Raw genomic sequence first — 57,671 nt, 5'->3', positions numbered from 1 at the left:
ATACCGCACCGCCTCAGTGGCGGATGCTAGCCGATCTTTTACCGTTCCCCGATGACCACCGGATCGGTGACCACCTGCCATGGCTCCGAGCACATGGGGTGCCAATTCTCATCGGCAGCGATTCCGGCCTGCCCAATGCTATTTTTGACGACTTCCCGACCTCCTTGGAGCATTACGTAGAGCGCGGATTCACACGCTCCGAAGTCATCACCCACGTAACCGGGACAGCAGCCGATAATCTCAGAATCAGCGAACAGACCGGCAGGATCCGTGCAGGACTCTATGCTGACCTTATTGTTGCGTCCGGGGACCCGCGCGACGATCTTGACTACCTGCGCCGCCTGCACCTCGTCATGACGCGCGGGCACCGTGTCGTCTGACTCAGGCCATAGTCGCAATCACACACGAGCAACCACAATCGGGCTGGTGCGATCGTGTACAACAGTGAGGGAGCAGGTGTGAGCACTACACCAGGAGCCTCGTCGTGGAAAGACGACTACGCCCACCTGATGATCACCGTGTTCCTCGGTGCCTGTGTCTTGGTGTGTGTCGAGACCGCTGCCCTGGTCGCCGGGCTGATTTCCGGTGCGCCGCGGTGGCTATTCCTTGGGCCTGCGGATGTTGTCGATCTGGTGGGGCGGCTGTTGCGGGTTCCGGCCCCGGCCGGGTCGACCACTGCACATCTGTTCGTGGTGCCGGGCTTGTTCCGGAATTGCCTGATTGGTGCCGCGACGGTGCTCGTGGCCGCGATGATGATCGCGGGCTGGGCCGCCGCACGACGGCGTCGGGGTGGTCGCCGGTCGCGGCGGTCCCGTCCGGGGCTGGTCAGCACCGCGCTGGCGCGGGTGGCGCCGGTCCCGGCTGGGCATGCCACCACTGCTGAGATCGCCGCGGAGCTGTCGGTGAAGGCGTGCCGGGCCTCCGCCGCTCGGACTCGGCCGGGTATGAGTGCCGCCCAGGTCCGTGCGGCGGCGCCGGGGGAGGTGGGGATCCCGCTACCGACGTGTGCGGCGTGCGGTCAGTTGTGGGCGCCGTTTACGAACCCGACCGGGGTGCTGGCACCGACCCAGTCCGGGAAGACCCGCTGCTGGCTGTGCGGGATCTGCATCGACGCCCCGGGCGCGTTGCTGTGCTCGACCACGAAACCGGATCTGTTGGAGCTGTCGGCGTTGTCCCGCGCTCGCCGGCCCGACGCGGGACCCGTTCTCGTGTTCGATCTGACCGGCACCACCGCCTGGCCCGCGGTGCTGCCGTGGTCCCCGCTGCACGGCTGCCGCGACCAACAACAAGCGTGGGCGACCGCGAAACGCCTGGTCGAGGCCGCCGCCACCGGCATCGAAGCCGGTGGTGGGCGCGGCGCCGGGAACGACCGCGTCTTCCGCCAACGAGCGATCGGTGTGGTCGGCGCCTACCTCCTCGCCGCCGCCCACGCCCCCACCAGCAGCAGCGGGGGCAGGAACGTCAGCGGGCTGGGACAGGTCGCGCGCTGGGCCACCGACCGCGCCGCCGCCCGGGAAGCGGTCACGATCCTCACCAGCCACGACGAATTCCAGCACCTCGGGGCCGCCCTGGTCGCTGAACTCGGGATGGTCGCCGAGACCGCTGACGCGGTCTGGATGTCAGTGCGCCGCGCCCTGGAACCGTTCTCCGATCCACGCGTTCAGGCGCTGTGTGACATCGACCCGGCCACCTCCTACGACCTGGAGCAGTTCATCACCGAGGGCGGTGCGCTGTATCTGATCGCCGAGGAAAACGACGCTGCGGCGATCCCGATCCTGACCACCATCGTCGACGAGTGGATCACCACCGCCCGGCGGCTCGCCCTCACCCGCCCCGGTCGGCGGCTGGACCCGCCCGCCACGATCGTCCTCGACGAACTCCCCTCCGCCACACCGGTACCGGACCTGCCGACCATGCAGGCCGACTCCGCCGGCCGCGGTGTCCTCATCCACTGGGCCGCTCAATCGTTGTCCCAGCTCGAAGCCGTCTACGGCACCCGAGCCCGCGACCTGATCGAGAACTCCACGGTCTTCGCCGTGTGGGGCGGCATCAAAGACGACGACACCCTGACCTGGCTCTCAAAGATCATCGGCGATCGCATCTCCCACCGCCACACTCATCCGACCGGCGGGCTACTCCCGGCCACGCACGGCGGAACCCGCACCACCGAGCGTGTCCCGATCTACCCACCCGCGGCGATCCGCACGTTGCCGCGCGGTGAGGTGTTGCTGCTCTACCGGCACCTGCCGGTCATCCGCGCCACCACCATCGACGCCTACCACCGCCCCGACGGCGACCAGCTACGCCGTGATGTCGGCGTCATCGCCTCCGGCACCGTCCCGATCACCCAGGACGGCTATCTCCGACCCGGGGAGTCCACGGTGTCGTGACCAGCGGGCAAGGAAATACACGCGAAATACATTCTGCGCGTTATCGTTGTCGTGTCCCGGCGCCAACACCCCGAACATTCCGGAAGGGGCAGCCGGATCCCCCTCGTCAGCAACAAACAACAACAACGAAGGGCCTGCAGAGTCAACGACGGCTGCTGCCAGCGGAGTGGGATGACCGCGCATGCAGAACGAGCCACGCAGCAACTATGCTTCTACACTCCGGAAAGAGTGCGCCAACCGGGACGCACCGTCGACAAGGTCCAGCATCTCCAACAACAACCGCGCATCATCCGCGTCCCGGGCGAACGATACCACCACACCCGCCGCCCGAGCCGCGACAACCGGATCATGATCCGCGCTGCTACCTGACCAACCATTCGAATACATATAACTCGGATCGCTCCCGCCCGGCATCGAAACCCCGCAACCACTCCTACATAGACATCAACAAAACCCTGAAAATATTCCTCAGAACAATCCAGATTTAGAGGTCGTTTCAGAACGACTTGTCGAGTTTCCATTGACCCCTCGACGACAGATCAAACGGCAGGTCAGATAGCCGCTTGTCGTCTACAACAGACACGTCGACCTCGTTCTGAAATGACCTCTTAGCCACGCCGGACCTCGACGCAGAGTTCAGCGACTTACGCGACTTCGAGGACTTCCGGCGGTGACGCACAAGACCGCGCGCCGTAAGAATTTTCTTCGTCGAAACCCACCGCCCCGACTGATCATTATACGGCTTCGCCGCCTCCGGCAGCTCCCGAGCCAACACCCGATCCGCCCACCCCGCATACGCCACCGGATCCAACTGCCGCAACGACGACGCCGCCTCCACCAAACCCACCCGCACACGCCCCGCCGCGATCACCGTCAAATCAGCCAACAAATCCCGATCCCCACCATCCCCGAGGGCGCTGAGGCCGGCGTCCGAATCAACCGGCGCCGCCGTTACGGGTAGGGCCGCTACAGCCCCAGCCGCAGCAACAGGGCGCCCAGCACTACCGTTCGACATCAACTCAGGAACGACAGCGGATGCAGCGGGCTCAGAAGCAGAAACGGCGGGACCGGCAGGGATGGACGCTTCGACCCGGCCAGCGTCGATGAACGGCCGCAACACTTCCAGGAGCCGTTCATACTCGGTGTCGACGAGATCGATCTCCACCCGCATCTGATCGATCTGCAACTCATGATGCACAACATCATCAGACTCGACACCGGTGATGTCACAGAATCGTACCGTGCGAACACCCACGACCGATCAACCACCACACACAGACGCCCGGCCGTGCGGGCGCATCACTGCTCGTCCGACACAGCGGCTTCGGACACAGCGGCTTCGGCGGCGGCGCGTTGCACCGCCGCCAGCGTGGACCCCGACAACGCCTTCGACGCGACCGAGTCCCCCACCTGCCGCGGCGTCATGAACCCCGACCCCGCCGGCGCCAGATACTGCTCCCCATCAACGCCCACCCGGTATTCCAGATTCGAGGCGACACGGCGGAACCGGGTCCGGCCCCCGACCTGGGCGCCCTCCCACTTCTCCACCTTCACCGCCAACCGGCAACACCCACACCGCAACCTCCGCAGCAACAGCCCGGTCTCATCGACACCGGTGAAATGGATACCCGCCTGCCGGATCGTCGGGAACAAATGCCGCCCCCGCTCCCGACACGCCAGGACCTCATCCGACACCCCATCCACGTAGGCATCGACATCATCATCTGAGGCCCGCGGCCGCACCACACCCGCCCGGTCGGCCTGCTCACCCTGAATCGACCGCACCGCAGACGACCCCTGTGAACCCTGCGCGGCGGGGACCGCGGGGTTGAACTCCGGGAACGCCGCCGTCGGCGTCACCACCCACACCTCTTCACACTCGCCACCCGGACCTCACTCACCAACACCGCCACCGAACCCGTAGTCGTAGTCGTCATCGCCGAACCCGACCCGTCGATCATCGGCATCCACTCCCACCGTCAGATCCCCGACGACGCCCTCGCCGAGGGCCTCAGCGGCGCTCTCTCGGTCGTCTTCGATGACCATCGCTGCCCTTGCTCAGTTGCTCTGGTGGTAGGCGGTGGCCACGTGCGCCGGGATCCTGCCCCGCTCAGAAATCGGATAGTCGTTGTTGCGAGCCCACTCCCGGATCGCCCGATTCTCCGCACGCCCCAGCCCCGACCCGCTGCGCCGCACACTCTTCACGCCGGTCCCCGTGTCCCGCCGCGCCGCCGCCACGAAATCCGCCACCGCTGACCGGAACAGCTCCACGTTCTCCGACTTCAAATCAATCACATACGACTTCCCCTCCACCCCGAACCGCACCGTCTCATCCGCCGGACCCCCCTCCAGGTCATCCACCAACTCCACCCGAGTCACCTGAGCCATAACCCTGACCTCACATCCCGAACCGCACCGTGGAAGCCACCGCAAATCGGAGCAACCCGAACAAGAATAAACACTACAGAAATAAGTCGGCCGGCGCGACCGCGCCGAGCCCCCTGAAACCGTCCGCCTGGGCACGGTGGTCCGGAGAGGTGACCGGCTGAAATGACATCTGCGCAGCACCCCGACGGTGCCCCTGGTCGGAGTCGAACCGACACCGGTGACCCGTTTAAGAGGTCGTTTCAGAAGTCGGCGTGTCGGTCCTGTGTGGATCGGCGCTGGTAGCTGATCATGTCCGGTCGTGGCGCGGCGATCTTGTGTCGAGCGATTGGTGAGCGACGAGCTGTGGGCGCTGGTGGAGCCGCTGCTGCCCAAGCCGCGCAAGCACAAGCGGGGACGGACAGGCCGTCCGCGGGTGCCGGATCGGGCCGCTCTGGCCGGGATCGTGTTCGTGCTCAAGACCGGGATCAGCTGGAACGCGCTGCCCGCCGAGCTCGGCTGTGGGTCCGGAGTGACCTGCTGGCGGCGGCTACGGCAGTGGCAGCAGGCCGGGGTCTGGGCCCAGCTGCACCGGGTGATGCTCGACCGCCTCGCCCAGCAGGGCCTGCTGGACTGGTCGCGGGCGGCGGTGGACAGCGTGAGCGTGCGGGCCAAGCGCCGCGGCGAGGCCACCGGGCCCTCGCCGACCGATCGCGGGAAGGCGGGCAGCAAGTACCACGTGCTCTGCGACCGAGGCGGGCTCCCGCTGCATGCGCTGGTCACCGGGGCGAACACCCACGACAGTCGGATGCTCGCCCCGCTGCTGGACACCAACCCCGGCGTCCGCGAACGGGCGGGACAGCCGGGGCGTCCGCGACGTCGGCCGGACAAGGTGCACGCCGACAAGGGCTACGACTATCCCCGCTGCCGCCGCTACCTGAGTGGGCGTGGGATCGGGGTGCGGATCGCCCGGCGCGGGATCGAGGACTCCACCCGGCTCGGGCGGGTCCGCTGGGTCGTCGAGCGCACCATGTCCTGGCTGCTGGACTTCCGCCGCCTCGCGCTGCGCTACGACCGCGCCGAATCCACGATCACCGCGCTGTTATCGCTGGCCTGCGCCCTGATCTGCCACCGCCGCCTCACCAAGCCGAAGCCGAAGTGATGGTCGACCCAGCCCTCGCTGAGGCACTCGCCTACGAGGTCGGGGCCAGCGGCCGCCAGGCCAGCCACTCCAAGGCCCGGTCGGCCTCGTCAGGGTCGAAGCGGTGCGGGTCGAACGGCCCGCCCGCCCACTCCAGGCGCTCGGCGCGGTCGGGATGGTCAGGGTCGGCGAGCACGGCCTGGAAGTCCTCATACCCCCCGATCCCGCCGACGTCCTCGGGCGGGCACGCCCCCTGCCCGGCGACGCATCGCGGATAGCACACTCCCGGCTCGACGGCCGCGACCGCCTCGACGGTGATCTCGTGGGCCCAGTTGTCACCGAAGTCGTAGACGTAACCGAACCGGTCACCAGCCTTGACCAGCCGAAACAGCTTCTCTTTCGTCTCGTCGGCGACATCCTGTCCGGGCCAGTCCGGGTCTGGGATCCCGTAGCGGCGCCCGACGATCTCGAACTCGTGCAGATGAGAGTTCGTCCAGCCCATCACTGACTGCACCACCTCGTGTAACACCGCCAAGTCGACCTCGCCCGGCACCTGCACCCGACGCCGGACCGCCGGCACCACCTCGGTCAGGACGATCTCCAACTCGAAAATCTTCGTCTTCTCAGACACACGAGGCGCGACCATCAGCCGATGCTGCCAGCCCCGCCGTCACCGGCAGAACCGGGCCCACCACTTCTGAAACGACGTCTAAGAGGTCGTTTCAGAACGACTTGTCGAGTTTCCATTGACCCCTCGACGACAGATCAAACGGCAGGTCAGATAGCCGCTTGTCGTCTACAACAGACACGTCGACCTCGTTCTGAAATGACCTCTAAGGGGTCTGCCTCTGCCATTGGGCTACGGGGGCCACAGCTGTCAGCAGCGACAGCGCGGCCTGTCAAAGCCGATCGGCGGTCCCCGCGATTCTAGTCTGGATCTACTCCAGAAACAGGAGCCGCGCGGGCCGTAGGCCTGCCGATCACGGCGGGCAGCGATGTCGACACTGTCACCTCCGGGAACGTCCCGATCACCCCGATCGGACGCATCAACCCCGACCACCGCAACAGGGGTCGCCGTAGTATCCGGGAATAATCGGGCGGATATGGCTGGGTAGGCTCCTGACCAGGGGGTTTCTGGGGTTCTGGTCGGGAGGTTGTCGGGTGGTCGCTCCGGTGTTCACAGACGTCGAGCTGGAGAGGCTGCGGCGGTTCCCGGAGATCGGCCGGGAGGAGTTGTTCCGGTTCTTCACGCTGGCCCCGGCGGACGTTGCGTTTGTTGATCCCGGTCGGGGCCGGGGCGCGGCGGATCGGCTGGGTCTGGCGGTCGCGGTGTGCTCGTTGTCGTGGTTGGGGTTCGTGCCGGATGAGGTGGCGTCGGCGCCGCAGGCGGCGGTGGTGCGCCTGGCTGAGCAGTTGCGCGTGGATCCGGCCGTGATCGGTTCGTATGGGCGCCGGGCGAAGACCCGCACCGAGCATCTTCGGCTGGCGGCGCAGTATCTGGGGTGGCGGCCGCCGACGACGCTGGAGATCAAGGAGCTCGACGAGTTCCTGCTGGCGCGGGCGATGGAGCATGATTCGCCGACGCTGCTGTTCCGGCTGGCGTGCGAGTTCCTGATCTCGGCGCGGGTGATCCGGCCGGGACCGGTGACGGTGGTCAAGCGGGTCGCCCACGCCCGCGAGGTGGCCCGGCAGGAGACGTTCGACCGGTTGGCGCACGAGTTCACCGACGCCCGCCGCGTCGGGCTGGACGGGCTGCTGGTGGTGGATTCGGAGATCGGGATGACCCGGCTGCGGTGGCTGGGGAAGGGGCCGGTGGAGGCCTCGCCCGCGGCGGTGAAGGCCGAGATCGCGAAGCTGGAGTTCCTGCGCGGAATGGACGCCCACGCGTTGGACCTGTCGGTGCTGCCGGCCGAACGCCGCCGGTTCCTGGCCACGGTCGGTCGCCGCCTCACCGCCCAAGCGCTGGAACGGCGGGAGCCGGAACGCCGGTACCCGATCTTGCTGACGTTGCTGGCCCAGTCGGCGACCGAGGTGCTCGACGAGGTGGTGGCGCTGTTCGACCAGGCGCTCTCGGCGCGGGAGAGCAAGGCCGCGCACAGGATGCGGGACTATCTGGCCGAACGCGCCAAGTCCGGGGAGGACCGCCAGGAGCTTTTGGACGCGATCTTGGCCATCGTGGCCGACCCGGCGGTGCCGGACGGCGATGTCGGCGGTCTGATCCGGGGCGAGCGGGTCGGCTGGGACCGGCTGCGTTCGGCGCAGTCGAGCGCGTTGCCGCCGCTGCCGCGCGATCACGGGCACCTCGCCGCGCTGGACGGCTCGTACGGGTACCTGCGCCAGTTCACCCCGAACGTCCTCGACGCCGTGACCTTCGCCGGCGGCACCGCCGCGGCCGAGCTGCTGGAGGCGGTGGCGATCCTGCGGGAGCTCAACGCCACCGGCGCCCGCAAGGTCCCCGACGACGCGCCGAGCGGGTTCGTCCCGGCCCGCTTCCGCGGCTACCTGGACACCGCCGCGGCGAACCGCAGCGCGACGGCGTATCGGCATTACTGGGAGCTGTGCGTGCTGCTGGCCCTGCGGGACGGGCTGCGCACCGGGGACGTGTTCGTGCCGGGCAGCCGCCGTTACTCCGACCCGGCCGCCTACCTGCTCACCGAGGACAAGTGGGCGGATCAGCGGGCGGAGTTCTGCCGACTGGTCGGCAAACCCTCCGACGCCGCCACCGGCCTGGCCGAGGCCGAAGACGAGCTGCACACCGCGCTGGGCAAGCTGGAAACGACGCTCGCCCACGGCGACGGCCCGGTCCGCCTGGACGACGACGGCGATCTGGTGATCTCCCCGCTGACCGCGGAGGACATCCCGGCCGAGGCGAGAGCGTTGAAGGCGGAGCTGACCGAGATGCTGCCGTTCGCGCCGATCGTGTCGCTGCTGATCGAGATGGACAAGCGCACCGGGTTCCTGGACTGCTTCACCCACGCCGGCGGCAAGCAGGCCCGCACGCGCGAGCTGAAGCGGAACCTGATCGCGGTGTTGCTCGCCCAGTCCACCAACCTCGGGCTCACACGGATGGCGGACGCGTGCGGGATCTCCTACGACATCCTGGCCTGGACCGCCGAGTGGTACGTACGGGAGGAAACGCTGCGGGCGGCGAACCTGGCGCTGATCGGCTACCACCAGCGCCTGCCGCTGACCCCGGTGTTCGGCACCGGCACGCTGTCCTCTTCGGACGGTCAGCGGTTCCCGACGCGAGGTAAGTCGGTCACCGCCAGGGCTCTGAGCAGGTATTTTGCGCACGAGGGCCTGTCGACCTACACGCACGTGACCGATCAGCATACCACCTACGGCACGAAGATCATCGTCGCCACGAAACGCGAGGCGCACTACGTCCTGGACGAGATCCTCGGCAACGCGACCGACATCCCGATCACCGAGCACGCCACCGACACGCACGGCGTCACCCTGGTCAACTTCGGGCTGTTCGACCTGCTCGGGTTGCAGCTCTCACCGCGGATCCGGGACCTGGGCAAGATCACTCTCTACCGGACGGGTGCGAAGGCGGCGGCCGAGACGGCGTTCCCCCTGACGGGGCCGCTGTTGGCTCGCAAGCTCAACACCGACCTGATCGCCGAGCACTGGGACGACCTGCTGCGCCTGGCCGGGTCGCTGAAGTTCGGGCACGCCACCGCATCGCTACTGGTCGGGAAACTCTCGGCGTCCGGGCGGCAGAACGCGCTCGCCGCGGCGCTCAAGGAGTACGGCGCGCTGCGCAGAACCGTCTACACCGCCCGGTACCTGTCCGATCCGGCCTACCGGCGCAAGATCTCCCGGCAGCTGAACAAGGGCGAGTCGCTGCACGCGCTCAAGCGGGACCTGCTCTACGCCCACGAGGGCATGATCCGCGCCCGACACCTGGAGGGACAGACCGAGCAGGCGTGGTGCCTCACCCTCGTCACCAACGCCGTGGTCACCTGGACGACCGAGTACTACGGCCTGGCCGTCGAGCAGATGCGCGCCGCCGGTCGCCGCATCGACGACGAGGTCCTGGCCCACATCTCCCCGGCCCACTCGGAGAACATCAACTTCTTCGGCGCCATCGAGGTCGACATCGACGGCGAACTCGCCCAACTCAGCCCGACCGGCTACCGACCACTACGTGTCCGCGACACCCTGTTCTGATCAGGTTCGCCGTCCTCACGACGCGACGCCCCCGTCATCGGGCAAGTTTCACTCACTGGCCAGCCACCACAGCACCCATCGTCGCTGCTCAGACCCACTGTCGTCTCTGGCAGCGCACTCCGTGGCCACTGCTGTCGAGACGAGTCCATGGTCGCTTCCGCCTCGATAGATTGAGACACGCGATAATCGCGGCTTATCTGACCTATCCCCACGAACCACGAGGTCACAGCCCTGCATCCTCCATATCCGCCCGAAAAATTCCGGATACTACGGCGCCCCCAACAGCAGGGCACGCCCGCGGCCCGGGGAGTCCACGGCGTCGTGACTCTGCCGATCCATCGAGGTGACTTCACTCCGACAATCTGGTCAACAACGCACATATCGCGCACAGTGAGCCGGTGGACACCCGCCGCAACACGGCCCCGCACCATCGCAGCGACCCGCGCCCACCAGCACCACTGCCGCGACACGGCAATACCGGCAGCGACAGCGCAAGCAGCTACCGGCCCGCTCGCATGAGCAGCGGGAGCGATGATGAGGTCGCGACCATCGTGCTCAACCGGGCCGCGCTCGACGACGCCCTGGCCACCCCACCCCGACGCGTCGAACGCGGCACCGGTCGCAGCGCTGACCGGCGCCGCCGCAAGAACGGGACCCGCCGTGACCGCGGCCCCCACGACACCACCGCCGCCACCCACGCACCCACCGCGCCCGGAGCGACGCCCGTACCAGCCAACGCCGGGATCTGGCTCGCCGTCGTCGCCGTCGGGCTCGCTCTCGTGACCGCCATGCTGATCATCACCGTCACCTGGACCTGACCAACACCACCAGAGCCCAGGGCAGCGCTGACCTCCTGGAACTCGACGTCACCGGCCTTCGCCACCGCGGGCCGGGAACGGGAACGATTGCATGAAAATCGGGCACGCTCTGCGCGTCGTCGGAACGAGCGCTGCTGTCGTCGCGCTCATCCAGACCGGGATCGCCGCCGTCGACTCTCTCAGCATCGAGAAAATCGGGAACTACCCGACCATCCACGCCTGCGCCGAGGCCGAACGCACCACGCCCGACATCGGGATCTGCGACGAACAGCCCGACGGCACCTTCACCCTGCACATCGTGCCGAAGTAGAGGCCGCCAGCAGACAGCGTCCCCACTACGCCGCGACCAGTTCATGACCACCACAGAGTGAGGCCTGTGCAACGAACCCGTGCGGTTCAGCAGAGGGCCAGGGCACGCCGAGTCCTGGTCTGGATCTGGGTCGTGGGCACGTCGACCCGGACCGCAGCCCGCCCCCGGGCGGGCCAGGACCGGAAGCGACGCGGCAGCACCGCGGTGTCCACACCTCACCAGCCAGACGGTGCCGCTCCCACCCTGCCGCGGCCGTCCGTCAGGGCCGCCCTGTCGGGGCCTTGTACGGGTGGGTCGGGGCCTGTGTGATGGGTGCTCCGGACCATCGCCGCCGGGAACATCCCGATCACCGAAACCGGGCACCTCGATCACCCAGAGTGAGTGAACAACGGCCGGTGAATAGAATGATCGCCGTGCTCACTTCACCGCCACCCACCCGGCCGCCGGGCCGGGCTCGTGAGGCGCTGGTCATCGCCCGCCAAGATTTCGATCTGCCTGGTAAAGACCTCCACCAGGCTGCGGAGGTGCTCGCCGGGCACTTCACCGGGCTGCTGCGCCGCGGCGTTCTGTCCCGCGCGGTCGCCGAGGTGATCGGAAACCCGGCCCGCTGGGGCCACAAGCGTCTCCTCCTCACCGTGCAGATCGACGTCGTCGCCCGCGACACCGTCGCCGGGCTCGCGACCGCGCTCAACACCATCCGCGACGGTTTCCGCCTGCTCCCGGCCGCGCTGCCCGACCAGTTCACCACCACCGAGATCGAACACCTCGCCAGCAGGATCATCGGCGCCGACGACCTCCAGGTCACCACCCACCACGACAGCCGCGCCAGCGGCGATCGCCGAGCGCACCAGTCCCTCAGTACAGGGCGTCTCCCGGCGCGACCACCGCGGCCAAGGTGAACGGGAACGCCTTTACCGATGCCCCGGAGCCTGTGAGGTCGCAGTGCCGGGGACCATCGGGTTGCCGTTGGCGGTGTCGGCGGGGATGGCTTGGATGACGTCCCAGTGCTCGACGATCTTCCCGTTCTCCACGCGGAAGAAGTCCGCGACCGCGGACCGCTGCCCGTCCTTCTCGATGGACTCGGCATGCACCACCACGATGTCGCCTTCGGCGACCACGCGGCCGATTCTGAATGTCACCCCGTCTTTCACATACGGGCCCATCGTGTCCACGAACGCCGCCCGCCCGTTGGGGACCTGCGGATTGTGCTGGATGTAGCTCTCCGCGACATAGATCTGCGACGCCCCGGCAACGTCGCGGTGGACGAACGCTTGGGTGTAGAAATCGGTGACCAGCTTCGCGTTACTCCCGACCGGCACCGGAGCCGACGTCGAAACCGGTGACGCCGACTCCGCAGGATGGGCATGTCCAGCGTGCTCCTGCTCACCCGAGCTGCACCCCGCAGCAGCCAGCAGCACCGCTGCCCCTGCGACCATCCTCAGCACCGGTCGTGCCCCTGCCTGCCGTGTCATCGTTGTTGTACTCATCACCCGGTATCCGTATCTCATTCCGGACCGGGCTGCTGACCATCTTCACCCGTGCGAGGCACCGTGGCCTGCCTCCGGAACGGGCTCATCCGGTGCTTCTGGCTGCAGGGCCGCGCGCCAGGCCAGGTCTTCGGTGCGGGCGCGATCGAACCACGGCCGCCACTCGACAGTTTCCAGCCGCCGTCCGGGGTCCCGTCCGGGGGCTCGGTGCTCCGGGCGGTCGCAGACACCACCGCGCGCGGTGTCGGGGGCATCGAACGCAGCGTAGGCATGTGCCACCCAGCGGGTGTGCCACTCCGCGGCCTGGAAACCGGAGCCGAGCCGGCCGTAAGCCTGCCGGTAGGCGGTGTGTAGCCAGGACAGGGTTTCGCGGCCCCAGGTGTGAGCGGGCCAGCACGGCGGGATCTGCCGCACCGACGGCGCCACCGACGGGACCAGCACCGCCGCGACCCACGTCCCGAGCTCATCCCACGCTGCCGCCGCGGCGGCAGCGTCGAGCTCGGGCCAGGCCACCGGCTGTAGCCCCTCCGCAGTGCCCGACTCGGCCCCACCGTCACCGTCGCTGGTGAGGGTGGTTTCGAGATGGGTGATCCGGGCATCCAGCGCAGTGACCAGCGCGACGAGCTGTTCCGGCTCCGGGGGCCCGATGCGGGCGGGCATCAGCTGTACCCCACACCGTGACCACGCTCAGGCCCGAGCCGCTGCGCGACGTGCTCCCCGAGACGGTGCCCGAGACGCTGAGCGTCGTACTGGTCGAGGCCGTGCCGCCGAGACGCTTCCTCCGCCCGGACACGTTCCCGAGCCCCCACCCCATCCACCTCCTGCCCATCCACCTTCTGCCCGGCCGCCTGCCCAGCCGCGGCACTGCTGCCGGCACGGAGACGATCAGCGCCGGTCCGCATCGCATACTCACGCGTCGGGCGAGGCCGGTCCTCAGCCGCAACCACAGGCGTCGTGTCCTGAGAGCGGCCGCGGCGGTGCAGCTCATCCGCAGCCAGCCGGGCATCCTCGGCCAGGTCACGGACACCGTCATACCAGCCGGTGCGGCGCTCATGCGCGGCCGACCACGTGGCGACCTGCCCGGCAGCGATATCGACCAGGACGTGCGCAGTCCCCGCGCTGACCCCAGCCAGATCCCGGAGCACCGCATTCCCAGTCGGGTTGTCCCGCGACGCCTCAGCAAGATGCGCACTCACCCGCGCGGCATGCAACCGCTCATGCGCCTTCCACAACTCGTCGGCGGCGTAGACCGGCGCGCCCGCGTGGACCCGCTCCCACACCTGCACTTTTTCTACGAGCACCGCATCCGGCAACCGACGATGCTCGACCAGAGCGGCGTCGGCGCCCAGGGCCTCGACCGCCCGGGACCACCACGCCCGCGCATACACGTCATCCGCAGCCGGCGCCGGACCCAGACTGACCGCAGCCCCGTCGATCCCGGCGTACTCGCGGTACCCGGCCGCGACACCGGCCCGACGCACCCACTCCGCACGATCGTCGGCGCCAGGGGCGGGGACGTCTCCGAGGTGCTCCACCGCCCACCCGACCCGCTGGACCGCGGCCCGCTGCCCGAGCTGGCCGATCCGGTCGACGATCAACGGCGCCAACACATTCCGCTGCCGATCATGAACACCATCATCGAGGACGGTCCAGGTGTCGAACCGCCCCGCCGCACCGACCGGATCCTCCGGCACCCGCGTCCCGACTGCTCCGGCGATGCGCCAGCGCAGCACATCCGACACATTGTCGGCACTGTCGAGCTCCCGAACACCCGCGACCTGCCCCAGCAACCGGCCTGGGTCATGACCACCCAGCTCGGCCTCGGCGAGGACCGTGAGCAGTGACCCGCGACCCCCCTCCGCCTCGACCCGGGCCGCGTTCACCGCACCCAACGCACCGGTCAACAGCCGGTCGGCCCGCTCCCGCTGCCCGATGCGGGCCAGGTCGAACCAGTCCCCAGCCAACGTCACCAACGAGCCGGCCTGCGCGCGGCCCTCAGCGCGGGCGGCGACCGCGGACACCTGCGCCCCGGAATACTCGACCACCGCCGAGAACCGCGACCGCGCCGTCTCCCGCAGGGCTTCCGGCGTGTGCTCATCCGCGGGCCGGGCCGCGACCAGCCACACATGATTCTCGAGGCGCCCCCGGGTGATCGCCGGATACACCGACTCCCGCCCCACACCCTCACCGATCACCGCATGCCCGGTATCGACGGTCAGCGACTGCGCCGCATGCACCGTCCCCGCATAGGCCAACCGGAGATTGTGAGCAACGTAACTCGCAGGGAAGTGGGCGGTTGCTCCACTGCTGTCCTGTCCGAGAAGAAAGTGATCATTGTTTTCATCCCGGACCGCACCGACGATCGTGTAGATCTCCCGGTTGGTGACCGCACCACCCTCCTTCCCGTGGAAACCGGCCGGGAGGTCGACCCTCAGCGATCGGTCGTTGAGCCGGGCCTGCACCCGATCCCCCACCGACACCGGCTGCCCACCCGGCTCGCGGCCATGCACCCACCCGACCGACACGCCATCGACGCGGCCGAGTCCGATCAGCTCCTCCCGCAACCGCTCCGACAGCACCGCGGCCTGCTCATTGCCCGCCACGATCAACAACGACCGCCGGCCGGCGACGGTGTCGGCCAGCCACGCCCGCGACGCCCCCGCCTCCATCTCCTCCACAGTCCCGGCGTGCAACCGACCACGGGACAGATACTCCGCCACCGCAGCCGTGTCACCCGCCCGGACCTGCAACGACGCCGCCGTCTCCCAGTCTTCGACGAACCGGTGCACCGTCTGCAACTCGGTCACCGACGACGCCATACCGACGAGATGGGAGAACAGCCCACCCGCACCGATCGCACCTAACTGCTCCGGGTCCCCGGTGAGCACGACCTTCGCCCCCGCCCCAGCGGCAAGCTCGGTGATCAGGTGCAGATCTGCGGTGGAGGTCATCCCCGCCTCATCCACGATCACCAGATCGCCCCGCTGGAGCCGGTCCCGAACCTGCCCGCCTTCACCCGGGATGAACCGGCCCGCGAACACGGCGGTGTTGACCGCGTCGATGTGGTCATCGGCGAGGTTGTTCGCCGCGATCTGCGACGTCGTCAACCCCAGCACCCGGCCACCGACCTCACGGGTCCACACCTGCGCCAGCGACGACATCGTCCGGGACTTCCCCGCCCCCGCCGGACCCACGATCACATCGCCAGCGACCCGGGAGGTCAGCACCCTCAGGGCGGCCTGGACCTGGTCGTCACTCAGGCCGTGCCCGGACAGCTCCGCCCGCACCCCCGCAGTCTTCTCCGCAGCCAGACCGACATCCAGCGCCGAGGACACCCGCGCGACCACGGCCTCCTCCCGCCCCAGATGCGCCGCGGAGGTGTAACGCTCCCGATACGCACCACGCAGCACATACCCACCGTCCCCGACCACCGCCACCCCATCGGCGCCCACCCGCGCACCCCGGTCACGGCGCAACTCATCCGGGACCGGAGCAGGCTCGGTCATCGACACCTGCACCACATCCGACCGCCCCACCGCCTCCCAAGCCAGCGCTTCCAGCGCCGCCCCACGCTCAGCCGCAGACGCATCCTCTAGCCCAAGATCAGCCCACCGGTCCCCGACACCGGCCTTGACCGCCCACACCAACGTCCCGAACGTCCACACCGCATACCGTGCCGACACCCGCTCCACCGCACCGGCCAGCAACGCATCCCGGGTCAACCGCCCACCCGACCCGGTGTCAACGACGGCGGCCTCAGCGACATCCGACAACGCCCCGGTCAGCTCCCCGACATGCCCCTGAACCCACCGGTTCAACGCGGCCGGACCAGCATCCGACGACTTCGGCGCACGCGTATCCAACACCGCCATCCGAGCGATCCGGTGCAGCGCCGACTGCGACAGCACCTCCCCACCGGCACGCGCCACCAGCGCCGTCTTCAACGCTTCGATCCGCTCATTGACCTGCGCAGTGCGCGTCGACGCCGCGTCCAGCAAGCCCTGATCGATCCCCGCGATCTCCCGCACCAGACCATCCGGACGGTCCCGCCACCCGACCCCGGTCGCTTCAGTGACCAGCTGTTCCAGGGTCTGCTGATACACCGCATCCACAGCCTGCTTGATCCCGGAAAACGACGCCCCATCCAGAGCGCCGACCTTCCCCCCGGAAGTCACAGTCCGATTCAGCAACGCCGCATGTGTGTGCAACTGCGGCTCATCGGCACGACTCGTCGAGTGCCCCCACACCGACCACACCGTCCCCACACCCTGCTCAAAAGTCCCCATCCCCGCCGCCGACCGCGGACCCGAATGACGCCCCGTTCGCGTCACCGCCACCCGTGAATCAGCGAACGCCACCGCGGTCTCGACAGCCCTCGCATGCGCAGCCCGGACCTTCTCCGCGTCCTCCACCGCACCCGCCGCCAACAGCGCCGCGTAATACACACTCACCGACTTCGGCGCCGAGAACGTCCAGTCGTAATAGGCCACCGACCGGCGACCATCCGACTCCGCGCTACGCCGGATCTCCTCCACCCGCTCCGCGCTCGGCGAACCCTTCTCCCGAGCAAGAGCACGCTCAACACGCTCCGCCGCCGACAAATACCGTCGCGGACGCGACCCAATGAACTCCGGGTCCTTCTCTGACGAATCCGGATGACGGAGCTGCCCGAACACCGCCCGAACATCATCAGCATCGACGGTCTCGCCGGAAACGAACGACAACCCCAGCCCCGCCATACCAGTACCAAACCAGTAACCGGCCGGCTCACCCGCAGCCACCGCCTTCGCGTAGTAACCGGGAGCCTCCCCACCCGCCCGAACGGACCGATGCACGGCGCAACCCGACCCGCGGACGAGATACTCCACCGCACCCGCGCCAATCGCCGTCACCCGCAACACCCGCAACACCCTACCCCGCCGGGCCAAAGATCATCAGATGATGCATGGGTCTGGGCGGCTCTTGATCTGGCGGTGGTCGGGGAGAGGCGAGTAGCGGTCGGAGACCGACCAGGCCTGAACGTGCAGGAGCGGCGAGGCCGCGTCGAGTCGAACAGCCACACCGACCGGCGCCGCACAGGAGGCGCACCGAACGAGTCGTCGGCAAGCCGACCCGGACCGCAGCCGCCCCCAGAGGCGGCGAGGACCGGAAGCGGTGCGGCAGCGGCTCTATTCCGCGGGGCGCTCGGAAGGTCCTTCGAATTCCTCGTCGGTGGACCGCTATACCACCCAGCCGGTGGCCACGTGCACGATCCGCACCTCATCGATCTCCGGGTCCTCGACACCCTCGATCGCGGTCGCGATCGAGGCGTCCATCGTCGGGTAGATCATCGTGAACGCCGACGCAGGTAGCCAGTCGCTGGACAACTCCACATCGGCCTCGATCCGATACCCGCAGGCCCGACCCACCTTCTCGAACTCGGACCCCGAACCAGTCATGACGCCAAGCTCGCAAATCGGCAGTAATGCAGCTGGCTGCACACCGTCACCGTCGACGTCGGGCCGCCCCGGTTCTTCGCCAGAATCAAATCGGCCTCGCCCGCACGAGCATCCTCCGGATCATAAGCGTCCGGACGGTGCAACAAGATCACCATATCGGCGTCCTGCTCGATCGCGCCGGACTCCCGCAAATCCGACAACAACGGCCGCTTATCCAGGCGCTGCTCCGGGCCCCGGTTCAGCTGCGACAACGCGATCACCGGCACCTCCAGCTCTTTCGCCAGGACCTTCAACTGCCGGGAGAACTCGCTGATCTCCAGCTGCCGCGACTCCGACCGTCGCCCGGAGCTCATCAACTGCAGATAGTCCACCACGACCAGGCCCAGGCCGTGTTTCTGCTTCAAACGGCGCGACCGGGCCCGGATCTGCGTCATCGTGATCGACGCGCTGTCATCGATCACCAGCGGCCCCGCGCAGGTCGCGGCGATCCGCTCCCAGCGCGCCGTGTCCAGACGCTGCCAGTCGGCCGAGGTCAACCCGTGCGGCGTGGACAGCGTCCGGTAGTTCACCCGAGCTTCGGCGCACACGATCCGCGACCACAACTCGGTACGGCTCATCTCCAACGAGAAGAGCACCACCGGCTGACCTTCCCCGAACGCCGCATGGCGGGCCGCGTCCACCGCGACCGTCGACTTCCCCAGCCCGGGCCGACCCGCCACCACGATCAACTGACCCGGGCGCCAGCCGCCGGTCACCCGCGTCAAATCCGCATACGGTGTCGCCAACCCCGGAGCGACCCGGCCCGCCTGCACCTCAGCCAACACAGCGAGCTGATCATCGAACAGCTCATCCACCCGGGCCTGCCCGGCATCGGTCCCCGACCCGCCGGTCACCGCATCCAACGCGTTCTGCGCCCGATCGACGACGTCATCGATCCCCGCACCGTCACCGCCCCCGTGATAACCGAGCTGGCTGATCCGCGTCCCGGTCTCCACCAGACGACGCGCTACCGCTTTCTCCCGCACCCGCTCAGCGTAGAAACCAGCATTCGACGCCGTCGGGACCGCCGCGATCACCGTGTGCAGATATCCCGCACCACCCACCCGGACAAGATCACCCGACCGCTCCAACGCAGCGGCGATCGTCACCGGATCCACCGGCCTCGACTCCCCAAACTGCTCCACGACCGCACGGAAGATCACCTCATGCGCCGGCCGATAAAAATCCGCCGCGACCAGCACCTCGCAGACCTCTCCGATCGCGGTCTCCGACAGCAGCATCGCCCCGAGCACCGCCTGCTCCGCCGCGAGATCCTCCGGCGGCAACAACTCCGCACCAGCCGCTGCGTCCTCACCCGCTCGCGGTGATCGATGCTCGACCGCCGCCCGGACAGCCCGCGACGACACCGACAGCTCCGGCACCGCCCAGCCGGTCAGCACGACACCGCTCCGGGACGGCACTCACACGCCCGCATCTGACCATCGACATCACACCAGAACCGCAGGCCAGGACCATCACCCTCAGCCGCACCGCACCGCGCACACGACGGCCGCACCACCATCGACGGCACCGCCGGCACGGACGCCTCCTTCGCCGACGACCCGGACCCCGGCACAGAGCCGGCTGAGGACGACACCTGCGCGAGCGGTAGCGGGTCATCGGCGAGAGGCGCGACCTGAATGACCCGCAACCACCGGCTCAGATGCCGCGTGAACGCCTGAGACACATAGGTGACCGGCTGAGTACCCGTGGCCTCGCTCATCGCCGCACACGCGATCTCAGCCGCCTCTACGAGGGTGATTCCGGCGTCTAGACCAGACCGGATCGCCGACTGGACCTGCTCCACGTCGTTCACAGACGGCCGCCACGACGACGAAGCCCGCTTCGAGGTCTGCGCCCACTCCACCCACGGCAACCGCGCGACCAGAGCCGCGACCTCCGCGGCCTGCGCGTCGCCCTGGCCCGGGGCGGGCGGCGCAGCCGACCCGCCCGGCACGGGCTCGATCGACTCCTCTCCTCTCCGACTCCTCGGAGAGGAGTCGATCGATCTAGAGAAGGTGCCCATTTGGGCATCAAGACCCTGACCTGCGGAAACACCGGTCTTCATGCCCATCTGGGCACCTAGACCGGGAGTCTTCATGCCCATTTGGGCATCAAGACCCTGACCTGCGGAAACACCGGTCTTCATGCCCATCTGGGCACCTAGACCGGGAGTCTTCATGCCCATTTGGGCATCAAGACCCTGACCTGCGGAAACACCGGTCTTCATGCCCATCTGGGCACCCGGGGCGGCCGGTCGCGGACGGGGCGACGCGACGAATAAGCGACCCGGTGTCGTCGGGTCGGACAGGGCCAGGTCGAGCTCGGCGTAGGTCCGCGGCCCGACATACCCGACCGGCGGGCGGGTGAAGATCGTGAACGTGTCCACCGAACGGCCGCGCTGCCCGGACACGTAGTGCCGATCGATCCGCAGGAACCCGATCTCCGAGAGATAGTCGAGCAGCCATCCGGCCTTGTTCGCCGACTCATAACCGCACCAACGAGCCAGCTTCGTGCGGTCCAGCACGACCCGCTCCGGATCCGCCGACCGGACCCGGTCGGCCACCAGGACCTGCGCAGCGGTCACGACCTTGTCCGCCGCAGTACCCATGATGCTGCCGTCCCGCCGCCGCGGCGGCGACAAGCGGACGCACGCGGTGACCCAGAACGGCACCGCCGCATCCACCGGCGAGTCACCGGCAAGCGAGACGAACCGATCGCCCGGGTCAATACCCAGGTCAGCGGGCGTAGACGCCTTGTGGCCGGGGTAGCCGGGGTAGCCGGTCATAGGTACAGTTCTCCTATCTCAGCCTTCACGGCTGGTGGTTGTTGACGACATCCGGCGCCATTTCCTTGCGAAGGGGGCGTCGTTTGTCGTATTCAGGGACAGACCGTAGTCGAGTCGTTCACCTTCGCCGATGCTGGAGGCCCCCGGCGGCCGGTCATGCGCAGGCCTGCTGTAGCGCCGCCACCCGTTGCGCGGTGACGGTGAGCTGGTAGCGGGCCGCGACCCGGACGAAGTCATGGGCGTAGGCGCACCCGTCGACGTCAGGCATCCAGCGCTCGGGGCCGTGGTCGGACTTCGACCTGTTCACCTGGGCGGTGGTCGCGCGGAGGTTGTCTGGGTCGTTCGCGAACTCCTCCCGACGAGCATCGGTCCAGGCGTGCGCGCCAGGGCGGTGGGCCAGGGCGAGGGGATGACGTGGTCGATGTCGATCTGTCTCGTCGGGCCGGTCACGGTCTGCCCGCTGTAAGGATCCCGCAGTGTGCCTGAGGTCACATCGCAGCTGTTCTTCACGGTGGTGTCGGTCAGGTCGCGGGCCAGGACGGCGTCGCGGATATCGCAGCCCGGCCCGAGCGCCGGGGCCCAGCCGGGCCCGAACGCCTCCCGGCGGTAGTCGCGCCCGTGCCGGTCCGGGGCGACCCGCAGCGCGGACACATCCACCGGGCCGGCCGCAGTCACCGTCGCCGACCCCGCCGCCGACCCCGCCGGGCCTGAACCGGTGCCGGTGTCGGTCTCGTCGCGGAGGGTCCAGAGCTCGACCAGCACGAACACGGTCAGAGCGAGGACTGCCATCAGCAGCGTCGCGGCCCGCCGTTCCCCGACCGGGCTACACCTGCGCACCTGATTCATCCGGTTCATGATGTCGAGTCCTCACCATCCCGATCATCCCGATCATCCGGGGTGGCCTGGTAGCGGCCCCGGGCGACACGGCTGATGCGGCCGTGCCCGATCAACACCTCCAGCGCCTCGTGCACGGCGGCCTTCGACACCGACGCCGCGTCCACCAAGCTCCCGGTCGTCGCGGTCCCGCCCTGGATGAGGGCGAGGACCTCGACCTGCACCGGCGACAACACGACCTCCGCCGACTCCACCGCGGTGCCGGACTCGCTGGCGCGTGCTCCCCAGGGGACCCGCCGGGCCGCCGGGCCGGCCGGGACGACGACGGTGCGGGCGCCGCCGGCGCTGCTGTCGCCGTCGAGGTGGTGGGTGCCACCGAGCCCGCCGACCTGCCAGCGCCCGTGAACGGGTGGCCCGAGTACCGAGGTGATCGCCTGCTCGTCGAGCGGGTGCAGCTCGGGTTGGTGGAAGTAGCGGTCGAACGAGGTCGACGCTGTCAACGCCGGCGCCGGGAGGCCCTTGCTGAGCATTCGGTCGGCGTCGGCGTCGCTGGGCAGCCAGTCCCAGCGGACCGGCGCGTCGAGGTGCGCGTGGACGGCCATCCCGGGCACCGGCCGCCGCGGGCGCCCGTCGTCGAGGGGGAGCTCGGCCGGGTCGAACAACAACCCGGGCACCAGATCCGAGCTGGATTTGGAGTTGGTGCGGAACGCGATCACCTGCGAGGCGAACGCCGACCGGGCGTGATCGCCGCCCCACGCTGCCTGGCCCTGGGACTGGTTGCACCCGACCAGCCAGATCCCGAGCGCGCGGACGGTGTTGACCGTCTCGGTCCAGAGCTGGGCGACCTTCGGGTCGTGGGCGACGAAGGAGTACTCGTCATGCAGGAACATCCACCCAGGGATGTCCGAGCTGGGGAAGATCAGGTCCGAGCCGGCCTCCGCGGCGATCCGGGCACGCGCGGCCAGGATCGCGGTCACCAGCCGCGGGAGGGCGAGGACGTTCTGTTTGCCGATGACCGCGATCCGCGCCCGTGCAGCGAGGGCGGTCGAGGAGTTCCCTTTCGGGTCGGCGTAGAGCAGGTTGAGCACGCCGGTGGACAGGGCGGCGGTCGTCAGGATGTTCGTCGCTCCGGACTTCCCGCCGCCGGTGGAGCCGACGATCCCGGTCGGGACGGTCCCGCCGTCATCCCACATGAGCACATCCACCTCACCCGAACCGTCGATCGACCGACCCACCCCGCGGATGCCGCCGTCGACGACACGGGGGGCGGTGAACAACCGGGTCTGCGCGACCGGGTCGGTGTGGATGATCGTCAACCGGGCCCGGGCTGCGCCCTGCCCGCGGCGGCCGGGCGCGAACAGCACCCGCTCGGCGTCGACACCGAGCCCACCTGCGAGGCGCACCCGATGGGCGACCAGGTCATCGACGGTGTGCGCGCCCGGACGCAGAACCACATCGAAAGTCGTGGTGTACGCGTCATCAGCCCGGCCGGTCAACCGCGACCCGGGCGCCTTCCCCTCCTTGGACCCGTTGTGCTCCGCCCACGCCCGGCAATACGCATCCAGGTCGGGGTCCCGCGGCGCCGGCGGCGGCACCACCGGCGCGGTCAGCGGCGCGACGCGCGGGCCGATCGGGTGTGCTCGCCACCAGCGGGACCCGACCGCCGTCGTCCCGATCACCGCGGCCAGCCCGAGCAGCGGCGACGGGCCGGCCACGGCAAGCTGATAGGCCAGAACTGATGCACTCGCACCACTACCGAGCAGCTCCGGCCACCACCGGCCGACCTGGCCCCGGTAACGGGCCGCGACCAGCGCCGCACCACCCAGCGGCACCGCCGCGGCCGGCACGGCCAGCACCGTCGGGTCGACATCGGCCACCACCGACCCGGCCACGCCGAGCCAGTACCCGGCCATGCCCGACGCGCCACCGACCGCAGCCGGGATCCACGGCCACCGACGCCGCCGGTTCCGGTCCGCGACCAGGACCCGCCGGGCGTTCTCCACCCGATCATCACCACCGGCACCACCAGCGTCGGCGCCGGCGGGCACGACCGTGCCCTTCACCCGTTCCCAGAACGACACCGTCTCGGCACCTGACGCCGCCGACTCACCGGCACCGCCACCATGGGCCTTCTCCCGGGCAGCCGCCCGCTCAGCGGCGAGCCGGGTGGCGTGCTCGAACCGCGTCTTCCGCGTGACCGTCGACGAGGTCGACCTCGACGTCGCCATGACTTCGTGTCCCTCCTACCTTTTCCCGCTGGTCAGAACACAGGTGATGGACCCGGAGCGCCCGCCCAGACACCACCGGGAACCCGGGGATACCTGGGCAGGACTCGACACCCACCAACCGCTCTCAGCCGTGGCCCAGAGACGCCTTCGACGCCCGCGTGATCATGTGATTGCTCGTCAGGGCGTCGTGGACGACCTGCCCGCCCACCCCGATCCGCTCCGCCACCACGGTCAGGTTGTCGATCACCGCGCCGACATGGGTGCCCGCGCTGTCGAGGCCGTCCAGGCCGGTCCAGCCATGACCTTCGAACTCATCGACCAGTCCTCGGTGGATGCCGATCAGCTGCTCCAGATCCGACGCTGCGTCCCGCAACGCCGCCGCCGCGAACTCGAAGTTGCCGTCCCCGTCCAATGCCGCCATCTCTCTTCCTCTCTTCGTGCTGGTCAGGTAGTGATCTGTGCCGGTTTCAGAGGACGACGTGCGGGCCCGGCACGAACGGCGCCGCCTCGTAGGCGGCGCGGCCGCGGTCGCCCTGAGCGCGCATCTGCTCGGCCAGGGCGCGATACGACGCTTCGGCCTCGGCCAGCCCGGACAGTGAGTCCGACAGCGGGCCGGTGACCTCGACGCCCCAGCCGTCCCCGGACAGCCGATCAGTGAACCCGGACAGCTGCGACTGGTAGGCGCCACACGCGTCCGCCGCGGCGATCAACCGGGCAACAGCAGTCTCATACATTCCGCAACCTCCAGAAGAAGAAGTAGTCGTACTGGGAGCCGACGCCGCAGGTGATGACGTCGGGGGAGTGCCCGCCGCGGGCACGTCCGGATCAGCGGTGTCACCGGGTACGTCGTCGACCTCGGCGGCTCCGGCCGGGGCTTGCCGCGCCGGAACCTGCTCCGCCGCCGGCGGGGCGGGCAGGCCGGGATCATCGGTCGACACCACCGCACCACCCGACGCCCCGGCAGCAGGGCCGACGGCGTGACGGGTGGCGGGGCGCCGACAGCCCCACAGCTCCGGATTCTTCGTCCCCGCAGGCCCGGCCGAACCGGTACCGATCGCCGAGCTGGCGCCGCTCGCGCTGCCGGAGCCCGCGACGGGGAGCAGGCCGCGGGCCTGGGCCCACCGCGCCCGCGCCCGATCCACCCTGTCCAGGCGCCGCTGCTGGGTAGTACGCCACCGCTCGTCCCTGCCCGGGGCGGTGGCGTCGAACCACGCACGGCGCCGCGCCGCACGGTGCTCGCCCCGGTGCTGGGCGGCCTGGCAGGCGTTCGCCCAGCGGGAGGCGAGGAGCAGTCCGAACGCCCCGCGGCCGGTCGGCCGTCCGGACGCTGAGCGTGCTCCGCCTGCGTTTTCGTGTCGCATGCGGGCTCGGGTGAGGCCGGGTGGTTCTTTGCCGTTGCTGTAGGCGGCGGTGTCGGTACGGCCCTTGGTCACGAAGAACGCCACCACCACACAGGTCAGGAAGAACGCCTCCACCAGCCACTCCCTTCTTCTCTAGCGTCGTATCGGCCTGCATCGACCGGGACCGAGGACGTCCCCGACATCAGGACAGGGACGCCGCGAGCGCGGCGATGAAGGTGTCCGCCGCGCTGTAGAGCCGCGGGACACCGGCCAGGACGGTGCCGACCAGGGCGAGGGCGGCGACGACCAGCAGCGACTTCGTTCGCGTCGCCGCCGTAATACCCGACCCGCGCAGCCGCGAATACGCCCACAGACCCGACCCAGCAGCGACCGCACCGACCGCGGACACACCGACGAGTTGGGCGGTGGCCTGTCCGGCCCCGGTCAGCGCGCCACCCGACAACGCGGTGAACAGGCCGCCGAACCAGCCGGCCGAGGCGCCGCCGACGCCGAACCCGCCGACAACGGCGAGGACGGCGGCGACTTTCTCCCAGTCCACGCCCTTGCCCGGAACATCCAGATAGACCAGGACGATCGCCAGGATCAGCGCCAGGGCGCCGAGTGCGGACATCGACGACGGAATGAACATCGACCACGACATGACGAATCGCCTCCTTCTAGATGGCGAGGGCGAGTAGGACGATCACCACGACGGTGATCGCGAAGCCGGATGGCTTGTCTCGGATGACGTTCGCCAGCCAGTCCAGCGGGAAGACGACCGTCAGGGCGGCCAGGGTCAGTGCCGCGTGCACCGCACGGACCAGCGGATTCGACGCCGTGGTCCAGTCACCGGTGCGGGAATACGCCCAGGTCTGGGCGTAGGACGGCGGTTGCTCGTTCCAGCGTGGGCGGGCTTCCACCACATCGCGGACCGCCTCGATGAGGCGCTGATCCCACGGAACCAGGGGCGTCACGGGCCGCTCGCCCGGGGCCGCGCCCTGCTCCGCGCCGCTATCAGCCGGCGCAGCGGTCGTCTCGACGATGTAGAGCCCCGGCCGGGCAGCGCCCTCCTGCTCCTGCTGGTCAGATACGGGCTGCGGCACGACGCCCACCTCCCTTCTGCGTCTGACGGTGACGGCACCGGCCGCAGGTCCGCGGCGGCACGCTGCCGTCCCGTGGAATCTCGATCGACCTGCGACACACCACACACCGCGCACGCACCTGCATCACCGCGCACCGCCCGTGTCGATCACGGCGGCCGGGCGCTGCTCGCGCCGGGCCTGGCTCCGGGCGGCTTGATGTTCCTTCGCTCGGACCGCCTTCCGTGCTGCAGCTTCCTGGACGGCGTGCAGCTCGACGAACAGGTCCGCGAGATCGTCGGCGATGCGCTCCAGGCGCCGCTCGACCTCCGGGGGCAGCGTCGTGCGGATGCTGGTCATCGCCGGGATCGCCGCACGGACAGCGGTGAGCGCCGCCGACGCGCGGTCACCGGGGGTCCGGGCCCGCCCGTAAGCGGTCGCGAAGATGCGGCGCTGCGCCGTGATCCGCCGCAAAGCCGCGTGGGCGCTGCGCGCCTTCACCCCCTCACCCGCAGACGACTCCGTCTCGATCCCGATACTCATGCTGCGACCACCGGACGGACAGGCTCGGACGCCGGACCCTCGACCGCATGGCGGTGCGCCATGCGCTGCTCACGCGTCGTACCGCCCCATATGCCGTACTGGCCCGTCGCTGTTGCCCACGCCCGGCACGCGACACGCACCGGGCAACCAGTACACACCACCCGGGCCTGCAACACACCCAGCTCACTGACCGGGAAGAACACCTCGGTATCGACACCGCGACAGTGCCGCCCAGGATGGGATGACAGCTCGGGCGGGACCGAGATTACAGGTCCCGAATCATCGTCAAAGACAGGTATACGCTCGACCATGTGGGTCTCCTCCTCGATGCAGGTGGTGACTCGCAGGGCCTCGACGGGGGCGCAACCCGTCGAGGCCCGACCATTTGGGATCTTGACTGCCGCATCACTCGAGTGCATAGAAGCGACATGCATCCGAGCATGGCGCAGTGGTCGCCAGTCGTCAAGAGGTCTCCCAGGCAGGTCGCGCCGACCGACTCAAGCAGCCCTTCAGTGCAAGCCTCAGAGGAACGCAAGCCAAGCCAGAGCCCGAAGTCACGGAGGCAAGGGCATGATCGACGACCGAGCCGACGCCCAACGCCATCTAGGCGAAGAACTTCGAATCCAGCGACACGCAGCTGGACTGACCGGCCACGCCCTCGCCGCACTGATTGGTCTCGATCAATCGCGGATTAGCAGAATCGAATCAGGACGTCTGAGAATATCTGATCCCGAGCTGCAGAGATGGCTCAAAGAAACATCAACCCCGCCAGGAGTGGCTGCGAAAATAGCAGGCATTTCCCGACGAGCGCATAATTCGCCCGTATTATGGAGGAACATTCCTATTAGCGGCTGGAATGTCCAGCCAAGAGATATTGCCGCGCTAGAAAGCGCCGCCGCGCGAGTTTGCGTGTGGCAGGCCTCAGGAATCCCTGATATTCTCCAGACCGGCACCTACATGCACTGGCTCGCCTCGACGTCGGGGGTTAAGCAGCGCGTAGCGGCAGCCATTCTCGCGAAGATAGCTCGTCAAAGAATTCTGTACGATGCTCCCGGGCACCTCGACGTGGTCATCTCCGAGGAAGCCCTGATATTCTGCGGCGAAAATAGAGAGATTATAGTTGACCAGCTGTATTGGATCGCCTCTCTGGCGCGTCGCAGAAAATTCAACCTAGGCATCCTGCCTGTAGATTCTGAGCCACCCCTCGATCGCAGTTCAAGTTTCACGATTTATATGTCCCCCCACGAGAGTGTCGACGATTTAGTCGCTCAACTTTCTAATGATGGAATAATTACCCCTGAAGCTAGATCAGAGGACGTGCAGCGCTACATCGATCAGTTCCACACCTACCGGCGACACAGCTGGCGTGGGGACCAGGCGATCGAGTTCGTCGAGGGTCTCGCTCGGGAAATGAGCAGCGACAAGCCCAGCAGCATCGACGACACCAGGGAGTGGTGACGGTGCGTGATTGTCCAGTTGTCCAGCTGGACAACGGAGCGGGCGTGCTAGCGTGCGCCCTATGCGCGTGCGTGCACGCGCGCGCATAGGGCGCCGAAGTCCAGCTACTTGTCCAGTCTTTGTCCAGTGGTTTGTCTACCTACTGGACAAGCACAGAGCGTGACGCAGGTGAGCACGGAGCCCGCCAGGGGCGGCTCTTCCCGGTCGATCACTGATGGGGCGCTGCTCAGCCCGTACGCACCCCCTCGGCGCACCCCCTCGGCGCACCCCCTCGGCGCACCCCCTCGGCGCACCCCCTCGGCGCACCCCCTCGGCGCACCCCCTCGGCGCACCCCCTCGGCGCACCCCCTCGGCGCACCCCCTCGGCGCACCCCCTCGGCGCACCCCCTCGGCGCACCCCCTCGGCGCACCCCCTCGGCGCACCCCCTCGGCGCACCCCCTCGGCGCACCCCCTCGGCGCACCCCCTCGGCGCACCCCCTCGGCGCACCCCCTCGGCGCACCCCCTCGGCGCACCCCCTCGGCGCACCCCCTCGGCGCACCCCCTCGGCGCACCCCCTCGGCGCACCCCCTCGGCGCACCCCCTCGGCGCACCCCCTCGGCGCACCCCCTCGGCGCACCCCCTCGGCGCACCCCCTCGGCGCACCCCCTCGGCGCACCCCCTCGGCGCACCCCCTCGGCGCACCCCCTCGGCGCACCCCCTCGGCGCACCCCCTCGGCGCACCCCCTCGGCGCACCCCCTCGGCGCACCCCCTCGGCGCACCCCCTCGGCGCACCCCCTCGGCGCACCCCCTCGGCGCACCCCCTCGGCGCACCCCCTCGGCGCACCCCCTCGGCGCACCCCCTCGGCGCACCCCCTCGGCGGGAAGGCTGGCGGTGGGCCGGTTCTACTCAGGATGTCGCGGGCTCGGGCTGTGCTTGTCCTCTGCGGTTCTCGATGGCGGGGGGCGGGTTTTTCTCTCTCGTGGGCTCCGCGAATTCGTGGTGTCCTGGGTCGTGTAATGTCGCGTGTGCCACTACACATGCGGCAGGGGAGAGGACCCGGTCATGACCGTCCACGAACTCAGGCCCACCCGCGACAACGCCACGGGCGGCGCGGACTCTGCCGGTGATGTGGCCCCGACGGAGTCCCCGGCGGCCTCAGAGGAAATCTCATCGCCGTCTGTGCGTGATTCGCAGACGTTGTGGGCGTCGGTGTGGCCGCGTGTGCTCGCGGTTCTCGTGGTCGTCTCTGTCGGTCTTCCCGCAGCAGTAGCGTCGTATTGGCATTTGCAGGAGGTCGTGGCGCGGTTCAATCCGGGGTCGGCGTTGGCGTACTGGCTGCCGCTGTCAGTGGACGGACTCCTCGCCGCAGCATTGGTGGTGGTGTGGTCGCGGCGGACCCGGGGTGAGCGTGTCGGGTTCGGCCCGTGGGCAGCATTCTCCTTCGGCATGATTGTCACGTTGCTGGCGAACGCCGCCTCCGTGGTCCCGGAAAGTGAATGGTCGCGCACCGGATCACTTTTGGCGGCGGTGGCGGCGTGGATGGTGGCGTTGTTCCCGCCGGTTGCGTTCGCAATCAGTCTGGAATTGATCGCGATCGTGCTGCGACCCACCCGAGCCGCGGCTCGCGCGGGGGCCCGGACCGGCGTCGTCGACCGGACGGGCTGGACGGCTCCGAGTACCCACACCAGCCCACCGGCGGCTCCCGCCGCGGCCACGGCCCAGGCGACCCCGTGTACTGACGAATCCCGCTCCTCGACGCTCCAGACTCAGCCGGTGCAGGCGGTGCGAGCGGCAGACGAACCCGCCGGCCAGGGCGACGACGACAAGGACGACACAGCGCCGCTGCCCGTGGTGACACCGCACCCGGCGCGGCGAGGCGGCACCACCAAGATCGACACCACGGCCGAGGGCGTCGATCAGGTAGCCGGCGCTGTCCTCGAGCTTGAGCCGGGAGCGACGAAGCAGGCTAAGGCCGAAGCACTGTTCGTGGCCGCCTGGACCCGCGGGGAGGACCCGTCGTTGTCGGAGGTCGATCGGCTGATCGGCGGGAACCGGACCGCGGCCAAGGCCAAGCGCAGCCTGCGTGATCGCGGTCTTCTACCTCCGACCGAGGATCTCCTGCCCGCACAGCGGGTCGACGCAGGCCCGGCGAGTACCCGTCTCGCTCCTGCCTGACCCGACCACACCGCCCCGGGCACAGACAAGGCGCAGGCGCGGCGCCGGGGGCGGGGGAGCCGGACCGTGGCCTGCGACCGGTGATGATCACCAGCGATACCGGGAACAGCGATACTGGGAACCATGACTGGTAGGGGTGCGGGACTCAGCCGCGGTGGACGAGTTCCTCTGGCCGCAGTCGCGGTGCTGCTGGTCCTGGCCGGTTGCGGGCCGTCCAGGACCGACGATGGGGCGGTGACCGAAGTGGTGTTTCCTCCGGCTGCTGCGCGGGAGGCGTTCGATCCGCCCGCTGATTTCGGGCCGCGGACAGGTGAGATGGGTCGCGGCACTGGTGACATCCCGATCGTCGAGGTCCTCGACGGCGTGCACGGGTGGTTGCTCGGGGCGAAAGGCCTGGTCCGGGTCGATCTCACGACCGGCGAGGTACACGAAGGTCTGTTCCCCGACCACGCTCCGTCCCCGGAGGTCGATCTCGACCGGGTCAACACCGGCTTCAGCACCGCAGATCCGACCGGCCCTCCGGTCGTCGCCGACACTCCGGTCGGGCGGCTGGCGCTGGCCGCGTTCCCGATCAAGATCCCCGACCGGGGCACGAGCCCCGGTGGCATCGGAGTCGAGCTCGTCGCCGCGGACTCCTCGACCGGGCAGAAGACACAGAGCACGCTGATCCCGCTGCCTGGAAGCCAGGCGCCCGGTGCCTGGCCGCGGTTCGAGTACGTCGGCGTGATCGGCGTCCATGGGGCGACTGCGGTCGTCACCGCCCATACCAGCGAGTACGCGTTCACCGCCGCGGTCGACCTTGCCTCCCGCCGGGTCCTCTGGACCGCGCCGGACCGGGCCGGCCAGATGATCGTCGGCGACACCGTGATCGTCGCCGCCTCCGACCGGAGTGCCGGCAGGTGGGACACACGTGGGTTGTCGATTGCCGACGGTCGTCAACGCTGGGTCAGCACCTCGACCGGGACCGCGCACCGCGTCGGGCGAGACATGCTCCTGCTCGACGGCTCCAGCACTTCGGTGGTCCTCAACGCCACGACCGGGCAACCGGCGCCGGCGGTCCCGTTGCACGGAGCCCGGCGCGGGTGGAGCTGCTTCCACGACCAGCGCACGGTCACCGTCTGCCAGCGTGGTGGTGGACGGTCGGTCGAGATCCTGCTCGGCCTCGATGATTCCGGCACCGAGCTGTGGCGCATCGTCAACCAAACCGGTGGGCGCCGGGTTCCACCGGCGGTTTCCGCGGTCTGGCACGGGGCGATCTACGGCTACACCCGGGACGGTGTCCCGGTCGTCCTCGACGCCCGAACCGGCGCTGACCGCACGCCGGCTGCTTCTATCGCACCGTTTCTGGTCAACGAGTACTTCGGGATCGCCGCTGTCGGCTCACCGATGGAGCGCATGAGCGGCGCGTCTGGTCAGGCGGTCGCTGCCCCCGCAACCTCCTGACCAGCGCTGTTCCCTGACCGCGCTCAGGCCGTGCTTGCTGAGGAGCGTCAGGTCCAGGTCGTAGTGAGGATGAGCATCGCTGCGACGATGCCCAGTCCGAGGATGACCAGCGCGAGCCACGGGCCGGTATCGGCTCGTGACACCGCTACCGCGGCGGGCGTGGTGACGGTGTTCGTGTCTGGTCGGGTCGCGGCGCGGCGCCGCCCCCCTTCGGGGCGGGCGAGGACCGGAAGCGGCGCGGCAGCACCGCCTTCCACCACCGCCTCCGCCTGGTTCATCTGGATATATCCGGTTTGATCGGTTATGTCGGGTTATTTCCAGACTTTCGGGTTGATGCGGCGGCGCCGGTTCGGTGCCGGGTTGCTGGTGCGGGACAGCAGGTGGACGCGGGCGGACTCGATCAGGTCGCGGGTGGCGGGCGAGATCGGGGCGGGTCGCGCGGCGGCGGCCTGGGCGGCCTGGCGCTGTTCGTCTTCGGTGATGCGGTCGATGGCTGGGCGGTCGTGGGTGCAGCGCAACGGTGGGTCGTAGGAGCCGCCGGCGGGGTCGGTCGGGTCGAGGACGTAGCCGTACTCGTCGCACTCGGTGCAGCCGTCCCGCGCTGCGCGGGCCTGTTGCGCGGCCTCAGAGCGTTTCTGAGCGGCTTGCGCGGCCTGGTGGTCTTCCTGTGCCTGCATCCGCTTGCGGGCTGCTCCGCAGCCGCCACAGGGCAGATCGTAGGGGTCGGGGGTGGCGAGGTGGCGTGGGCAGCGCCAGGTCTCGCGCCGGGCCGGGTCCGGCACCAGCGCCGGTGCCGCGGGCGGTGGGGGCGTCTGTGCTTGCGCGGCGGCTGCGGTGACCAGGTCAGACACGACCGGAGCAGCAACGCCCGGCGCGACAACGGCTGCCGCGGCCGGGGCGTCCGTCGCCGGCGCGGCGGCTTCTGCTGGTGTCGGCTCGGGGCGCGGGGTGTCGTCCGGGGGCTCTTGGCGGGGGGCGTCGGGCGGGGTGACCGGGTCGGGGTCCGGACGAGCGGTGCCCGACGGGTCCGGGCCGGGGGTGGTCGCGGGCGCGCTCACGCGCGTGGCTTCCCCCGTGACGGTTCTTTTCCGATTCGGGCCCACCGGGGCTGACACCCCCGTGGGATGTCTGTGTGACACCCCCCCCGTGTCAGGCTGACACCCCCCCTAACCTGCAGATCTTCACCTATCAGGCCCTCAGCCTGGAGCGTTCCCGAGCCCACTGCGGCCACCGCCGAGACCTCCGCTGCGGCCGCTGCCTCCAGCGCCGGATCGGCGCCGGAGCAGGACGGGTACTCGCGCTCGAACAGCGCTTCGAGCTCCTCGGCCTCGGTTTGAGCCTTCGCCTGCGCTGCGGCCAGCTCGCGACGCTGAAGCTCCGAGAGCATCACCCGGTAGCCGTTCGAGCGCTGCGACCGGTTCGGCCGGAACCGACGCACCACCTGCAGCAGCTCCAGCTCCCGCAACTCCCGGATCGCCCGCTGCACCGTCGACCGCGACGACCCCGTCTTCCGCGCCAGCAGCCGAACACTCGGCCAACACACGTTCCTGCCGTCATCGGCGTTCACATGATCGGCGAGCGCGAGCAACACCATCCGCTCCCGCGACCCCAGATCAGACCGGAACACCGCCTCCACCGCCTTCACACTCATCGCGCACCCCCGGCCAGGACAAGAGCGGCCAGGTCAACAGCAACAAACGAGGCAACCACCGACCCCGGCGAGTACAGCCGGTCGAAGTCGAAGTCGAAGTCGAAGTCGAACGGTCGACGGGTCACGGGTAAGGTGCGGTTTTGCAAGGTGCCTCCTTGTGCAGTCACCGCTCGCGCGGCGCCTGCTTTCAGAGCAACCAGCCCGGCTGCTCGGTGGGTGGCTGCGGCGCCTTTTCCTCTTTGGCAGAAAGTAGGGGCGCCGCAGTCATTACTTTGGACGCAGACAGTAGCGGGCGAAGATCCCCTCGGAACCGGCCGCACCGTCTGCACCGGGATCGTGCTGGTCCACCGGCGTTACGCTGCCCACACTGGCGCCGATACCGCACCGTCAGCGGCATCATCGCGGGCAGAGCCGACCAGGTTGCTGTCCAGGCATCCCGCCGCGCGGTAGCTGTCTTCGATGACCTCCAGGTCCCGGCGGCCGGTGGTAGGTGTGAGCCAGTAGCTGGCGCAGGCCCCGCAGACGAACGCCTCGACCGGACCGAACATCAACGTGCGTGGCTCGTTCGTGCAGGTCGGGCACCGGTAGCTGCTGCTGGCGGTATCCCATCGCAGGCCGTTCACGGGATGTTCGGTGGTAGGGAAGCTCAGATAGTTGATCATGCTGCTGTGTCTCCGTCCTGCTCGATGTGGTGCTCGTGGCGCGGGACCCGGAAGCCGTGTTCGCCCAGGCACCAGGTCAGCTGCCCGGTCGTGTACTCGTCCCGGTCCTCGGCGTCGGCGGCCACTTCGGTGGCCGGTGTGTCAGGGCGCGGGCGCGGCTTCCATCGCCACGTGCCGCGCCGCTGCGTTCGTCGTCGTGTCCTCACCGGTATCTCCTTCACAGATCAGCTGGTCAGTGGCTCGGAGCCGTGGGTTGTGGGTGGTCTCGTGCGCGGTGTCGGAGCTGCGCGCGGAACGCGGTGGTGTCGACCAGCTGCGCCGTGACGTGGCCGTCGGCGACCAGGACCCCGCGCTGATCCCGGGCAGCCACGATGAAGCGACATCGGTTACCGGTGGTGCTGGTGCGCCGGGCGATGACGTGGAGGCGGTCCCCGGGGATGGACGGCGCCCGATGCGTGACTTCCACGCGGGTGCCGACCGGTGTTTGCCCGGCCCGAGCCCGACGGCGGAGGTAGGTCAGACACGGTGCTTCCAGAAGGCCGACGAGGTATCCGGTGGCGAACACGTGCTCGCCCGCCCGGAACGCCCCCAGGTGCGGGTGCAGGTCGGGGACGAGCTGGTCGGGCGGGACGACGTAGAACAGCGACACGTCGTCGCTGGAGTCGTCGGTGTTGCTCGGCCGCGTACAGGTGGTGGTCACCATGTGAAGAGGTCTCCGCGCAGGTAGAAGGTCCAGTCGTCGGCGGTGAGGCCGTGGGCGCCGGCGCGGAGGTGGTGGTCGTGGGTCATGGCGCTGCTCGCACTTCCGGCGTCGCCGGAGCAGGAGCGCCCGCGGGTGTGTGGACGCGGCGGATGTGGGTGACCTCGCCCGCCCACTCGGTGAGCGGCTGCAGCACCACGCCCCTGGAAGAGTCGTAGGCGTTGACGATCAGGCCGTGGCCGACATACATGCCGTTGTGCCGCGGGTTGCCTCTGCTGCCGAGGGAGCCGGGGATGAACACGATGTCGCCGGGCTCGATGTCGGCGATCTGGACCGGTGTCCCGGCGTGTTTCTGACTGACCGTGCCGGCAGGGAGGGCGACACCCGCTGAGGCCCAGGAGGCGAGTACGAGTCCGGAACAGTCGAAGCCGTGCGAGCCTTTCCCGCCCCACACGTAGGGTTTGCCGAGCTGGGATAGGGCGTAGCCGACCGCGGCCCGCGCCACCGGATCGGCAGGGGCGGTGAACCCGGCCGGAAGCTTCGTCGGGTCGATGTTCCCGGGTGGCAACGGTATTCCGGCGCCGCCGGTGTCCGGGCAGGCGTAGACGCTTGCTGCGAGCTGGATGTTCTCGGCGTGGGAACTGTTGGTGCCCGGTGGTAGCGGTACGGGATTGTCCTCGCCGACCCAGAGCTGCTCGACCAGCTCGGCGGCCGGTGCTTCTTGGGGTGCGTAGCGGTCGGGGAACGCCGAGCGCTGTACCGCCTGGGCTGCGGTGCCGGGCGGCATGGTCGACCAGCCGGGCAGGTTCAGGAGGCGGTCGAGGAAGCTGTCGGTGGCCGCGACCGGGTTCAGGACCTGGGCGGGTGGGCCCCACCCTTGTGACGGGCGTTGTTGATACAAACCGAGGGAGTCGCGGTCGCCGTGGGTGACGTTGACCAGTCGGGATTCGACGATCGCGGTCGAGATCGCGATCACCGCCGCTCTCCTGGGGAGGCCGCGTTCGACGGTGCGGGCGACGATGGTGGCGGCGTTCTCGGTCTGCTCGGCGCTCCAGTCGACCCCGTCCACGGCCTGCGCCCCGCCGCCGAGCCCACCGTCGGGTCCGCATCCGAAGCGGCCCCCGGTGATTCCGAGCGCGGCGACCACGGCCAGGGCGCCGATCGCGGCGGTCACCAGAAGGACTACCGACAGCCCGAGTCCGCCGGCGATCAGCACCGGGCGGCTCACGGCCTCTCCTCTGTCAATGTTCCATTGACGCCAGCGGGTCGGGGATCGATGCCGCCGGAGCTGCTGTGTGTGGCCTCGCCGCCCGGACTGTCGGTGGTGTTGTTACTGGTCAGGGTCTCTACGCTGGCTGGGCTGCTGGGCGTGGGCCGCCGGTTCGGGCGCAATCCCGAGTTGGTGTCGAAGATCGTTTTCTCGGTCGCGGACAGCACCGTCTGAATTTTCATGCCGGGCCGGTTCTCCAGCTTCCACAGCGCCCGGCCGGGGCTTTCCATCGCCCAGCCGGTGATCACGGCCTGCTCGCGTTCGGTCAGGCCGAGGTCCTCGGCGAGTTCGTCGCCGACCCTCGTGGACTGGCCGAGCAGGATCCTCGTGGAGCACAGGGCGAGGAGGTCTTTGGCGATGGAGACCTCCTGGGATCCGGCGGCGCCGACGGAGAGCAGGTCGGAGGGCTTGTGCATGACCAGGAGCTGGATTTTGCGTTCGGCCCGGGACAGCCGGAGGTCGGAGTCGACGGCCTGAACCGCGCGTAGCCCGAGGCGCATCTGGCGCCAGACCTCGTCGCGGACGACGATGCGGATGTCGCCGTCGTCTTGGAGGTCGGTGATCATCGCCGACCAGGACCCGAGGCAGGTCAGGGCGACCGCGATCGCCTGGTCGCCCCGGCTGCGCAGCAGCGACAGGTCCATCGACTGAACCGGGGCGTCCCAGTCGAGGTCGAAGTTGGTGGGTTCGTCGAACAGCCCGGACAGGGGGCCGACGACGAGGTTGGAGAGGGCGTCGGTGATCGGCCGGGTGTGGTCGACGAACTGGCGGTGCGAGGCGAAGCGGGTGGCCTGCCACAGGTCGTCGTCGGGGTCGGCGAGCTGGGCCACGACCTGCGGGATCGTGATCGGACGCAGCTCGGAATAGCCGTCCGCGGCACCGACGAGGCGGCGCAGGACGGTGGAGATGACCAGCTCGTCAGTCACCGTGGGCAAGTAGCCCTGAGCCTCGGCCAGCGCGGTGAGCAGCCGGGTCCAGCGGGCCAGGATCCCGATGAGCTCCTCGTTCTGGCGCTCGGCACCCCAGGTGTTCCAGCGGACCCGTAGCGGGCCGAGGTCGAGGGCGTTGAGGCGGTGCGGGCTACCGCGCCCGAGCGCGATCGGGGTGATCCCGAGCGAGCGCAGCAGCGGGGTGTACTCGCCCTTCACATCGCCGGAGATCAGGGAGCGGACCCCGAAGAGCATCATCCGCAGCATCAGCGCCACGACCGTCGAGGACTTTCCGCGGCCGGGTTCGCCGAACACCACCAGGTTCGGGTTGGTGACCATGCCGCGCAGCACCCATTCGGTGGGGTGGACGTAGAACGCGCCCCCGGACTGGGTGTCGTAACCCAGCCGCGCCCCGATGGCCGGGACGCCGTTGGAAGCCAGCAGCGGGAACAGCCCACCCACCTCGGCGGTGGTGGCCTTATAGACCGGAGCCCGCCGGGCGGCATCGACCGCGGACCAGCCGCGGCCGTGCTCGCGCGGGCCCTGGCGCGGGGCGGTGGCCTGGTTGACCCGCTGGCCGCGTGCGGCGCGGCCGGTGGGTTCGTCGGCCGGGTCCTGGTCCGGTGTGGGGAGGCTGGTGGGGATGCCGTCGAGGTCGGTGAATTGGCTGAGCAGCTCGCCGGTGCTGCGTGGCTCGATCCGGCGGCGGCGCTTACCGAAGATGTTCATGCGTCGAAGGCCCTCTTCTGTCGGGGCAGCCCGATCCCGACCGGGAGGGCGGCGGCGACGAAGGCGGAGTCTTGGGCGAGTTCCAGGCGAAGCAGGTGAAACCGGCCGGAGGCGTCGTTTTCCAGGCGGGCGGCGTGGTCTTCGACGTTCCAGCCGACGGGGACGGTGATGGCGGAGGCGACGGTGAAGCGGACGACGGCGTGTCCGGCAGCGACGGCGGCTTCCTGATCGCGGGCGCCGCGCTGGCGCCGGGAGTCGACCGCGGTGGTGGTGAACCCGCGCTGGGCCTTGGCGTCGACGAGCACGTTGTTGCGGAACCGATCCGACTTGACCACCCGGGCGCCGGCGGCGGCGGAGAGGATCTCGTAGTGGATCTGCAGCGTGCGCCGCTCCCCAGCAGTCCGGACCGCCAGCAGCGGGCCGAGGGAGCCGAAGATCGTCCCGGACTCGGGTGGCTGCACGGCGTAGGCGACCGAGGAGTAGCCGTCGTGGTGATACGCCCGCGGGGTCGGGGTCGGGGCGTGGGCGGGGCCGGCCTGGGAGATCGGGAGTCCGACGGTGCCGTCGGGGTCGGGGCTGGTCAGATGCCGGAACGACAGGCTCGCGGCGGCGGCGGGGTTGAACCCGGTCTTGATCGCCTCCGCCACGCCGGTGGAGGACAGCCACGTCACCGAGGTGACACCGAGACCGCGTAGCCCGTCGGCGACACCCTCCAGAACGCGGTACAGGGCATACGCGCGTCCGGCGATGCCGCCGCCGGCGGCCTTCGCTGGGCGGCGTAGTGCCTCTTCGGTGCCGGAGACGGTCACGAACAGCTCGGTCCGCACCGACACCGAGGCGACGTCGCGGTCGATCTCCGCGGTCACCTGCCGGGCGAGGGCGGGGGCGTCGGGGTGTTGGTGGCGTTCGCGCCACACGGTGTATTCGGTGCCGTCGTCGGGGACGGTGCGCACCAGCAGGGAGACCCGGTCGACGATCTCGCGGTGACCGAGCCCGACCAGTAGCGACCCGAGGCGGGCGGCGAGGCGTTCGCACTCGTCGTCGGACAGCATCCCGACCCCGGAGTGGGTCAGCCGCGCGGTGGCGCCCCACCGTCCTTCGGTGGTGTCGTGGATCAGGCAGATCCGCGTCCCGTGGAGCTCCGGGCCGTCGGGGAACTCCAGGCGGGCCAACACGCCCGGGAGGTCGGGTTCGCCTGGGTCGCCGGTGAGGCCGGCGGCGGCGCGGGATTGCCAGGGTGACCAGCGCATGAGGACTCCTGTCTGGAACATGACCAGGTCAGCGCACCAGCGGAAGGCGGGGCGGCCGTGGACGGGGACGACGATCAGCACGACCGTGATGGCGGCGAACACCCCCCAGCTCAGGGCGGTCGACCACTGGTTGCGTGACATCGCGATCAACGCCGGGGCACACACGCCGATCAGCAGAAAGGCTTGGACCGGGGTCATCCCGGCGATCCAGCCGATGCCTTCGGCGTGGTTGAGACCCCGATACACCCGCGGGCCGGGCGCGGAGTTGGTGGACATCAGCGGCCGTCCTCTCGATCGGCGCCAGCCTGGGCCGGCTCCTCGGATCCGGGGGCCGGGTCGGGTGCCGGCCTACCGGTATCGGTGGTGGGGCCGGCGCCGTCGGGTGGTGTGGGCTCGGTCGGGCCCGGGTCTACCGGCGGCGGCTCCGGGCCACCGCCGCCGTCACCATCGCTGGAGTCGCCGGGTGCGTCTGGGTCGCTGCTGCTGTTCGAGGTCTGGGCGATCCGGTTCGACGTCGCGTTGTAGGCGCCGCCCGCGGCGGAGCGGATCTGCCCGCCGCTGGCCCCGGCGGCGGGGGCGGGTCCGGGGTGACCGATGCCGGTCTGGGCCATCTGCGATGACCCGTAGGCCCCCGCAGCACCCGCGGCGGCCTTGGTGGCCAGGTAGCCGCCGACGACGGCTGCCGCCGCCGCACCGCCCACCGCGCCCGCCCCGGCCGCAACGCCGCCACCTGCGGCAGCGCCGCCCCCGCCGGTCGCGGCGGTGCCGGTTCCTGCGCTGCCGGAGGCTCCTCTGGTCGCGGCGGTGCTGCCGCCGAGCTCTCCGCCCGCGGCACCACCACCGGCGCCGCTGGTGCTGCCGATGTCGTAGGCCTTCTGGGTGGCCCGCGCGGTGTTGATCGCCTCGCTGGTGCCGTTGTCGGCGCCCGGCTCACCCGCCGCGCGGGAGCTGCCGGCGGAGCGCACGGCCATCCCGGCGCTGGTGCCGGGGTCGACGAAGGCCAGCAGCCGGTAGAGCACGAACGGGCTGAACAGGCTGATCAGCAGCACCGCGGTGCCGGCGAGTAGCCCGGCGACTCCGTGGGTGCGCGACATGATGGCAACGCCGATGACCACGACCAGAGCGAGGGCGGGTTTCATCAGGACCGCGGCGATCAGCCAGCGCACCGTGCGCCAGAACATTGACGCGGTGGAGTCGGAGATCAGGCAGGCTGCGGCGAGGGGGATGGTCGCGATCAGCACCATGATCGCTGCGGCGCGGAAGATCATCGCGAGGGCGAAGCCGATCGCGGCGGGGATGACCCCGAACACCGCGGCGATGCCCAGGATCATCGACTGGACCCCGTCCTCGACATCCGCGCCGAGGTCGGGGTTGTCGCCGAAGCGGTCGGCGACGGCGGGGTTGTCCAGGATCGCGGTGAAGCTGCCCTGCTCACCCAGGATCGACAGGAACAGGGTGGTGAGCCCGTCAGCGCCGGTCAACAGGGCCGCGACCGCGCCGGTGGTCACCGCCAGGGCGATCCCGAACTGTGCGGGGCCGGTGACCGCCCGGAACATGCCCCGCCCGCACCGCAGCGCGACCGAGGCGAGCTGGGAGAAGAACAGCCCGAGTGCGATCAACGCGGCCAGCCAGATCATGGTCGGCCACAACGAACCCAGCTCCACCGCACTCGCGGCACCGGCCGGTGGGGCAGCGGCCCCGGGGATGGGGTCGGGGTTGTCGGCGGGATTGCCGGTGATCGTGGCGGGGGAGACCTGTGAGACGGTGTCGGCGAGGTCGAAACCGCCTTTGAGCAGCCAGATCGCCGAGTCCCACACTGCCTGCATCGCGGAGCTGAATGCGTTCTGGGCGATGTTGCTCAGGGAGCCGCCGACCAGATCCGAGACCGGGTTCCAGCCGCCTCCACCGTCGCCGGCCGGGGGCTGCGTCGGATCTTGGGCCGGCCGGTGCAGGGTGGTCATCGGATGAGGTCCCGGTATCCGGCGGCGACGGCCTCGTCGCTGCCCGGCCAGGCTGCGGGGGCGTCGGCCGCGGCTGGGCCGGAGGCGATCCGCCATTGGTCGTCGACGCGGCGCATCGGTAGGCAGGTGCCCCATCCGGCGGTGACCACGCGGCCCTTGTTGTCGGCGACGAGCTCGCCGAGGACACACGCCACGGTGTAGGTGCCGTCGTCGGTGCTGCCCTTGACCATCGCGCTGGTCGGGGTCCAGGAGATCGTCATCCCGGGGCGCAGCGGCCCGGTCTCGCGCATGTTCGCCGCGCGGCGCAGGCCTACGAGGTTCCGCGCGGCGGGCGTCTGCTCCGCTACGGCGGCACCGGGCTCGGCCATCGAGTTGTAAGCCTGGGCCCAGACTTGCGGATCAGCGCCGGAGAGCCCCACCCGGGCCAGCTCGATCACCTGGGCGATCGCGCCTTCTTCGCTGTCGGGGAACCCGGTCGGGACGAGCACGCCTGACACCTGCTCCGGCTGGGGCAGCGAGATCGGAGGGCCCGCGGTGCGTGTCGAGAGGGTGTGCGGCATCGCGGCCTGGGCGGGGATGTCGAGCATCGGGCGCCGGGCCAGCGCCGCCTCAGCCGCCGGCCCGCTACCCACGCTCGCCCCGCCCGGTGCGGGCGCGGCCGACGAACCCGGACCGAAAGACACCGGGCTGTCCGGGCTGTCGCTGGTGAACATGCTGGTCACTGACACGGCCACGCCGACCAACAAGGCCAGCACCAGCAGTGCGGCGCCGCCGAGGATCAGCAGCGCGCGGCGCCGACTACCACTGCCGGGCGGCTGGTCGGTGTTCATCAGGCCGGGCATCAGGCGGCGGAGGCGGCGAACTGGGAGACCAGGGTGTAGCCCAGGCCGAACAGCACGGCGAGGGCGAGGCTGCCGACGATCATGCGGGCGCCGAGACGTCCGGAGCCGTGGTGGTCCCACATCCGTCCGGCGGTCGCGGCGACGATCCCGCCGAAGAACAGCCCGAGTACGGCGATCCCGGCGATCCAGCGGACGTAGCTGACGACGTTCTCGATCGCACCCGCACCGGGCGGGGCCTGCGGCCCGGGGTTCGGAATGGCCTGCGCAGGCACCGCGATCTGGCTGAGCAGTGTGTCGGTGAGTAGGTGGGGGATAGACATCAGGGGTGCCTCCGCAGGAAGTGGGTTTCAGCAGGTGGCAGGGGTGGTTAGCGGTGTCGTGGGGAGGTGACCAGGCCCCAGGAGGCCAGCAGCGGTCGCAACGCGTCGACCGCCCTCGGGGGGCTGGGGTCGTCGGTGACCCCGCCGATCTCCCACGCGGGGACGTGCGGCACGAACAGGGCTTCGTCGAGCAGCGCTGCGATCCGGGGGCCGGCTGCGCCGGTGACACCGGTGGGCCATTTGCGGGTGCCGTTGACCACGAGCTGGTAGATCGGGGTCGCGACCCCGCGCTGTACCCAGGGCTCCAGGCGGGCGAGGAGTTGTTCGGCTTGGCGTAGTGAGGGTCGGGTGGCGCGGATGACGAGGATCGGGCGTTGGGACGGGAGGCCGCGCCGTAGCCAGCCCCCGGCGCCGTAGACGGGTGTGGCGGTGGCGCGCCAGCCGCCGTGGCCGAGGTCGACCACCGTGGTGTGCAGCGGCTCCGGCGCCGGGTCCGGGAGCCAGTCCGGGGGGACCGGCACCATCCCCGGCGTGATCGCCGGCAACCCGGTTTCCAGGCGGGCGAGTAGGGCGTCGGCGCGCCAGCTGTAACGCACCGAGATGTGGTCGTTGACCTGGCGCAGCCACGGCCCCTCCCACGAGGCCGCGCACGCGAGCCCGGACCGGGCCGGGTCATCGGCGTCGACCAGCAGCGCGCACCGCTGATCGGCCTGCAGCGCATCGACGATCGCCACCGCGACACACGACGCCCCTGCTCCGGCGGATCCGGCCAACACCGGGATCAGGGCTCCGAACGCCGCCCAGGACACCGGGCGGGTATCGGGGAACACTGTGCGCGCCCGGGCCTGCACCGTCTCGACGGTGGCGCCGAGCTCGGCGGCGGCATCGACCGGGTCCAGGCCGTCACCCCCGCCCGCCGCAGCAGCGGCGGAGGTGGCGTCGACCAGTAATTCGTTGTCGACGATCTCCAACCCACCCGGAGCGCGCGAGCGCGCCGCCGACCCGAGGAGCTGGTTGAGCTCGTACGGGCTACGCGGCGGCGCAGGGGCGGCGACCCAGCGGTCGTGCAGGTCGGCCGCGCTGCGGGACGAGGTCACCGGATGACCCCTCGCCGAGAGCACGGACGACGGCACGAACGGCGGCGCCGAGCAGGTGATAGAGCACCGGTAGCGACCGCGACCACCCCGACGACGTCCTGTTCGCCCTGACCTGGGGCGGGGACACGTTCTGCTGCGGCGGCGGCCATCATCGGAGGCCGAGGCGCTTCGAACAGGCCGGCCACGCCTGCCAGCCCTGCACGGCCTGGACCCGCTCGGCGACCTCGATCTGCTCGGCCCGGGACGCCTCGTGCGCTTCGCCTTCCCCACCGAACGCCCGCCAGGTCGGCGGGCTGAACTGCAGGCCACCCTTTATCTGGACACTTTCTCCTGCACTCCGAGGAAGCTGCAGGTCAGACGACCGCGTTTCATGATCTAGTTCGCGGTCATGCGAGTGGTGAAGTGCGAGCCGGAGCGGCTGGGAGAGCCGGCGGTGATGCTGGTCGAGGACTCCGGTGTACCGGTGTCGGAGGTCTCGGCGTTCCTGTCGTCGTTGGCCGTGCGGGATTTCTCTCCGAACACGGTCCGGGCTTATGCCTACGATCTGATGAAACTGCTGCAGTTCCTCGACGAGCGCGGCGAGCCAGTCAGCGGGTTCTCCCCGATGCTGGCCACGGAGTTCCTGGCTTGGCTGAGAGTCCAGTCCTCGGCTGGGAGGGCGCAGCGCAGCCAGCTCGGTCTGGTCAGTGGGGACGGGCGGCGGTTGTCGGCGCGAACCTGCAATCGGGTGCTGGCTGCGGTGTCGTCGTTCTATGAGTTCCTGATCAGCTGCGGCGGCTACTCGCAGGTGGAGAACCCGATCCTGCGTGAGGCCGATCAGGCTTCGGCCCGTGTGCTGGGCCGGTATCGGCCGCCGCTGCTGACCAGTGCCGATCAGCGCCCGGTCCGTCGGGTCCTGCGGGTCCGCACCGTTGACACGCTGCCGCGCCCGGTCCCGGACGAGACCTACCTGGTGCTGCTGGGGCAGCTGGACAAGCTGCGCGATCGGGCGCTGCTCGAGCTCATGCACGAAGGTGGCCTGCGTCCGGGCGAGGTGCTGGGCTTGCATCTGGAGGACATCTCCTACGGTCGGAAACGGGTCACCGTCTGCCACCGCGACGATCACCCGCAGGGCGCACGGCAGAAGTCCCGCCGTGATCGGGTGGTGGACTTGCTCGAGGACAGGGCACTCCCGACCCTGAACCGCTACGTGCTGCTCGAACGCCCACCGGAGGCCCAGACCCCGCTGCTGTTCCTGATCGGTGGCAGAGGCGCCCGCAGAGATCACGCGCTGAGCTACGACGGCCTGGTCCGACTGTTCCAGCGGGCCGCGACCCGTGCCGGGGTGCGCGAGCCCTGGCTGACGCCGCACAGCCTGCGCCACACCCACGCCACCCGGATGGCCGAGCTCGGGATGCGAGAGCTGACCTTGATGCGCCGCCTCGGGCACGCCCACCCGGGCTCGACCAAGGTCTACGTCCGGCTCACCGACCATCAGGTCCGCGACGACTACCGGACCGCTTTGGAGCAGGCCCCGCAGCCGGACATGGCGCGATGAGCGCGCCACGACGTTCGGGGTCACTGCGCACCACCGACGGCTACTCGGGTCCCTCGCACGCCTCGGTCGATGAGTACGAGCGATTCGTCCACGGCGGGCTGCGCGGCTCGAGGAACTGGGCACCGATGCTGCTTGCAGGCCCGGGCGGAGTTCGTCGCCCACTACCCGTCGATGACGCGATGGGCCCGTCGTCCGTTGGCGGAACGGGTCGGTCCTACGATCAACGCGCGCCCCGTCCCGTCGGGCACGCTGGTCGACCCGGCGGGCGCGACGGTGAGCTTCCGAGCGCGGCCCTACCTGTTCTACCTGTCGTTGACCGGGCGGCGGCGCCTGGACTGGCCGTGGCTGTTCGGGGCGGCGAACCTGCGGATCCTCGCCATCGCCGACGGGCTGAGCCTGCCGCTGCGCGCGCAGATGGCCGCCCTGCGTGAGCAGGAGCTCGGACGGGGTCTGTCGGTCCCCAGCGTCAACAAGAGCCTGCCCTGGGCGCTGCCGCGGCTGATCCTGCACCGCGCCGACCCCGACCTCACGACGTTGTCCCTGGCCGAGATCGACGAGTTGCGCACGGCCATCCGCACCGTTACCTCGCTGCCCGAGATCGAGCAGCTCGACCTGAAGGTCCGGATGCAGTCCGGGTTCCCGCAGGCTTGGCACAGCAGCGTCACCCAGACCGGGGTCGCGCTGTTCCACGCCGGGTTCATCGAGGCCCTGCCGCTGCGCAAGCAACCCCGCCCGCCGGCCGCGCTCAGCGCGGTCCCCGCGGTCGAGGAGGCGATGGGGCGCTATCTGCGCGAGCTCGCCGTCCGACGCGCGCCCGGCACCGTCACCCAGGTCCGCTCGGGCCTGCTGCGGCTGGCTGCCTGGCACGCTGAGACCCGACCCGAGCAGACCACCTTGGCCGGGCTCGACCGGCCTGCCCTGCTGGAGTTCCTGGCCTGGTTGCCCCACCAGCGCAAGTGGAAGCATCCCGAGCAGCCGCTCTCGGCGGTCTATCGCGACGGCGTCATCGGCAACGTCGCGCGGTTCTTCCGCCACGCCGCGATCAATGAGTGGCCCCACATGCCCACCAAACCTCCGCTGACCAGCTCTGACGTTCCTCGCAGGATCGAGCGCGTCCCACGGTTCATCCCCGCCGAGCAGCTCGACCCGCTCATGGACGGCATCCGCGCCCTGGCTGATCCGCTGCAGCGCACTGCACTGTTGGTCGCCCGCTGGAGCGGGGCCCGCAGCGGGGAGATCCGCAAGCTCGAGCTGGACTGCCTCGACACCTACCCCGACGGCACCCACCGCCTGCGCCTGGCCGCGGGCAAGTCGGCCAAGGAACGGGTCGTCCCGATCCACCCCGAGGCAGCCGAGGCCGTCCGCGACCTGGCCGCGCGTCGCTGCGCGCAGACCGACCAGCCGCTGTTCGACCAGCGACTCGGCCGGACGGTTCGCTACCTGTTCCTGCGCAACGGGCGCCTGGCCAGCCCGGACTACCTGTTCAAGGTCGGGCTGACCGAGGTCTGCCGCGCGTTGGGCCTGGTCGACGACGATGGCAAGGCGCTGGTCCACCCGCACCGCTTCCGGCACACCATGGGCACCCAGCTCGGTGAACGCGGCGCGAAGATCCAGACCATCATGAAGGTCCTCGGACACCGCTCCGCGGGCATGTCGATGACCTACACCAGTCTGTCCGATCCCGTCGTCCTCGCCGACTACCAGGCCGTCCTCGCTCCCGGCGCGGTCCTGGCCGGCCCGCAGGCCGAGGCCATCCGCAGCGGCGATCTCACCACGGAGGCCGTGAACTGGTTGTCGACGAACTTCTTCAAGACCGAGCTCGAACTCGGCCGCTGCCTGCGCCTGCCCCAGGAGGGGCCCTGTGAGTGCGACCTCTACCTGACCTGCTCGAAGTTCGTCACCACCCCCGACTACGCCCCCCGACTCCGCATCCGGCTCGAGACCGAGCAACAGCTCATCTGCGACGCAGAGACTCGCGGCTGGGATCGGGAGGCTGAGCGACACCAACGGACGGCGCGGCGGGTCCAGGAACTCCTGGATGAGCTTGACACTTGCGGATGCCCTCATGACACCAACTTCGAGAGCAACGTCGCGCTGATCGACGTCCAGATCCCTGCGAACACTCCACCCAGCCCCGACGAGCAGTGATCTACGTCATCCCGCTGCAGATCTGTTCGGATAACACCGTGGTAGCCGTTACCGGTGTTGGTGCTCCAGTCACCGCCGGATTCGCAGTGGGCTAGCTTGTCGAAGGTCGAGTCCGTCGCCGGGGTTGTCACTCCTCTATCCGTCGCCTTCGGCGGCGGCTCGTCCCGCGGCGTGGTCCTGTGCGGCTGCTCACCAGCAGTGCCGTTCTCAACGGTGTCGTTCTCAACGGTGTCGTTCCCGTCGGGATCGGTGCTGCTGGGCGTGTCACCGGCCCGGCCCTGGGTCAGGTCAGCGCTGGTGGTGTTGCGGTCGAGGGCATCGAGGAGGTCCGCCGCGACCGGGTCGACTGCGGCAGCGGCGCGGGCCTGGGCGGTCAACGCCGCGATACTCGACGACACCGAACCCGGCGCCGGTGAGCTGCTACCTGTCTGCGGCCCGGAGGCCGTGCTCGCGTCCTGGCCAGCGCTTTCCGCAGCCGTCTGGCCAGCACCGATAGCGGAACCGGACGTGCTGTCGTCGGTGCTGCTGTTGCTGGTCTGGGTGCGGTTGATCGGCGCCCCGGGCTGGACACTGGCCGCGCTGGACGACGTCTCCGTCGGTGTCTCTGCAGCCGGGGTCGAGAGCGGAGCCGAGGGCCTGTCCGGCGACGGGACCTGCGCGCCGGACGCCTGGGTCGGGGCCATCGTGGTGTCGCCGTCTCGGCTGCTGGTGGTGGCGCGGAGGCGGTCGAGGGCGTCCAGGTCAGCGGGGTCGGCGCCCAGCGCCGCGAGATGGTCTCGGTCCAGAGCGTCGAGGACCGACGTGCCGATCCGGGTGGCGTCGGTGTCACCGGAGGCGGTGATGGCGGCCATCAGGTCGCTGACCATGCTGATCGCCGCCCGCGCCGTCGCGATGTCCTCGGTCGATGGGGCCTGCCTTGGGCTGGTCTGGATGTCGGTGACGACGCTGTTTGCCGTCGCCGAGGTCGAGCGCGGTGCTGTGTCCGGTGCTGAGGGCGGTGGCCCGGATGCCCTGCTGCTTGGGGTGAGAGCGGTCGTGTCCTGGCTGTTGTCGTCGGTGTCGTTGCCGCTGTCGGTTGCGGTCGTCTTCTCGGTGTCGGGGGCAGGGGCAGCGGTGGTCGTCGGTATCGGCGTGGTCGGTGCGGCTGCCGTAGGTAGAGCCGAGGGCGGTGGTGCTGCCGGTTCAGCGGCCGGAGTGGCGCTGGTCTGCGTGTTCTTGTCCCCCGCGGGTGGCGGTCCCGGCGCAGCCGGGGCCGGGCGGTTGTGGTCGGTGCAGGCCGCCGGGACCGGCGGCACAGCCGCCCGCGACCGTTCCACCGGCGCCGCCGGTGCGACGGGTGGCGCGGCTGGTGGTGCTGCGGCAGCGGCGCGGGCCTGGTCCAGAGCGCCGACCGCGGCGGCGGCGTGGTTGTCGTCGAGCAGGTCCGCCGCAGGCGGCGGGGGTGATCAGGTCGGCGGGGGTGGGGCCGAGCCCGGCCGCGGCCAGCCGCACACCGACCTCGCTGAGCTGTGGGTCGGTGGTGTTCAGGTGGTGTAGCTGGTCGGAGACGTCGACGGCGTGCTGCCGCCAGCCGACTGGCTGGGTCGCGGGCCGGAACCCGAGACCAGATATCTCGTCGGCGAGGGCGTGGTCGGCCGGGTCGTCGGACACGGTGAGATCGGTGAGCAGCGCCCGCGCCTGGTCACGGGTCGCGGTCGCGGCTGCGTGTTGACGGGCGGCCTTGCGATTATCGCAAGTTCCGTTGGCGGTCAGCTCGAGCACCGTCACCGGGCTCTGGCGTGGGTCGGTGGTGAGGGCGGTGGCGGTGTAGGCGCTGGCGCCGAGTAGCGCGGTCGCGGTCAGGACCGCGACCGCGGACCGGCGCGCCACCACCGGCGCCGACGACGCCCGCGCAGGCAGACGGCCCGGCAGACGGTGTTGCGGGACGTGGTCGGCCCACGACGGCCGCGCAGCACGACCACGAAACGAACGCCGTCGAGCCGAGCGCGGAAGCGGAGACATTCGGGGAACCTCCAGGTCAGCAGGGGAGCGGACGAGTCACGGGCGAACGGGCTGGTGGTGGGCGTCTAGGACCTACCCACGTTGTTGATCTCGTCGGTGATCGACGTGCTGGAGTCGGCATCGGTGGAGCCCTTGCTGCCCGCCGAGTCGGTGGAGGCACCGTCGCCGGCGGCGAGGCCCCACTGCTTGACCCAATCGACCTGCATCTGCCCGGACTCGTTGTCCCCGCGGGGGAACCAGTCCAGCTGTAGGCACAAGTGCATCGGCCCGGGCGGCAGGATGGAAGTGTCTTCTGTCTTCCACCACTCGCGGCCGTCGACGAACGCGGTCACGCCCTGCGGTGTCCATTCGACGGCGTAGTTGTGCCACCGGGTGGCATCCACCTGGAGTTCGCCGTGGACCTGGGAGTTGTCCGCCCCGTAGTGCAGGAACAACTCGACCTTGTCCCGGGCCGGGTCCATGATCTCGGCGAAGTCGATCTCCCCACCGACCGGGAAATTTTCTTCAGTGGGCCAGAGCAGGGCCAGCGCGTTGTAGGAGGGGGACCCAGTGGGTGCGCGCATCCGGACTTCCCAGCGTCCGTATTTCTGCGCGTTCGAGGTCCAGGCCAGGCCGGCGGTCGTGCCGTCCCCGGTGCCGTCGATCGTCAGGACGCCGTCAGCGATGGTCGCCGCTGCCGGGGAGCGGACGCCGTTCCCGGCGTGTCCGGGGCCGTCATAGGCATTCCAGCCCGGGCCCAACTGCTGGCCGGTGAAGTCGTCGACGACATCCGGGGTACCCCACCCGAACACCTCACCAGCGCTGCCGCTCTGGTCCTGTGCGGCTGGCGGATCAGACGAGCCAGGCGCGGCCGGGTCCGGTGCCTGCGCCGGCACCTGCCCGTTCTGTTCGTTCTGTTCTGGATGATCATTGGATCCGTTTTCATGATTACCCGACCGATCCCCGGTCTGGTAGCAGGTGGCGGGGACGAACCCGGGCCGGTGGGCGCCGACGCTGGTCAACGCCGCCCGCCACATCGCGGCCCGGTCGCTGGTGTCGTCGGTGAGTTCGGCCAGCACGTGCACCGCTGTAATGCGCCACCCGCACTCGACCTGGGTATCTGCGGGTACGGGAGCGGGCGGGGCGACCGCGACCGCCAACGACGTCACCGCCCCCACCACCGCACCGACCAGCCCGGACCCGATCACCGGCCCACCTCGCGACCGGCATGGTCGTCGCGGAAGCCGTGTGCGGCCAGGCCGTGCGTGCGGCGGCCCTGGAAGCCGTCGGCGACCACGGCGGCGAGCTCGAGAACCGCATCGCGGGTGGCCGGGGCCAGGGCATCCAGATCGATGATGTCCCCGGTTGCCAGGTGCGGGTCGGCGGGAAGTTCGACCACTGCTCGGACCCGGGAGGCGAAGTAGTCGTGGATGACGGTGTCGTCGACGTAGCGGGACTGCCGGTCACAGGACAGGACGACCACGGCGTCACGGACCAGGTCTTGGTACGGGAACCGGCCGGGCGCGGTCTGGTGGGTGGCGAGCCACTGCAACGTCCGGGCCGCCCGCGATGCACCGTCCTTGGTCGGGGCCCCCACCACCACCAGGGAATCGGCGTGGCGCAGGGTGCCCTGCATCGCCGAGTGCACCAGACCCGTCCCACAGTCGGTGAGGAGCAGCTCGTGGTAGATCGACAACAGGTGTAGGACACGCTCGTAGTCGCGCTCGGAGAACATCTCCGACAACTCCGGCGCCTGCTCACTGGTGAGGACACGCAGGCGTCCGGCGAGATGGGTGTAACCCGACAACTGCGTAGAAGTACGGACCTGGTCCAGATCGCGCAACAGGTCCCGCACCGTCCGCTTACCCGCCTGGACCTCCCCAACGAGACGATCCCCGAGCGTCCCGGCATCGGGATTTGCGTCGATCGCGATGACCCGGTCCCCGCGGTGCTCGGCCATCGCCAACCCGAGCAGACCGGTGCACGTCGTCTTCCCGACACCACCTTTGATCGACCCGACCGCGACGCTGTAGGGCCCCGACAGCGGTGTCGTGATGCGGCGGACCTGGTCCTTCCGGCGGAGTTCGGCCTCGGACAGCCCGGGATTCCACCGCCCACCGGTTACGGCGTAGACGGCGGCCCGCCAGCCGCGGGTCGGCGCCACGAGTTTCGGGCGCACCACATCGGCGAACGCACCACCGTCAGAGAAACCGACCACCGGAGTGTCCTGGCCGACAGAGCCTACGGCGTCGTCGGTGTTCCAGAACGGCGCCGCCGCCGTTCCCGGCGGCTCGGCCGCAGGCCGAACGGGCCGCGGGCCAGCGCCAGGGGCAGCAGACAACAGCTGCTCTGGGGACTCGCTCGGCGCCGGCTGCTCGACGGGGACTTCCGGAGCCGCCGCTGCGGCCGCCATCGACTCGGGCGTGCTCGGGGCGCCGGGAGCGGCCCACGCCGCAGCCCCATCGGCCAGCCACGACGGCGCCGTCGTCGCCGCGGTCTCCACCGGAGACGGCACGTGATTACTGCTCGACATCAGCGGCTACCTGCCTGCTCATCGACAGGCCCGGACAACAGACCAGGATCGACGACCAGACGGCCGTCCTCCGGGGCACGAGTGACCGGCACCGTCATCCGCACCCAGCGCGGCTCGGCCGCGGTCCACGACGCATCCGCTTCCGGTGGGGCGCAGGAGCGGCCGATCGTCCCCGGCGGCTCCGCCAGGCCGCCGCGTTCACTCTCGTTCTCGGGATCGGCGCCAGGACCAGGCACCGGAGCACGGATGTACGGGGTGGCGCGGACGAGCACCTCGACGAACACCACCGTGTCCGACCGCCGATACAACCGCCCCGGCAACGGCGCATCCGCCCGCTGACGACCGACACCCGACCAGCCCCACGTAGAGGCCTGCGCGTCCGCGAGGACTTCGCGGAGGACCTCGGCACGCCGCCACGGATCGTCCTCGTCGAACGACTGGAAATCACACGCGAACCGTCCCGCGAACGACGACGCCTCCACATCGGACACCCGCTCCCACGACCGAACCGACCGGGTGAACGACGGCTCGACGGACACACGAGTCAGGGATCGCCGGCGGGCCTGAGGCTTCGTCGGAGAAATCTCCTCATCGAGGCGGATCTGTGGTGGAGTCAGTTCGGCATCCGTCTCGGTCTCATCAGGCGCTGTGACTTCGGCGAGAGCTGTGGAGCGTGGACCTCTCGGTGTGATGACGTGCACGGCCGCTGGTGGTGAGGTCTCGTCGATCGGGATGGCGGGGAGGCCTGGGCTCTCGCCAAGTCCTGGGGCTGTTCGCCATGTGGACGAAGTCGTTGGGGGCGTCGGGACGCGCCGGCGCGGCATCAAACCGACGCCCCATGGACGGTGCCGAGAAGCTGAGACTGCGGCCTCCATGTGCTTCCACCAGGGGTAAGGTCGCCAGCTCTCTGGTGTAGCACGTGACTGCTGGACGGGTCCTCCATCGCTCAACCTCCCTCTGAGGTGCACCGCTGGATGTATCTGATCAAATCACGATAGTGAAGGTACAGGACCAGACGGGCACTTCGCCAGAACTTCATCAACCAGACATGCACGCCGATAAATCCCGTAGCCTCGCTCGGGGGTGGCGGGCGCCGCTCAGCGAGGAGGCAGCGCGCGATGGCAGCGACGACGGACGGCAGCTCAGATGGTGGCTTGACCGCGCGGCTGAACTACCTGTTCGAGCATGTTCGTCCGGAGGGCGAGGACCGTCGGTACAGCGGGCGAGAGCTCGTTGCGGCGGTCAATGAGGCTGACGTCGAGTTGTCGGAGTCGTACCTGTCTCAGCTGCGGCGGGGGATGACGGGGAACCCGACGCTTCGGGTCCTGAAGGGCATCGCGGACTTTTTCGGAGTGCGTGTCGGGTACCTGCTGGATGATCCCGAGGCAGTCCGTGCGGTGGAGGCACAGATAAGTCTTCGCGCCGCTATGCGGGATGCCCAGGTGCAGGATGTTGCTTATCGCGCCGCGGCTCTTAATGCGAGCCAGCGAGTCGCGTTCGATGAGTTGCTGACCGACCTCATCCAGAAGCGGAGTCGAACGAAGGAGAGCAGCAGTGCGGATGACGTCTGAACACGTTGGCTATCGGCTGCGCGGAAGAGTCTTCACGAACCGGGTCTGGCATGGATGCTGAGGTCGAGCGCCTTCTCTATGATTCGGTTGCGTTGCTCGGTCCGTTGGATCGGCTCCGGCGGCTCGGGTTTCTGTGCGAGGGTGGACGTTTCGATGATGCCGCCAGCGGAACCACGAGTCGGCGACTCCGTGCGCGACTGGAGCGGATCACTGACGGCACTTTTCGAAGAGCTGATTTGGACGCACTCGACGATGTGATGCGCGGTCGCGATCGCGTCATAGCGCCAGAGTTTACGGAATTTTTTACGCGGACACTTGGGGTGGCAGACGGATATATCACCGACAGCGCGGTGGCGGAACGAGCAGAGGAGGAATTGCTAGTACGTCTTCTCTCTGAGAGTGGCGTGGATAGGCCGGTGGTGTGTCGTGTTCAGCCAGCTCGTCCCATCCGAGCAGCCATCTGCGTGAAGTTGGTTGAAATATCTCGAAATCGTCAATACCAGCTGCAGCAGAACTGATCGTGCCACACCGCCCTACGGACCGTCACCACGACATGCAGGAGACCGCCGCCCAATGGTCGCACCGACGCCCCATGATGATTGCCTGCAGATCCCGATGACAGATGCCGAGCTCAGAAAATTTTGGCGGACGCTTTTAAAGGATCTCGGAATCGTGAGCAGGCTGGACCCATGGATCCTGTGTCAGAGACTAGCCGAACGTTTGGGCAAGAGTATCAACGTTGAAGGCCACACGATTCCAGGAGTATCCGGAGTCGGGTTCGGATCGCTAGTTCCGTTCCCTGACGAGTACCTCATCGTCCATGCTGCGGACGTGTCAATTCCTTACCAAAGCTACATAATATGTCATGAGCTGACTCATATCGCGCGGAATCACCCCCGCGGCGGGGAGATGCTCTGTGGAAACTTCACAGAGATCGACAAAGAAAATCAGGAGCCCGGGGCGGGCAAGTATTTCAGCTCCTGGAAAGAGTGGGAGGCGGAGACCTCCGCCGCTATCCTCGTTGAGATGGCAAATCGACCAGCTCCTTTGATTGATATCGACGCTAGCGGTCTTAGTGAGAGTGAACGTCTTTACGCACGTGCCGTCGGCGGGCGCGCCCTGCGGGGGTTCCGGTGAACGTCGCTGCCCAGATCATCATTACGGCCATCGGCATATCATTCCTCGCTGCTATCACGTATAAGGTGAACGAGATTCGGCGCGATCCGTCCAACTGGGCAGCCTGGGGGGTCGTGACAATCCTCTTTGCTTTGATGATTGCGACCACTGTTCGCGAAAACTCGCCGATTGAATTTCTGTCGACGTATGGCAGTACATCGGAAGGGGTCGTGTTTCGGAACATCCCTCAGGCTATGGGGTTCTTTGGTCTTCAGCTACTCCACCTGTACAAGAGCGCTGACGGGCGCCTCCGTAGAAAGCGGCTTCTCCTGGAAGCAGCTGCCCTGTGTGCGACTATCGTCGCGATGTGCGTGCTTGCTGTCACGCTGCCGCCGGGGGTGAGCTTGTATGCGTCTGACGAGAATCTCGCCCACTTCCACGTGCTTCTTTTCTACTATGTGATCGGCGGATACGTTCTATACTGTCTGATCTCACAGCTGCGGTGGAATATTATATTTGCGCGGACCTTCCGGAATCGTTTGCTGCGGTGGTCGGCCGCAGTGGCAGCGGCAGGAGATCTCCTCCTCATCTGTACTCGGCTGAGCCGGGATATAGGACAGAGCTTCAGTCACTTCGTCTCGGGCGAACGTCCTCTGATCACATCAGTCTCCGAGAAACTTTTCGTCGTCACGGGATTCCCGACACTTATCGTAGGCTTGCTGCTCCCGGCGATGGTGGACGGCTTCCGAAACCTGGCACACCTCTATTCTAGAGCTCGCCGGTGGCAGAAGCTTCGCCCCCTGAACGACGCGATAAAATGGGCTTACCCGGGGCTGCAACGCCCAGCACAGCCCACCGACACCGACACCGACACCGACACCGACAATTCTCTCCTAAATTCCGGTCGATGCAAGCTGGCACAACTGATGCGGGATATCTCTGGCGAACGCGTTCAGCGGTGTCAGGACGGGTACGGGCGCAATCGCAATAATGATACCGGGGGGCGGCCGCTGGCCCTTGCCCGGGTGCTCGACTCTTTACCTGAAGCCGGAGTTCCGTTCGATACGACCGACGATGACCAGGTAGTCAAACATCTGATATCTGTATCCCTGGCGCTCGGCCGCGTAGGCCCGATCTATCTCAAGGAGTACGCCGTCATTCAAGCAGAACCGGAAAACAGCTCCCTCTGACCTCATAGTTCGGAAAGTTGCCGCCAATGGACACTCTCATCACCGCCGCCAACATCATCGATGGAGATCCGGAAACAATCGCAGGCGGACAGCGGGCCACCGCGCCTCGCCCCGCGGCGGTACTTGTCCGTGACAACGTGATCCACGTTGTCGGCGACCTTGCAGACGTCAGTATTCATGCTGAACCCAGCGCTACACGGCTGGACTTTCCGGGCGGAACGCTACTGCCCGGCCTGATCAACGCCCACGTACACCTCTGCGGTGACCTGAGCCCACAGCCTTTCGCTACCGCCGCTGACGGCGATCACACCACGCTGACAAATCTGATCCAGAGGAACGCCCTATCAGTGCTCACAGGTGGGTGCACAACAGTGCGAGATCTCGGAGACAGTCGGGGACTCGTGATCTCGCTCAGAGATCAGATTGACCGAGGCGAAACCCTGGGGCCTCGTATCCTTTCCTCAGGAACCCCACTCACCATCCCCCAAGGTCACTGCTGGTTCCTCGGCGGGGAAGTCGCTAACCACAGCCAAATCGACAAACATATCGAAGGACTCGCTGCAGCGAAAGCGGACTGGATCAAGGTCATGGCTGGTGGCGGCCAGATGACGCCGCGCGGACCGTCGATGTTCGACTCCCAGTTCTCTTCTTCCGACCTGGCCTACATCGTCCGGCGAGCGAGCGCTTATGGGACCCCTGTAGCCGCCCACGCGCACGCCACAAAAACGATCAAGGTATGCGTTGATGCTGGCGTGCACACTATTGAGCACTGCGGCTGGTGGGCAGCTAAGAAAAAGATGGACCTTTCCGATGAGATCGCAAGCAAGATGGCCACTGCATCAATTATTGCAGGCGATACCGCACCGCCTCAGTGGCGGATGCTAGCCGATCTTTTACCGTTCCCCGATGACCACCGGATCGGTGACCACCTGCCATGGCTCCGAGCACATGGGGTGCCAATTCTCATCGGCAGCGATTCCGGCCTGCCCAATGCTATTTTTGACGACTTCCCGACCTCCTTGGAGCATTACGTAGAGCGCGGATTCACACGCTCCGAAGTCATCACCCACGTAACCGGGACAGCAGCCGATAATCTCAGAATCAGCGAACAGACCGGCAGGATCCGTGCAGGACTCTATGCTGACCTTATTGTTGCGTCCGGGGACCCGCGCGACGATCTTGACTACCTGCGCCGCCTGCACCTCGTCATGACGCGCGGGCACCGTGTCGTCTGACTCAGGCCATAGTCGCAATCACACACGAGCAACCACAATCGGGCTGGTGCGATCGTGTACAACAGTGAGGGAGCAGGTGTGAGCACTACACCAGGAGCCTCGTCGTGGAAAGACGACTACGCCCACCTGATGATCACCGTGTTCCTCGGTGCCTGTGTCTTGGTGTGTGTCGAGACCGCTGCCCTGGTCGCCGGGCTGATTTCCGGTGCGCCGCGGTGGCTATTCCTTGGGCCTGCGGATGTTGTCGATCTGGTGGGGCGGCTGTTGCGGGTTCCGGCCCCGGCCGGGTCGACCACTGCACATCTGTTCGTGGTGCCGGGCTTGTTCCGGAATTGCCTGATTGGTGCCGCGACGGTGCTCGTGGCCGCGATGATGATCGCGGGCTGGGCCGCCGCACGACGGCGTCGGGGTGGTCGCCGGTCGCGGCGGTCCCGTCCGGGGCTGGTCAGCACCGCGCTGGCGCGGGTGGCGCCGGTCCCGGCTGGGCATGCCACCACTGCTGAGATCGCCGCGGAGCTGTCGGTGAAGGCGTGCCGGGCCTCCGCCGCTCGGACTCGGCCGGGTATGAGTGCCGCCCAGGTCCGTGCGGCGGCGCCGGGGGAGGTGGGGATCCCGCTACCGACGTGTGCGGCGTGCGGTCAGTTGTGGGCGCCGTTTACGAACCCGACCGGGGTGCTGGCACCGACCCAGTCCGGGAAGACCCGCTGCTGGCTGTGCGGGATCTGCATCGACGCCCCGGGCGCGTTGCTGTGCTCGACCACGAAACCGGATCTGTTGGAGCTGTCGGCGTTGTCCCGCGCTCGCCGGCCCGACGCGGGACCCGTTCTCGTGTTCGATCTGACCGGCACCACCGCCTGGCCCGCGGTGCTGCCGTGGTCCCCGCTGCACGGCTGCCGCGACCAACAACAAGCGTGGG

57 protein-coding genes and 1 pseudogene (1 of these 58 running past the window's edge) are annotated in these 57,671 nt (G+C 69.0%); 18 read left to right on the top strand and 40 right to left on the bottom strand.

The window, feature by feature from the left end:
• A protein-coding gene (locus KPF47_RS35290; RefSeq protein ID WP_224392846.1) for an amidohydrolase family protein crosses the window boundary here: on the top strand, nt 1-380 show its 3' end. It extends 829 nt beyond the left edge of the window; 380 of the gene's 1,209 nt are visible here — the last part of the coding sequence; the start codon falls outside the window, past its left edge; the stop codon is at nt 378-380.
• Between the two features lie 78 nt (nt 381-458).
• The gene (locus tag KPF47_RS35285) at nt 459-2,390 is read left to right on the top strand and encodes a type IV secretory system conjugative DNA transfer family protein (protein WP_224392845.1); all 1,932 of its coding nucleotides are present in this window, start codon (nt 459-461) and stop codon (nt 2,388-2,390) included.
• Nucleotides 2,391-2,886: 496 nt separating this feature from the next.
• Here the strand turns inward: KPF47_RS35285 and KPF47_RS35280 are convergent, their stop codons facing one another.
• The 4 genes from KPF47_RS35280 to KPF47_RS35265 form a co-directional block, all read right to left on the bottom strand.
• A complete protein-coding gene (locus tag KPF47_RS35280; protein WP_224392844.1) occupies nt 2,887-3,069 on the bottom strand; it encodes a hypothetical protein in 183 nt (60 codons plus the stop codon).
• A gap of 620 nt (nt 3,070-3,689) precedes the next feature.
• The gene (locus tag KPF47_RS35275) at nt 3,690-4,250 is read right to left on the bottom strand and encodes a hypothetical protein (protein ID WP_224392843.1); all 561 of its coding nucleotides are present in this window, start codon (nt 4,248-4,250) and stop codon (nt 3,690-3,692) included.
• Between the two features lie 33 nt (nt 4,251-4,283).
• Complete coding sequence (locus KPF47_RS35270; protein ID WP_224392842.1) at nt 4,284-4,436, bottom strand: hypothetical protein; 153 nt, start codon at nt 4,434-4,436, stop codon at nt 4,284-4,286.
• A 12-nt stretch (nt 4,437-4,448) separates the two neighbouring features.
• Nucleotides 4,449-4,778, bottom strand: a complete 330-nt coding sequence (locus tag KPF47_RS35265) for an Lsr2 family protein (RefSeq protein WP_224392841.1) — start codon at nt 4,776-4,778, stop codon at nt 4,449-4,451.
• Between the two features lie 298 nt (nt 4,779-5,076).
• Between KPF47_RS35265 and KPF47_RS35260 the strand changes: the two genes are divergently transcribed.
• Nucleotides 5,077-5,916 (top strand): IS5 family transposase, encoded by an 840-nt coding sequence (locus KPF47_RS35260; protein WP_224386569.1) that lies wholly within the window; start codon nt 5,077-5,079, stop codon nt 5,914-5,916.
• Between the two features lie 31 nt (nt 5,917-5,947).
• Here KPF47_RS35260 and KPF47_RS35255 read toward each other — a convergent pair whose 3' ends face one another.
• A complete protein-coding gene (locus KPF47_RS35255) occupies nt 5,948-6,541 on the bottom strand; it encodes a plasmid pRiA4b ORF-3 family protein (protein ID WP_224386178.1) in 594 nt (197 codons plus the stop codon).
• Between the two features lie 527 nt (nt 6,542-7,068).
• Here KPF47_RS35255 and KPF47_RS35250 point away from each other — a divergent pair.
• The 4 genes from KPF47_RS35250 (at nt 7,069) to KPF47_RS35235 (ending at nt 12,098) form a co-directional block, all read left to right on the top strand.
• Complete coding sequence (locus KPF47_RS35250) at nt 7,069-10,071, top strand: Tn3 family transposase (RefSeq protein ID WP_224386186.1); 3,003 nt, start codon at nt 7,069-7,071, stop codon at nt 10,069-10,071.
• 515 nt (nt 10,072-10,586) lie between these two features.
• Nucleotides 10,587-10,889 (top strand): hypothetical protein, encoded by a 303-nt coding sequence (locus KPF47_RS35245; protein ID WP_224389115.1) that lies wholly within the window; start codon nt 10,587-10,589, stop codon nt 10,887-10,889.
• Between the two features lie 91 nt (nt 10,890-10,980).
• A complete protein-coding gene (locus KPF47_RS35240) occupies nt 10,981-11,199 on the top strand; it encodes a hypothetical protein (RefSeq protein WP_224389114.1) in 219 nt (72 codons plus the stop codon).
• A gap of 524 nt (nt 11,200-11,723) precedes the next feature.
• Nucleotides 11,724-12,098: a hypothetical protein gene (locus tag KPF47_RS35235; RefSeq protein WP_224392811.1), complete on the top strand. Its 375-nt coding sequence runs from the start codon at nt 11,724-11,726 to the stop codon at nt 12,096-12,098.
• Nucleotides 12,099-12,110: 12 nt separating this feature from the next.
• Here the strand turns inward: KPF47_RS35235 and KPF47_RS35230 are convergent, their stop codons facing one another.
• The 15 genes from KPF47_RS35230 to KPF47_RS35165 all read right to left on the bottom strand — a co-directional run bounded on the left by KPF47_RS35230 (nt 12,111) and on the right by KPF47_RS35165 (nt 27,286).
• On the bottom strand, nt 12,111-12,635 hold the full coding sequence (locus KPF47_RS35230) for a nuclear transport factor 2 family protein (protein WP_224392812.1): 525 nt from the start codon (nt 12,633-12,635) through the stop codon (nt 12,111-12,113).
• A 96-nt stretch (nt 12,636-12,731) separates the two neighbouring features.
• The gene (locus tag KPF47_RS35225; protein WP_224392884.1) at nt 12,732-13,346 is read right to left on the bottom strand and encodes a hypothetical protein; all 615 of its coding nucleotides are present in this window, start codon (nt 13,344-13,346) and stop codon (nt 12,732-12,734) included.
• Entirely contained in the window at nt 13,346-17,587 is a 4,242-nt protein-coding gene (mobF, locus tag KPF47_RS35220) for a MobF family relaxase (RefSeq protein ID WP_224392883.1), read from the bottom strand. Before mobF ends, KPF47_RS35225 begins: the two co-directional genes overlap by 1 nt.
• Before the next feature lie 318 nt (nt 17,588-17,905).
• Nucleotides 17,906-18,124, bottom strand: coding sequence for a hypothetical protein (locus KPF47_RS35215; protein ID WP_224392882.1), 219 nt, complete (start codon nt 18,122-18,124; stop codon nt 17,906-17,908).
• Nucleotides 18,121-19,563, bottom strand: coding sequence for a replicative DNA helicase (gene dnaB, locus KPF47_RS35210; RefSeq protein WP_224392881.1), 1,443 nt, complete (start codon nt 19,561-19,563; stop codon nt 18,121-18,123). Before dnaB ends, KPF47_RS35215 begins: the two co-directional genes overlap by 4 nt.
• Nucleotides 19,557-20,951, bottom strand: a complete 1,395-nt coding sequence (locus KPF47_RS35205) for a hypothetical protein (RefSeq protein ID WP_224392880.1) — start codon at nt 20,949-20,951, stop codon at nt 19,557-19,559. The genes dnaB and KPF47_RS35205 overlap by 7 nt, the downstream gene beginning before the upstream one ends.
• A 154-nt stretch (nt 20,952-21,105) precedes the next feature.
• Entirely contained in the window at nt 21,106-21,351 is a 246-nt protein-coding gene (locus tag KPF47_RS41245; RefSeq protein WP_374108942.1) for a DUF1524 domain-containing protein, read from the bottom strand.
• On the bottom strand, nt 21,255-21,740 hold the full coding sequence (locus KPF47_RS35200) for a hypothetical protein (RefSeq protein ID WP_224392879.1): 486 nt from the start codon (nt 21,738-21,740) through the stop codon (nt 21,255-21,257). The genes KPF47_RS41245 and KPF47_RS35200 overlap by 97 nt, the downstream gene beginning before the upstream one ends.
• A gap of 62 nt (nt 21,741-21,802) precedes the next feature.
• Nucleotides 21,803-24,013 carry a hypothetical protein gene (locus KPF47_RS35195; RefSeq protein WP_224392878.1) on the bottom strand — a complete coding sequence of 737 codons (2,211 nt, stop codon included), beginning with the start codon at nt 24,011-24,013 and terminating at the stop codon, nt 21,803-21,805.
• Between the two features lie 124 nt (nt 24,014-24,137).
• A complete protein-coding gene (locus KPF47_RS35190) occupies nt 24,138-24,434 on the bottom strand; it encodes a hypothetical protein (protein WP_224392877.1) in 297 nt (98 codons plus the stop codon).
• A gap of 46 nt (nt 24,435-24,480) precedes the next feature.
• Complete coding sequence (locus KPF47_RS35185; RefSeq protein WP_224392876.1) at nt 24,481-25,488, bottom strand: hypothetical protein; 1,008 nt, start codon at nt 25,486-25,488, stop codon at nt 24,481-24,483.
• A gap of 67 nt (nt 25,489-25,555) precedes the next feature.
• Nucleotides 25,556-26,014 carry a hypothetical protein gene (locus KPF47_RS35180; protein WP_224392875.1) on the bottom strand — a complete coding sequence of 153 codons (459 nt, stop codon included), beginning with the start codon at nt 26,012-26,014 and terminating at the stop codon, nt 25,556-25,558.
• Nucleotides 26,015-26,030: 16 nt separating this feature from the next.
• Nucleotides 26,031-26,465, bottom strand: a complete 435-nt coding sequence (locus KPF47_RS35175) for a hypothetical protein (RefSeq protein ID WP_224392874.1) — start codon at nt 26,463-26,465, stop codon at nt 26,031-26,033.
• 114 nt (nt 26,466-26,579) lie between these two features.
• On the bottom strand, nt 26,580-26,975 hold the full coding sequence (locus KPF47_RS35170; protein ID WP_224392873.1) for a hypothetical protein: 396 nt from the start codon (nt 26,973-26,975) through the stop codon (nt 26,580-26,582).
• The gene (locus KPF47_RS35165) at nt 26,972-27,286 is read right to left on the bottom strand and encodes a WhiB family transcriptional regulator (protein WP_224392872.1); all 315 of its coding nucleotides are present in this window, start codon (nt 27,284-27,286) and stop codon (nt 26,972-26,974) included. The genes KPF47_RS35170 and KPF47_RS35165 overlap by 4 nt, the downstream gene beginning before the upstream one ends.
• A gap of 259 nt (nt 27,287-27,545) precedes the next feature.
• Here KPF47_RS35165 and KPF47_RS35160 point away from each other — a divergent pair, with 259 nt between their 5' ends.
• The 3 genes from KPF47_RS35160 (at nt 27,546) to KPF47_RS35150 (ending at nt 32,034) form a co-directional block, all read left to right on the top strand.
• The gene (locus tag KPF47_RS35160; RefSeq protein ID WP_178376954.1) at nt 27,546-28,433 is read left to right on the top strand and encodes a Scr1 family TA system antitoxin-like transcriptional regulator; all 888 of its coding nucleotides are present in this window, start codon (nt 27,546-27,548) and stop codon (nt 28,431-28,433) included.
• 1,045 nt (nt 28,434-29,478) lie between these two features.
• Nucleotides 29,479-30,591, top strand: a complete 1,113-nt coding sequence (locus KPF47_RS35155; protein ID WP_178376953.1) for a DUF2637 domain-containing protein — start codon at nt 29,479-29,481, stop codon at nt 30,589-30,591.
• A 183-nt stretch (nt 30,592-30,774) separates the two neighbouring features.
• Nucleotides 30,775-32,034, top strand: coding sequence for a hypothetical protein (locus KPF47_RS35150; protein ID WP_224392871.1), 1,260 nt, complete (start codon nt 30,775-30,777; stop codon nt 32,032-32,034).
• A 47-nt stretch (nt 32,035-32,081) separates the two neighbouring features.
• On the opposite strand, the gene KPF47_RS35145 is transcribed toward KPF47_RS35150, so the two are convergent.
• The 15 genes from KPF47_RS35145 to KPF47_RS35085 all read right to left on the bottom strand — a co-directional run bounded on the left by KPF47_RS35145 (nt 32,082) and on the right by KPF47_RS35085 (nt 43,749).
• Entirely contained in the window at nt 32,082-32,312 is a 231-nt protein-coding gene (locus KPF47_RS35145; protein ID WP_224392870.1) for a hypothetical protein, read from the bottom strand.
• A 33-nt stretch (nt 32,313-32,345) separates the two neighbouring features.
• Nucleotides 32,346-33,092 carry a hypothetical protein gene (locus KPF47_RS35140; RefSeq protein ID WP_224392869.1) on the bottom strand — a complete coding sequence of 249 codons (747 nt, stop codon included), beginning with the start codon at nt 33,090-33,092 and terminating at the stop codon, nt 32,346-32,348.
• Nucleotides 33,089-33,685 (bottom strand): helix-turn-helix domain-containing protein, encoded by a 597-nt coding sequence (locus tag KPF47_RS35135; RefSeq protein WP_224392868.1) that lies wholly within the window; start codon nt 33,683-33,685, stop codon nt 33,089-33,091. The genes KPF47_RS35140 and KPF47_RS35135 overlap by 4 nt, the downstream gene beginning before the upstream one ends.
• Nucleotides 33,682-33,810: a hypothetical protein gene (locus KPF47_RS39430; RefSeq protein WP_255661566.1), complete on the bottom strand. Its 129-nt coding sequence runs from the start codon at nt 33,808-33,810 to the stop codon at nt 33,682-33,684. Before KPF47_RS39430 ends, KPF47_RS35135 begins: the two co-directional genes overlap by 4 nt.
• A gap of 228 nt (nt 33,811-34,038) precedes the next feature.
• Nucleotides 34,039-34,347 carry a hypothetical protein gene (locus KPF47_RS35130; protein ID WP_224392867.1) on the bottom strand — a complete coding sequence of 103 codons (309 nt, stop codon included), beginning with the start codon at nt 34,345-34,347 and terminating at the stop codon, nt 34,039-34,041.
• Nucleotides 34,344-34,472 (bottom strand): hypothetical protein, encoded by a 129-nt coding sequence (locus KPF47_RS39425; RefSeq protein ID WP_255661564.1) that lies wholly within the window; start codon nt 34,470-34,472, stop codon nt 34,344-34,346. Before KPF47_RS39425 ends, KPF47_RS35130 begins: the two co-directional genes overlap by 4 nt.
• A gap of 107 nt (nt 34,473-34,579) precedes the next feature.
• Complete coding sequence (locus KPF47_RS35125; protein WP_224392866.1) at nt 34,580-35,050, bottom strand: thioesterase family protein; 471 nt, start codon at nt 35,048-35,050, stop codon at nt 34,580-34,582.
• 82 nt (nt 35,051-35,132) lie between these two features.
• Nucleotides 35,133-36,275: a C40 family peptidase gene (locus KPF47_RS35120; protein WP_224392865.1), complete on the bottom strand. Its 1,143-nt coding sequence runs from the start codon at nt 36,273-36,275 to the stop codon at nt 35,133-35,135.
• A complete protein-coding gene (locus tag KPF47_RS35115) occupies nt 36,272-37,975 on the bottom strand; it encodes an ATP-binding protein (protein WP_224392864.1) in 1,704 nt (567 codons plus the stop codon). Before KPF47_RS35115 ends, KPF47_RS35120 begins: the two co-directional genes overlap by 4 nt.
• Complete coding sequence (locus KPF47_RS35110) at nt 37,972-39,501, bottom strand: SCO6880 family protein (RefSeq protein WP_224392859.1); 1,530 nt, start codon at nt 39,499-39,501, stop codon at nt 37,972-37,974. Before KPF47_RS35110 ends, KPF47_RS35115 begins: the two co-directional genes overlap by 4 nt.
• Nucleotides 39,501-41,186, bottom strand: a complete 1,686-nt coding sequence (locus KPF47_RS35105) for a type IV secretion system protein (RefSeq protein ID WP_224392858.1) — start codon at nt 41,184-41,186, stop codon at nt 39,501-39,503. Before KPF47_RS35105 ends, KPF47_RS35110 begins: the two co-directional genes overlap by 1 nt.
• A complete protein-coding gene (locus tag KPF47_RS35100; RefSeq protein WP_224392857.1) occupies nt 41,183-42,016 on the bottom strand; it encodes a hypothetical protein in 834 nt (277 codons plus the stop codon). The genes KPF47_RS35105 and KPF47_RS35100 overlap by 4 nt, the downstream gene beginning before the upstream one ends.
• An 11-nt stretch (nt 42,017-42,027) precedes the next feature.
• Complete coding sequence (locus tag KPF47_RS35095) at nt 42,028-42,348, bottom strand: hypothetical protein (protein WP_224392856.1); 321 nt, start codon at nt 42,346-42,348, stop codon at nt 42,028-42,030.
• 47 nt (nt 42,349-42,395) lie between these two features.
• A complete protein-coding gene (locus tag KPF47_RS35090) occupies nt 42,396-43,445 on the bottom strand; it encodes a hypothetical protein (protein ID WP_224392855.1) in 1,050 nt (349 codons plus the stop codon).
• A gap of 148 nt (nt 43,446-43,593) precedes the next feature.
• Nucleotides 43,594-43,749, bottom strand: a complete 156-nt coding sequence (locus tag KPF47_RS35085) for a transglycosylase family protein (RefSeq protein WP_374108941.1) — start codon at nt 43,747-43,749, stop codon at nt 43,594-43,596.
• Between the two features lie 84 nt (nt 43,750-43,833).
• On the opposite strand from KPF47_RS35085, the gene KPF47_RS35080 reads away from it, so the two are divergent.
• Both KPF47_RS35080 and KPF47_RS35075 read left to right on the top strand, forming a co-directional pair.
• Nucleotides 43,834-44,982: a tyrosine-type recombinase/integrase gene (locus KPF47_RS35080; RefSeq protein WP_308015575.1), complete on the top strand. Its 1,149-nt coding sequence runs from the start codon at nt 43,834-43,836 to the stop codon at nt 44,980-44,982.
• 132 nt (nt 44,983-45,114) lie between these two features.
• Nucleotides 45,115-47,130 (top strand): site-specific integrase, encoded by a 2,016-nt coding sequence (locus KPF47_RS35075; protein ID WP_224392854.1) that lies wholly within the window; start codon nt 45,115-45,117, stop codon nt 47,128-47,130.
• On the opposite strand, the gene KPF47_RS35070 is transcribed toward KPF47_RS35075, so the two are convergent.
• The 5 genes from KPF47_RS35070 to KPF47_RS35050 form a co-directional block, all read right to left on the bottom strand.
• The gene (locus KPF47_RS35070; protein ID WP_224392863.1) at nt 47,046-47,981 is read right to left on the bottom strand and encodes a transglycosylase family protein; all 936 of its coding nucleotides are present in this window, start codon (nt 47,979-47,981) and stop codon (nt 47,046-47,048) included. The genes KPF47_RS35075 and KPF47_RS35070 overlap by 85 nt on opposite strands.
• 331 nt (nt 47,982-48,312) lie before the next feature.
• Nucleotides 48,313-49,002 carry a hypothetical protein gene (locus KPF47_RS35065; protein ID WP_224392862.1) on the bottom strand — a complete coding sequence of 230 codons (690 nt, stop codon included), beginning with the start codon at nt 49,000-49,002 and terminating at the stop codon, nt 48,313-48,315.
• A 194-nt stretch (nt 49,003-49,196) separates the two neighbouring features.
• Nucleotides 49,197-50,318, bottom strand: a complete 1,122-nt coding sequence (locus KPF47_RS35060) for a glycoside hydrolase family 16 protein (RefSeq protein WP_224392853.1) — start codon at nt 50,316-50,318, stop codon at nt 49,197-49,199.
• Nucleotides 50,315-51,328 (bottom strand): MinD/ParA family protein, encoded by a 1,014-nt coding sequence (locus KPF47_RS35055; RefSeq protein WP_224392852.1) that lies wholly within the window; start codon nt 51,326-51,328, stop codon nt 50,315-50,317. Before KPF47_RS35055 ends, KPF47_RS35060 begins: the two co-directional genes overlap by 4 nt.
• A gap of 314 nt (nt 51,329-51,642) precedes the next feature.
• On the bottom strand, nt 51,643-52,182 hold the full coding sequence (locus KPF47_RS35050; RefSeq protein ID WP_224392851.1) for a hypothetical protein: 540 nt from the start codon (nt 52,180-52,182) through the stop codon (nt 51,643-51,645).
• Nucleotides 52,183-52,761: 579 nt separating this feature from the next.
• Between KPF47_RS35050 and KPF47_RS35045 the strand changes: the two genes are divergently transcribed.
• The 6 genes and pseudogenes from KPF47_RS35045 to KPF47_RS35020 form a co-directional block, all read left to right on the top strand.
• Complete coding sequence (locus KPF47_RS35045) at nt 52,762-53,214, top strand: helix-turn-helix domain-containing protein (protein ID WP_224392850.1); 453 nt, start codon at nt 52,762-52,764, stop codon at nt 53,212-53,214.
• Nucleotides 53,215-53,264: 50 nt separating this feature from the next.
• On the top strand, nt 53,265-53,732 hold the full coding sequence (locus tag KPF47_RS35040; protein WP_224392849.1) for a hypothetical protein: 468 nt from the start codon (nt 53,265-53,267) through the stop codon (nt 53,730-53,732).
• Nucleotides 53,733-53,829: 97 nt separating this feature from the next.
• On the top strand, nt 53,830-54,351 hold the full coding sequence (locus KPF47_RS35035) for a hypothetical protein (protein ID WP_224392848.1): 522 nt from the start codon (nt 53,830-53,832) through the stop codon (nt 54,349-54,351).
• Nucleotides 54,348-55,520 carry a hypothetical protein gene (locus tag KPF47_RS35030; protein ID WP_224392847.1) on the top strand — a complete coding sequence of 391 codons (1,173 nt, stop codon included), beginning with the start codon at nt 54,348-54,350 and terminating at the stop codon, nt 55,518-55,520. The genes KPF47_RS35035 and KPF47_RS35030 overlap by 4 nt, the downstream gene beginning before the upstream one ends.
• Nucleotides 55,521-55,546: 26 nt before the next feature.
• Nucleotides 55,547-56,755: an amidohydrolase family protein gene (locus KPF47_RS35025; protein ID WP_224392846.1), complete on the top strand. Its 1,209-nt coding sequence runs from the start codon at nt 55,547-55,549 to the stop codon at nt 56,753-56,755.
• Nucleotides 56,756-56,833: 78 nt separating this feature from the next.
• Nucleotides 56,834-57,671 (top strand): annotated as a pseudogene (locus KPF47_RS35020) (hypothetical protein); the annotation flags it as partial.

Origin of the sequence: Pseudonocardia sp. ICBG1293, assembly GCF_020131355.1 — a bacterium.
Taxonomy (GTDB): domain Bacteria; phylum Actinomycetota; class Actinomycetes; order Mycobacteriales; family Pseudonocardiaceae; genus Pseudonocardia.
Note: the sequence above shows the minus strand (reverse complement) of the source record. Positions and strands in the feature narration are given on the sequence as shown.

Bases quoted from the DNA above. Each gene is read 5' to 3' on its own strand.
- KPF47_RS35270 (WP_224392842.1), bottom strand. From the start codon at position 4,436: ATGGTCATCGAAGACGACCGAGAGAGCGCCGCTGAGGCCCTCGGCGAG.
- KPF47_RS35265 (WP_224392841.1), bottom strand. From the start codon at position 4,778: ATGGCTCAGGTGACTCGGGTGGAGTTGGTGGATGACCTGGAGGGGGGT.
- KPF47_RS35255 (WP_224386178.1), bottom strand. From the start codon at position 6,541: ATGGTCGCGCCTCGTGTGTCTGAGAAGACGAAGATTTTCGAGTTGGAG.
- KPF47_RS35245 (WP_224389115.1), top strand. From the start codon at position 10,587: ATGAGCAGCGGGAGCGATGATGAGGTCGCGACCATCGTGCTCAACCGG.
- KPF47_RS35240 (WP_224389114.1), top strand. From the start codon at position 10,981: ATGAAAATCGGGCACGCTCTGCGCGTCGTCGGAACGAGCGCTGCTGTC.
- KPF47_RS35230 (WP_224392812.1), bottom strand. From the start codon at position 12,635: ATGGTCGCAGGGGCAGCGGTGCTGCTGGCTGCTGCGGGGTGCAGCTCG.
- KPF47_RS35225 (WP_224392884.1), bottom strand. From the start codon at position 13,346: ATGCCCGCCCGCATCGGGCCCCCGGAGCCGGAACAGCTCGTCGCGCTG.
- KPF47_RS35215 (WP_224392882.1), bottom strand. From the start codon at position 18,124: ATGACTGGTTCGGGGTCCGAGTTCGAGAAGGTGGGTCGGGCCTGCGGG.
- KPF47_RS35205 (WP_224392880.1), bottom strand. From the start codon at position 20,951: ATGACCGGCTACCCCGGCTACCCCGGCCACAAGGCGTCTACGCCCGCT.
- KPF47_RS35200 (WP_224392879.1), bottom strand. From the start codon at position 21,740: ATGGCAGTCCTCGCTCTGACCGTGTTCGTGCTGGTCGAGCTCTGGACC.
- KPF47_RS35195 (WP_224392878.1), bottom strand. From the start codon at position 24,013: ATGGCGACGTCGAGGTCGACCTCGTCGACGGTCACGCGGAAGACGCGG.
- KPF47_RS35190 (WP_224392877.1), bottom strand. From the start codon at position 24,434: ATGGCGGCATTGGACGGGGACGGCAACTTCGAGTTCGCGGCGGCGGCG.
- KPF47_RS35180 (WP_224392875.1), bottom strand. From the start codon at position 26,014: ATGTCGTGGTCGATGTTCATTCCGTCGTCGATGTCCGCACTCGGCGCC.
- KPF47_RS35170 (WP_224392873.1), bottom strand. From the start codon at position 26,975: ATGAGTATCGGGATCGAGACGGAGTCGTCTGCGGGTGAGGGGGTGAAG.
- KPF47_RS35165 (WP_224392872.1), bottom strand. From the start codon at position 27,286: ATGGTCGAGCGTATACCTGTCTTTGACGATGATTCGGGACCTGTAATC.
- KPF47_RS35160 (WP_178376954.1), top strand. From the start codon at position 27,546: ATGATCGACGACCGAGCCGACGCCCAACGCCATCTAGGCGAAGAACTT.
- KPF47_RS35155 (WP_178376953.1), top strand. From the start codon at position 29,479: ATGACCGTCCACGAACTCAGGCCCACCCGCGACAACGCCACGGGCGGC.
- KPF47_RS35145 (WP_224392870.1), bottom strand. From the start codon at position 32,312: ATGAACCAGGCGGAGGCGGTGGTGGAAGGCGGTGCTGCCGCGCCGCTT.
- KPF47_RS35135 (WP_224392868.1), bottom strand. From the start codon at position 33,685: ATGAGTGTGAAGGCGGTGGAGGCGGTGTTCCGGTCTGATCTGGGGTCG.
- KPF47_RS35130 (WP_224392867.1), bottom strand. From the start codon at position 34,347: ATGATCAACTATCTGAGCTTCCCTACCACCGAACATCCCGTGAACGGC.
- KPF47_RS35125 (WP_224392866.1), bottom strand. From the start codon at position 35,050: ATGGTGACCACCACCTGTACGCGGCCGAGCAACACCGACGACTCCAGC.
- KPF47_RS35115 (WP_224392864.1), bottom strand. From the start codon at position 37,975: ATGAACATCTTCGGTAAGCGCCGCCGCCGGATCGAGCCACGCAGCACC.
- KPF47_RS35110 (WP_224392859.1), bottom strand. From the start codon at position 39,501: ATGTCCACCAACTCCGCGCCCGGCCCGCGGGTGTATCGGGGTCTCAAC.
- KPF47_RS35105 (WP_224392858.1), bottom strand. From the start codon at position 41,186: ATGACCACCCTGCACCGGCCGGCCCAAGATCCGACGCAGCCCCCGGCC.
- KPF47_RS35100 (WP_224392857.1), bottom strand. From the start codon at position 42,016: ATGAACACCGACCAGCCGCCCGGCAGTGGTAGTCGGCGCCGCGCGCTG.
- KPF47_RS35095 (WP_224392856.1), bottom strand. From the start codon at position 42,348: ATGTCTATCCCCCACCTACTCACCGACACACTGCTCAGCCAGATCGCG.
- KPF47_RS35080 (WP_308015575.1), top strand. From the start codon at position 43,834: ATGCGAGTGGTGAAGTGCGAGCCGGAGCGGCTGGGAGAGCCGGCGGTG.
- KPF47_RS35070 (WP_224392863.1), bottom strand. From the start codon at position 47,981: ATGGCCGCCATCACCGCCTCCGGTGACACCGACGCCACCCGGATCGGC.
- KPF47_RS35045 (WP_224392850.1), top strand. From the start codon at position 52,762: ATGGCAGCGACGACGGACGGCAGCTCAGATGGTGGCTTGACCGCGCGG.
- KPF47_RS35040 (WP_224392849.1), top strand. From the start codon at position 53,265: ATGGATGCTGAGGTCGAGCGCCTTCTCTATGATTCGGTTGCGTTGCTC.
- KPF47_RS35035 (WP_224392848.1), top strand. From the start codon at position 53,830: ATGACAGATGCCGAGCTCAGAAAATTTTGGCGGACGCTTTTAAAGGAT.
- KPF47_RS35025 (WP_224392846.1), top strand. From the start codon at position 55,547: ATGGACACTCTCATCACCGCCGCCAACATCATCGATGGAGATCCGGAA.